Genomic DNA, 56,740 nt, shown 5'->3' with positions numbered 1-56,740 from the left:
TGGTGAACGTGCCTGCCTCACCGTCGACGAGCTTGCCGTCGATCAGCATCCTCGATTCGAAGGTCACCTTCGAGCGCTCAGCCATGGCGGGAGCCTTCCCCTCGGAGTGCGCCGAACCGCGGGATGCCCATCATCAGCCGGGTCATCTGGTGCAATCCCGCCGCGGGGATCAAACGGTTGGCGATCAACAACATTCGTGCATCTGGACCCACCGCGGTCCTGGCGAACGGCTTCGAGCTGTCGAGCGCTTTCGCCAGGCCTTCGGCGAACTTCTCGGGTGATCTGGCCGCGCGCTTCATCATGGCCCGCCCGCGTTTGTCCATCGTGCGGTGATGGCGAGCGTAGGGTCCGTCCAGATCGCGGTCGTCCGTGGTCCCCGCGTCGGTGATGATCTCGGTGTCGTAGGTCCCGGTAACCAGGATCGTGACGCCGATCCCGAACGGTGCGACCTCCCCGGCCATCGATTCACCCCACCGCTCCAGCGCACCCTTGACCGCCGAATACGGTGCGGTTGCGGGCATCCCACGCACGCCCGCAGCGCTCGAGATCAGCACGATGCGGCCGCGGCCGGCTTCTCGCATGGTCGGTAGAAGCGCCCTGGTGAGCGCCACCGGGCCGAAGATGTTCGTCGCGAACATGCGCTCCCACAGATCGGGTGATGTCTCCTCGACCATCCCCGCTGCCGAGATACCGGCGTTGTGCACCAACGCATACGGTGCGCCGACCGCTTCGGTGATGCTCTTGGCTGCGGCCGCAATCGACGCTCCGTCCGTGAGGTCGAGCTGAATACCGATCAACCTGTCGTCGTCCTCGCCGGCTCCCGTCGCCTCACGCAGCGCAGCCATCCCCTTCTCCGGGCTGCGCATCGCAGCCACCACGCGCCACCCCTCGCGATAAAGGCGCGTGGCCGATGCGAAGCCGAGTCCCCGGGACGCCCCGGTGATGACGACAGTCCGACCTTCAGCCATCCTGGCCGCCCGTCGCGCAACGGTTGCTCTTCGACCCCAACTCGACGTCGGGGTTGCGGGCCGGCCCCTGCTGCCAGGTGGACCACTTGCCTACCGAGTACGGCCCCTCAGCTCCGTTCGCCCGGTAAAACCCCTGCGGGTCATAAATCTTGGCCTCGGGGAAGGGCCACGGGCAGGCGACGGAGGTCGCCGCGCCGCTGGCCTTGATGACCCAGAACCAGCCACCGTAGGCGAAGTACGACACGTTGATGATCGCGAACATCACCAGGAACGTGCCGAGTACGGGCTTGCTCGGGAAGAGCTTCGCCTTCGCGGCGAGCTTCTCCGCCACCGACTTTCCGGTGTCGTCGCGGTAGACCAGGATCGCCGCCGGGACCATCACGAAGGTTACCGAGAGCGATTCCCAGATCAACGGGAACTGGAAGGTGCTGCCCGGGAACAACGTGCCGAACGGAATGGCCTGCGAGTAGATGTACAGCCCGGTGCGGACCAGGCTGACCTCCAGGATGGCATCGAAGATGAAGCCGATGACCAAAACCAATGCGCCCAAACTGATCAGGGGGTGTCGGGTGACGAACGCCTCGGGACCGCGCTTGGCCTGCAGCTTGCGCAGGATCCAGATCCCCGGGAAGTACGGGCCGAAGTAGAACAGTACGTAACCGAACACGATGAACGGTTCCACCGTCGGCGACATCATGATCAGGTACCAGTTCTCCGGCCAGTGCAGCAGCATCGGGTTGTACACCGCATACGGCGACCAGTTCATGATCGGGTCCTGCCAGACGATCAACGTCGTCACCAGGACCATGAGCAGCACCGGGCTGCCGGGGTTCTTCCGCCAGCCGACGATGAACAGGACGGTGAACACCACGACGATGATCACGGCGCCCACCTGCGGGATGATCTGCCAGTGATCGAACGCGGTCAGGAACGCGACGGGACGGGGCCGGCCCTCGACGTTCGGGTTGGCCACCCGCGGGTCGACGTCCGTGCGACCGACCGCGGCGAACAGGCCGAGAAAGCCGAGCCAAGCGAGCAGGGCGATCACGCGACCCCAGTTCGGACCCTTGCGCGGCGGCGGTTTGACCTGGGTATCAGGCGGTAGGGATTCTCTGGTAGTCATGTCATTCCTCCCCGAACCGGTCGACCAGGTGCGAGTTGATACCGTCCGCATCGAGGGTGCGGGCGACCAGATAGCCCGACCCCATCCACGCGCGTCGTGTCCACTTCCCCAGGGACACCCGGGTTCCGGGTGCGCCGGAAGCCGCGGGCATCATCTTCACGCGCTCGAGCGCCTCTTTGACGCCGCGCGGGCTCAACGGATGTGCATCGGTGAAGGCGCGCACCAGCGTGGCGGCCACGTCGTGGTTGACCACCGAGACGCAGTACTCGGGACGACTTCCGTTGTACCGATTGGCATATCTGTCGAGCCAGGCCTGCCCGACCGGGTTCCCCTCGTCGTACTGATCGACCCCGGTCCAGCCAAGAAACGCGTTCCACATGATCGGGTTGACCCAGGCGTTCTGGAATGCGGTGGTCGTGAAGCGCGGGGGATCCCAGTTGACGGCCTCAAGCGCCGGGTTGATGAAGACGATGCCGAAACCGAACCCGAGATGGACGATCGCCTCGGCCTTTGCTTCGTGCAGCGTGCTCACGGCGGCATTGATGTCCTGCGCCGTTTGCGCGATCGCAGCTTCGGCGACAATCCGAATACCCTTGCGGGCGCATGCCGTTCGCAAATTCTTCAGATAGCTGTCACCGATGAGGTTCTGCTCGACCAGTACGCCGATCTCCGTCAGGCCCCGCTTCGCCACCAGGTCCGCCAGAAAGATGGGTTCGTCCGTCATCGATCCCTGGGGAAAGGCGAACGTCCACTCGCCGAGCCAGTCGTCGGTTCCCGTGACGCTGATGGCCGGCACCTTGAAGCGCTCCTCGATCGCTTCCCGTAGCGGCACACAGTTGTCCGTGATGTTCGGCCCGAACACCACCAGACAGCCCTCGTCCACGAGTTCGCCGTACGCGTCGATGACCGCTTTCACCGAACCCTTGGGCAGCCCTTCCACCTCGCGGTAGATCATCCGCACCGGCCGATCCATCAGCCCTTGCTCGACGGCCTCTTCGAACACCAGGTCAAAAGTCTGGGTGAACGAAGCCAGCAGTTCGTCCGGGAACCCCGGCGGCAAGGTGAAGTCCATCAGGTAGCCGACCTTGATGGGCTCCGCGGTGCTCTCGTATGACATCTGACCTCCATGGTGCGGGCGTTCGTCGCAGGAACACCGGGGTCGACCTAATATTTGTTCTGAACGTAACGGGGGCAGTGCACCGCGTCAATCACCAGATCCCGATCCGCCCAGGTAGACGTCGATCAACTCGTGCAGACCACGACTTACCGCGACGTCGTCGGTCAACGGTCCCGCGACCGCCACCCTGGCCGCCACGGCCATGGGCAGCCCCTCGGCGACCAAGCGCCCGGCCGCGATCAGCACGCGGGTCGACGCGACTTCGCGCAGACCACCGGTCTCCAGGCGCCGGATGGCCTGCCCGAAGCGCACCAACTCGGCAGCGGTGGGGCGATCTACTCCCGCCTCGTGGGCGATGATGCCCTCTTCGACCTCGGGGTCCGGAAATCCGAACTCGATGGCCACCATCCGCTGACGCGTCGAGTCCTTGAGGTCTTTGAGAACGCTTTGGTAGCCGGGGTTATAGGACATCACCAGACCGAATCCCGGCGCCGCGTCCAGCGTGATGCCGAGGCGCTCGATCGGCAGCTGACGGCGGTAGTCAGCGAGGGGGTGCAACACCACAGTGGTGTCCTGGCGGGCTTCGACCACCTCGTCCAGGTAACAGATCGCGCCCTCGCGCACCGCGCGGGTCAGCGGGCCGTCCACCCAGACCGTCTCATCGCCCCGCAACAGGTACCGGCCGACAAGATCCGCGGTGGTGAGGTCGTCGTGGCAGGCGACGGTGATCAGCGGCCGGCCGAGGTCGTGAGCCATCGCCTCGACGAAGCGCGTCTTGCCGCACCCGGTCGGACCCTTCAGAACCAGTGAAAGACCCTGGCGGTAGGCCGCCTTGAACACCGTCTCCTCGTTGCCGACCGGCCGGTAATAGGGACGCATGCTCAGGGTCTGCGAATTGGCACCGTTCTGATGAGCGAGTCCTGACTCGTTGGCCATCAACACACCTTTCGTCGTATCCGCGACACTGCGGTACAGAAGCGAGCCTAACGCGGAACAGATGTTTGTTTCAACCACTGGTTGCTTGAAGATGCACGGGCGTCGATGATTCCAATGGCATTCTGGGACTTGGCATCACCGCAACCGGTGTACCTTCAGGACACCCTGCGACGAACCTCGCCGGAGCGAATCGCCGAGCGGAACAGCGGCCCGATGACACCTGCGAGCTGGTCGGGACCGGCGATGGTGGCGTGTGCGGTGCTACCGAACACCCGGCGCAGCGACTCCACGTCGGTACTGGCACCGATGGTCAGACACACAGCACCGGTACCCCGGCGCCGGGCCTCGGCCAAGGCACGTCTGGCGTCAGCGGCACCGTAGGCCCGCTCATAGCCGTGGTCGTAGGCCAGTCCATCGGACAGGACGACAAGCAGTCGCCGCGACGTGCCGCCGCGCTTCTCGAGGACCGAGGACCCATGCCGGATCGCCGCTCCGAGTCGCGAATACGCGCCGGGCTCAAGGCTGTTCAGCCTTCGGATGACCTGCGCGTCCAGGTGATCGTTGAACCGTTTCACCGGGACCATGGTCACCGCCGACCGCCCCTGGGAGTAATAGGCGTACAGCGACACCCGGTCGCCCAGGTCATGGAGCGCGACCATCAGATGCGCTACCGCCGTGCGCTGCTGCTGGTGCACGGTGCGCCCGACGGTGCCCGGCTCGGCCGTCGAGCCGGACACATCCAACAGCAACAGCACCGACAAGTCCCGCCGCCTTCGCAGACTGTCGAGATAGACGGCCTCGTCGGGTACCGACCCGGCCCGGACCTCCACGCGCGCCTCGAGCGCGGCATCGATGTCGATGTCGTCGCCCTGGGGCTGGCGGTGACGCCGATGCAAACCCATCCCGAGGCGCGCCAGCGGGCGCCGCACGCTGATCGCATCCTCGATCTGCTGGGTGGCATGCGCCTTGATCTGCGGGTCAGCCTCGCGGACCGTGCACCAGTCCGGCCGATAGACCCCGCGTTCGGCGTTCCATTCCGGGTACTTCACGCCCTCGGTCTTGATGTCGACGACTTCCTCCGACGACACCGTCGCCAGCGACGTGACCGCATGCACCCCGCGTTTCGTCGAGTTGGTGCGATGTGTCGGTGAGTCGGCACCGGGCGGTCCCCCACCGTTGCCACCCGTCTTGCGCGACGAGGACAGCAGTTTCTTGAGCCATTTTCCGATGGCCCCGCCCCCGCCGACCGGGCTGGAGAACAGATCGGGATCATCAGAATCATCGACGTCGCCTTCATCGAGTTCCTCAAGTTCCCGCTTGCCCTGCCGCCGCGGCACATGTCCCACCGACTGTTCGTCGGCCGGCTTGACCGTCGCACACGCGGCCAGGACCTTCTTGACCTGAATCACCCCGAATCCCGCAGGCGGGTCGTCGAGCGCATCCCGCCCCCGCGCGATCGCCAGGGACGATGCCGCCGACTCACTGCGCTCGCCGATACTTCGATCCGCCAAGGAGCCAAGGGAATTCGGCAGGAGTGCGTGATTGGCCAACAGCGCTCGGTGCCCCTCGACGGCCAGGTAACGCCTGGCCAACCGCCGATGACGGACCAGGGCACCGACCACATCGGGGTCGAGGCTGCCTGCCGCGATGAGCGACGCCTGCACGGCCACCGATTCGAGCTGCCTGCGCGTGGGCGCCGACGGGTCGACGAACACGGTCTTGCCGTCGGTCCACGGTCCGCTTCCCGCGTCGGCTGCCGCCACCGCGACCGGACGAGCTGCCAGCGCGGATGCCAGCATGCCCAGCCCGGAGAATCGGGCGCCGTCACCACCACCGTCAGACAACCGATACCTCCGCACTGCGCCGTCGCGTTGACCAAATATCTGTTCCACCGTAGAGTTCGGCACCACCCGGAGTCAATGGACCGAGCCGGAACATCAACTAGCAAGGGCTACAAAGTGATCGACTTCAACGACCAGGTCGCTGTGGTGACCGGAGCCGGCCGCGGTCTGGGCCGGGTGTACGCGCTCGAACTGGCCCGGCGTGGGGCCGCTGTCGTGGTCAACGACCTCGGCGGCACGATGGCGGGCCAGGGCTCGGACGCCGCGGTCGCCGATCAGGTCGTCGAGGAGATCACGGCTGCCGGTGGCACCGCGGTGGCCTCCTACGACTCGGTCGACAGCCCCGAGGGCGGTGCGGCGATCGTGCGCACGGCGGTCGAATGCTTCGGCCGGCTCGACGCCGTGGTCAGCAACGCCGGCATCTTCAACAGCATCCCTTTCGATGAGCTGTCCCCCGAGGACTGGCGGCGCATGTTGAGCGTCCACCTCGACGGCGGCTTCTATCTCGCTCAGCCCGCCTACCGGGTGATGAAGAGTCAGGGTTACGGCCGGTTCGTCTTCATCGCATCGTCGGCGGGGATGTTCGGTCAGCATCTGGAAGCTCACTACGCCGCAGCCAAGGCCGGGCTGGTCGGGTTGACCAACGTGATCGCGCTCGAGGGAGCACCGCACGGGATCCTTGCCAACACCGTCCTTCCGTTCGGTATCTCGCGAATGGTCACCGAGACCCTGGGCGACCCGAAAATCCTTGAAGACAACGGCTTCTTCAAAGCGATCCGGCCGGAACTCGTCGCACCATTGGTGGTGTACCTGGCCAGCCGCGACTGCGGGATGAGCCACCAGAACTTCTCGGCCTGCGCGGGGCGTTTCGCCCGCGTGTTCGTCGGTTTGGGCGAGGGCTGGATGGCGCCGCCGGACAGTAACCCCAGCGCTGACGACATCGCCGCGCACCTTTCGGAAGTCGCTGCGACAGAGCCGTTCACGGTTCCGGGATCGATCTACGACGAAGCGTTCGGGGTAACCGAACGGCTCGGCGTCACCGCGTGAACCGGGCCGCGACGTTGCGGGCGGCGCGTCCGGCGCAACCTCCCGGAGCCCGGGCGCGGGTGATCTACCGGCGCCTTCGGCTGCACGGGATCCCCAGCGCACCAGCACTGTTCTGGTAGCCTCTAACCAAATATTGGGTCAGCCACCCAAATCGTATGACGGGAGCCAGCAATCATCGTGGAGCCGCTGTGGGCCGTCCCCAGGTAACGCCTGGGGAGCGCAAGACGCTCAAGCGCACCCCAGGTCGCGCAACCGACGCCGGCTCCGCAGCTGAGGATCGCACGCGCCGGACCGAGATTCTCGAGACCGCTGCCACGTTGATCGCCACGTCGGGCCTTCGCACGTCGCTGCAGGAGATCGCGGATGCGGCCGGCATTCTGCCGGGCAGCCTGTACCACCATTTCGAATCCAAGGAAGCGATCCTCGTCGAGCTGCTCGAGCGGTATCACGAGGACCTCGACCGCATCGCCGAGCACGCCCAGAGCCGGTTGGACGGTCCCGATCCGGCGTCGCCGTTCGACCGTATCGCCGCTCTCGGCTCGGATATCGCGCGGTGCGCCGTCGCGCACCGGGCCGCGCTCCAGATGTCGTTTTACGAGAGCCCGAGTTCCAACCCCGACCTCGTCGCCCTGGCCCAGCGCCGCCCGACGGCCACGTTGGACGCCATGCAGCAGACGCTGCGGGCCGCGCGATGGGCCGGCTACCTGCGGTCGGACGTCGACCTGGCCGTACTGGCCGACCGGATCTGCCAGTCCATGCTGCAGGTCGGACTCGACGTCATGCGCCACAATGCCGCACCGGAGAAGGTCGCCACCCTGCTGTGCCGGATTCTCCTGGAAGGCTTGTCCACCGGCCAGCCCACCGACGCCGAACTCGACAAGTCCGTCCCGTTCATCGCGGCCGACGACGTGGTCCGGAGCTGGATCGAGGAGGCCGAGTCCGAGGCCGATGACAAGACCACCCATATCCGGGCGGTGGCGCGGGCCGAGTTCGGTCGGCGCGGCTACGAGGGTACGACCGTGCGCGATATCGCCTCGGCGGCAGGCATGGGCACCGGCACGGTGTACCGGCTCATCGGGTCGAAGGACGAACTGCTGGCTGCGATCATGCAGTCCTTCGGTGAGAAGATCGCGGTGGGCTGGACGGAGGTCCTCGGGTCCGAGGGCACGACGATCGAAAAGCTCGACGCGCTGAGCTGGATCCACACCAACGCGCTGGATCAGTTCGGAGATGAGTTCCGGATCCAGCTGGCGTGGATGCGCCAGTCGCCGCCGGACACCCCCAACCCCGGCTGGTTGTTCATGCAACGCATCAGGCAGGTCAAGGCTCTCCTCGCCGCAGGGATCAAGGCGGGTGAGATCAGTATCGACAGCCCCTCGAACGAGATTCTGGCCCGGTCGGTCATCGGCGTGGGGTGGATCCCGGAGAACATCCTCCGGCAGTTGGGCACCCGCGCATCGCAGATCCACGTCCGGGACACCAGCCTGCGCGGTGTGATCGTCCGCTGATCGTGGACTGGCCGAAAACGTTCCGTGGCAACGTGTTCAGCCGACGATACCCGGCGTTCCGCGGTCCTCGCCCCATCGATCTCTGGCGCTAGAAGGCATAGTGGAGCACTACGTTTCCCCTCCGGGACACCGCAGTGCTCGGCGCGGTTAGTCGGTTCATCAGGCGAAGGCCCACCGGGAACCTGGCGACCTCGGGCTCTCGGGTGCAGAGAATCTCTTTGACCAACTTCAATTTGGGGTGCCAGCGTTCGGGGTACCGGGGATCGTCGAAGCCGGGGAATCTGGTGACAGCCTTGATGGATTCGGCACCGGCAAAACGCTTCTGGGCCCAGACGGCGAACTTGCTGTAGCCGTTGAATGCGATTTCCCCGCTGGGGAAATGGTCGATGATGCGGCATACCATCGTCCGCATTTCGTCTTCGGAGAGAAACGCGATCAGCCCGTCGGCGACAATTACGGCAGGCCGGTCGGTGGGCACGGTGTCGAGCCACGTCGAGTCGGTGAGGTCAACGCCTATGGGGTGCGGGTTGGCGTCGTGAGGCAATAATTGCGGCCGGGCGCCAACGACCTCCGGGAAGTCGACGTCGTACCAGTCGACGGTGGACGGCGGGGCGATCCGCAGCGCCCGGCTGTCAAGGCCGGCGCCGAGGTCCAGGCCAACCGCGTTGGGGTGACGGGCGATGAACTGCTGGGCGATCTCGTCAAGCTTCTTGGCCCGATGCGCGATGTAAACCGCACTGCTCGTGGGGATGTGGAGCTTTTTGTAATCGAAGTCGACCTTCCGCACGACCTCGTCGGCCATGTTGTCTCCCAGAATCGGCCGCGACAATCGGTTGTCGAGCGCTCTGCCGCAGAGCGTCAGCCACAGGCTCGCCTGCACCGCGTTGAAGGTCGGAACGGTCATAGCCATCGGGTCATCCCCTTCTCATAACGCCCTGGAACTCATCTGCCGTGCGGAAGTTCGCCGAACACCGCGTCGCGGGCTGAGCGGCCGACCGCCGCACCGACTGAACGCATGTTCAGTACATTAAACGCTCGTTCAATGCGGGTCAAGGGTTTGCCCCCAACTAGTCGCCTTCACGGCGCACCCGGTCGTGTCCAAGCCCGCAGCACGCCGAACCGCACAACCTGACGGCGCCTGCATAGCAAAGTCGGGTTGTAGCGGCTGGTTCTCGAATGCGCTTGCGGGGGAATTTGATATGCCGCGCAGCTTCTGTCCTCTGTGGGCAGGAGCAAGCACCGGTGACATCGATACCGTCGGCGGTTCCGGTCGACGGCGGCACCGCGCGGCGCCGATCTCGTCAATAATTCGAACGCGTTACAGAATGTGAATGTCATTCACGAAGATTGTCGATAGGTTCTCCCGGTCCACCGGGACTCCCGCTGGCGGCCACGAAGACCCCACGGGTTGTGACGGACGGAACTTCGCTTGTAGCTATCCCTTCCATTTCGATGACAGCAGTGCGTCGTGACGGCGACGCGGAAAACTCCGGCGTCAACCCTTGATCCGACAAATTGCAGAAGGCAGTTTGCCGAATATTCCGTATCTCACTCGCCAGTAGAGCCCGACAGTACGGGTAGTTGGATGTGCCGACCGGGAGGAAGCCTCCTATCTCGACACACTTGGCGCTCAAATTAAGCGATTGGCCATCCCACGCCAATGGCGATGAAAGCATGCCCCAGACAAGGGTATTAGCTTCACCAGCGCGGCTTACGCCCGCCAATGAACAGTTTCTTCCATCTGTTCAATTCGCGTAATTGCCAGCAATTCCTCAGGTAGCTTTCCGCGCGGCATGAATGACAACAATGATAGGAAACACATGCATGTAAATGTTCGCTCGCATCTCACCGCCGGGGTCGCGTTGGCCGGTGCCGGCATCATCGCCGTCACCCCTGTCACGCCGGCGGCGCCGGCCATGCGCGACATCCAGGTGGCCGCGGTTCACACCGCCGAGGTGCAACTCACCTCTGTGTTGAATCCGCTCGAGGTCTTCGCGCCCATCCTCGAGCAGGCGATGAACGGTGCGCAAGCCATCGGCCAGAAGGTGGTAGCGGACCCGTTCCCGATCCTGCGGGCGCTCACGCTCAACCAGCTCGATAGCGCGGGCACCCTCGCCGGGCTGGGTACCGACGTTGCCGGAGCACTCGCCGCAGTATGGCTCGCCGTGCCGGGAAACATCCAGACCGCGATCGGTCAGCTTCAGGCAGGCAACATCGACCAAGCGCTTCGGACCATCGAAAACGGCTTCATCAGCCCGTTCATTCCCCTGGTCTTGAAGGATCTGCCTCAGCTCCTCAACGTGCTGAAGAAGCCGCTCGTAGATTTACAGGTGCTGATTGAAAACGCCCCAATGACGTACTTGGCGGGTGTCGGCTTTCCGGTTATGAACACGGTCTTTGCCCTACAAACCGAGATCGTCAACGGCATCACCGGCGTGGTCAACGCGGTGGGCACCGCGAACCCAGAGAAGATCGCGAATGCCATCACCACCGGCGTGGCGAACTTCACCCAGGAACTGCTCAACGGAAATCCAGCCCACAACACACATGGGCTCCTCGGCCAGTACGGTCTCATCGACGGGTTCCTGGACGCAGGTTCGGGGCTCGCGTATTGGCTCCGGCCACCACCGGTCGACCCTTTCGCACTGAAAGTGGCACCCCGCACTGCGGAGACGACAGTAACCCTGGCAATTCCCCCGGCGGTCAAGGCAGCCATTCCCGCAGTCATGACGCCAGTCAAGGATGTCGCTGCCCAGGTTCCGGGAACGGGGACATCCGAAGGCGCCCAGGCAACCGGGACTTCCACGGGAACCGAAACCGGGACAACCGAAGCGACCACTGGAACCGAGGATTCTGCGGCCTCCGATAATGGAGCCGCAGTGGCTGTCAGCACGACCCGCGCCACCAAACTGATCGGCGGCGACAAGGTGGTGCCCGGCCAGACCCGGCACGACTCGAGCCCAGCGGGCAGCGGCGCGGGGAACTCGTCGAAGAACGTTCGCGACGGGATCACCAAAACGGTCAAAGATGTGACCGATGGATTGAAGAAAGCAGCCAAGAACCTCGCTGGCCGCAGCGACAAGAGCAGCACGTCCACCAGCTCGAACACCAGTGACAGCCCCCGCACCTCCCGCGGCACCGGCGGCGCACACCGCGCGTCCGAATAGCCACAATTCAAACCCGTTGGCCCCCTTCATCCAGGAGGGGGCCAACTGCCGTCCGGACAGGTGCCGTGAGCTGGGACCGCACTGCACTGATCAGTCGAAGGCGTACCGCGGCAACGTATTCGGGATGTCCAGCGAGCTCAACAAGCCAGCGGGCGCGTCGACGACGTAGGGAATCGCGTTGACCACCCGCATCGCGGTGGCAGCCATCGCCGCCTGTCCGGCACCGTACCCCTCGGACTCCCCCAGGTTCATCGCGCAGTGGATGTCGGGATCACCCTCGATGTCCACCCGGTAGGTGGCGTCGAATTCCGACGCGGGCCACTCTGGTGCGACGTCGCGTGACATCCGGATGATGTGCTCGACGACGATGGCCTCACGTCCGTTCACCACACCGGCCGCGCGTGTGCACACCGCACCACAGGTACCGGCAGCGATGGTCCCGAACGCCACTGTGATGTCGCGGTCGGTGATCCTGCGATCGAGAGAACCCCGGATCTCGGACACTTCGACCCCGAGCGCATCGGCGATCATGTGAATCGGTGCTTTCCAAGCCATCTCGATGAACCCCGGGGCCTCGATCATCGGCTCGAAATCCAGCGGGCGCCCGAAACCCATCCCGTCCATCATCACGTCGGCCACCGGATAGTGGTCGTTGAGGGAAACCTCGGTGACCGTGAGGCGGTCGATCTTCTTGGACTGTGTTGCCAGCATCAGCGCCAGTTGATCCGAGCCGAATCCGGGAAAGACCCCCGACGCGTAGAACGAACAATTGCCGACCTTGGCTGCCGCCTCCAGCTGGTCGCGCCATTCCGCCGAATAGTAGGCCGGCGGGTACACCAGGCCGGTCGATGTCGTCGACACCACGTTGATTCCGGCGTTCAGCAGTCGCAGGTAGTCCGGCACCGCGCCGGCGTCGCGGTCTGGTCCACTCGCCGCGTACACCACGCAGTCGGGGACCAACGCGATCAGCGCATCGGCGTCGTCGGTGGCCGACACACCGAGCGGCGCACGCCCGGCCAGCACACCCGCATCGTGCCCGACCTTCGCCGGCGAATGGACCCACACGCCGGCCAGTTCGAGGTCCGGGCGCCGAGCGATCGCGTCGATCGCGATCGATCCGACACCACCCGTCGACCAGACGACAGTCCGCAGGGGTCGCAAAGGTCTTGTCACGCTTGACTCCTCATTCAATACTCCGGTCATGCGCGTTCGGACGCCATGACGGCCTGTTCGAGGTAGAACCACGCGATGTCGGGCGACAACCCTCCGCACAGCGGTAGCAAGGGCAACGGCCTGCCCGCACGGATGTAGCCGACGGCCTCGTCGACGGTCACGATCCGATAGGGGCCGCCGGCCTGTCGCAGTTCCGCCACGGTGTGGGCGCGCGAGATGCTGGCGACTGCGTTGTCACCGTGGCGATACGCAGCAGCGGTGAGGGCATCGTGAAGAAGGAAGGGGCCCAACTCATCCCATGCCCGGTCCACGTCGCCGGCCACGAACACAGCGGTAGGTGTGTGCGGTGCGGGGAACTGCACCACGCCGGGCTCGTGGCCGTTGGCCCGGCATTCGGCTTCGTAGAACTCCTTGAGTCCCGACGTCGCGGTCTGCGAGATGAACCCGAGGCCGTGGCGGGCGGCACGTCGCGCGGCGGCCCGGCTACCACCCGCGACGAGCAGAGACGGACCCGACGGACTCGCGCATCCGGGTGTCACCGTGATCCGCCGGCCGTCGTGGTCGACGGTCTCCCCCGCCAACAGCCGAAGCAACAGCGCCACCTTCGCGTCGGCGAGCTTGCCGCGCGCGCTCATCTCCACACCGAAGTGGTCGTACTCCTCGGCGCGATGCCCGATGCCGAAGGCATACGAGACCCGGCCTCGGCTGATGATGTCCAGTGCACAGATCTCCTCGGCGAGGCGGACCGGATCCCAGAACGGAATCGGCACTGCGGCAAGCAGAATCGCCAACCGGTTGGTCCGGGCAGCAATCGCCGAGGCCAGGATGGTCGGCGCGGCGAGGTGACCGTCAACGGTGCCGTGGTGCTCTGACAACACCGCCATCACGGCTCCGCGCGTCTCGGCCCATGCGCACATGTCGATGGCGGCGCCGTAGAGCTCGGCCGTCGGGGTATGCGGCGCACGCATGTCGAATCGCAGCGTGAACATCACGCCGACAGTAACCTAAGTTTTGTTCCGCGTCACCACCTAGCGCGAGCAGACGCGTATGTACCCGAAATCCCGCGTTCCTGGGTGCATTTGCGTCTGGTCGCCGAGAGAAACTCGCCGGGAGAAGGTCAGCGCCGCGGCAACCCCAGCACCTGGGTGGCGATGATGTTGCGCTGGATCTCGGAGGTGCCACCGGCGATGGTGCCACCGAAGCTTCGCGCATAGCGCTCGAACCAGCTCGCGAAGTAGTGGTCGAGGTTCATGTGCTCGTACGGCCCCGAGGTGGTCGGGTGGATCAACCCGTCGGGACCGGCCGCGGTCAGCGCGTTCTCGAATGCGTTGCGCTCGGCTTCGGATCCGAACAGCTTGAGCACCGACACCGACGCGGTGTCCGCTTCGCCGCGTGAGGCCTTGGCCAGCGCCGCGGATCCCATAGCGCGCAAGGCCTGGTAATCCATGATCGTGGTGGCGTACTGATCGCGCTCCAGCTCGGTCTTGGGTTGGAAGTCGGCCAGCATGTTGTCGATCCGGTCGGCGAAGCCGAGCCACATCATCGTGCGCTCGTGACCGAGTGATCCGTTGGCCACACCCCAGCCGCCGTTGAGCGGACCGACCAGGTTCTCGGCGGGCACCCGGGCATCGGTGAAGAACACCTCGTTGAAGTCGAGGTTCTCCTCGCCGGTCATGTCGGCGAACGGCCGGCACACCACGCCCGGGGTGTCGGTCGGGATGATCAGCACGCTGATTCCCTTGTGCTTCGGCGCATCCGGGTCGGTGCGGACGAAGGTCAGCAGAAAGTCGGCGTCATGGGCGCCCGAGGTCCACACCTTCTGGCCGTTGACGACGAAATGGTCTCCGTCCAGTACTGCGCGGGTGCGCAGGGACGCGAGGTCCGAGCCCGCGCTCGGCTCGCTCATACCCAGTGAGGCGGTCTTTTCACCGCGCAGCACCGGTACCGCCCAGCGATGCTTCTGTTCCTCGGATCCGAACGTAAGCAGCGACGCCGCAATGATATTGACGCCCTGCGGGTTGAAGCTGTGATAGATCCGGCGGCGGCACAGTTCGTCGAGGTGGACAAAGGTCTGCACCACCGACGCGTTGCGTCCGCCGAACTCGGGCGGTTGAGCCGGAAGCAGCCAACCGTTGTCGAACAGCAGTCGCTGCCAGTCGCGGGCCCACTGCGGCATGTGCGACACCGACCGGGGCCGCTCCAGCGTCTGCGTCTCCGAGGGCAGGTTGGCATCGAGGAATGCGGAGAACTCGGCGCGGAACTCCTCGACATCGGAATCGAATGTCAGCTGCATTTACAGGCCCCTGTAGGTCGTGCGGTACTCGGCGGCGATCAACGCGCGGTGCTCGGCGGCGCCGCCCAACAGCAGCTCCCCCGCCTTGGCCCGCTTGAGCGCGAACTGCACGTCGTTCTCCCAGGTGAAGCCCATCGCCCCGAACAGCTGCAGGCCATGACGGAACACCACCGCCTGACACTCTCCGGCGGCAGCCTTGGCCATCGCCGACGCCAGCCGCCGGCGCGGGTCATCGGCGGCGATGGTCAGCGCGGCGAAGTACGAGAGTGCCCGTGCTCGTTCGATGGCGACGTGCATGTCGACGGCCTTGTGCTGCACGGCCTGAAACGACCCGATCGGCACATCGAACTGCTGCCGTTGCTTGACGTGTTCGAGGGCCAGATCGAGAACCCGCTGACAGGCACCGACCATCGTGATGGCCATGCCGGTCAGGGCCAGGTGACGCGCCTTCTCGGCGTCCACGTGAATGCGGTCGGTGTCATCGACGTGCACGTTGTCGAACGACACCTCGGCAACGTGCAGCACCGGATCGAAGACCGCGCTGCGGTTGACGGAAACCTCGGCCGCGTCGACCAGGAACACACCACCGTCGGTCACCACGGCAAGGTTCTGCGCGCGGTCACCGTCCAGGACGTGGCGGGCGGTTCCGGTCAGCACCCAACCGGTCGCGTCCCGGTTGGCCGTCACACCGCTGTACACCGCGGTACCGGCCTTGGCCGCATCGAACCGGTCCCCCGCCAGCGGCGCATATTGCGTCATGGTCGCCAGGTAGGGCGTCAGGTCGGTGGCCCGGCCGAGCTCCTCCAGGACGATGGCCAGTTCCACCGCGTTCTCCGAGTCGGTGAGCTCGGTCCAGCCCTGGTCGATATAGCTCTGCCACAGCGGTGTCGGATCGACACCCTGCTCGGCCACTTCACGGACCAGCGTGGCCGGGCACTGCTTGGTCACCGCGTCGCGCACGGTTTCCTGCCATAGCCGCTGATCGGCATCGAATTCGAGTAGCAACCGCCGCCTCCTGCCGCACTGTCACATTCGAATGGAGAATAGCATTCTCTTTCTGTGGTGTGACCTTCTCCTCTAGCAAGTGCCGGTTCTCCGCTGTAGTCCGCTGTGCGGATGACCAGCACCGGCGATTACCTGCGACAAAGCGTCGCGACGCTCTGAGAACTATGTTCTTGCCATAGAAGAATATGGATCTAGACTGGCTGTAAGATCCGGCGCGAGAGGCACGTCGTCAACAGCGCGTGCACAGCTCGTTTCCGGAGGGACATCGGAGGACAGTCTTGGCAATTGAGCAAGCAGACGGGACGCGAGTGCCCGTCATTGACGCGAGCGTGCACGTCTTCTTCGGTTCGAACAAAGACTTGCGGCAGAACTTCCTGAAGGAACCGTTCGCCAGCCGCGGCTTCCCCGATTACGAGATGAACTGGTACGGCGCGCCCGGTGGCGAGTACGCGAAGGGCACCAAGGGCCCCGATCGGCAGTACCCCGGCTCCGATCCCGACATCGCCGCGCAGCATCTGTTCACCGACCGCGGCGTCGACATCGCGATCCTGCACCCGATGACCCGCGGGATCATGCCGGACCGTCACCTCGGAACCGCCCTGGCCGCCGCGCACAACGAAATGATGGTGACCCGCTGGCTCGAACATGACGAGCACGGTGAGCGATTCCGCGGCACCATCCGGGTCAACCCGGACGACATCGCCGGCGCTCTTCGCGAGATCGCCAGGTACAAGGACCACCCGCGCGTGGTGCAGATCGGCATCCCGATGCAATCGCGCGAACTTTATGGCAAACCGCAGTTCTGGCCGTTGTGGGATGCGGCCGCCGAGGCGGGCCTGCCGGTGGCCGTACACATCGAGGGTGGGGCCGGGATCCAGTTCGCACCGACGCCGTCCGGTAAAGCCCGGACCTACGAGCAGTACCTCGGGTTCATGGCGCTGAACTACATCTATCACCTGATGAACATGATCGCCGAGGGAGTGTTCGAGCGGACCCCGACACTCAAGTTCGTCTGGGCCGACGGCGCCGCGGATCTGTTGACCCCGTTCATCTGGCGAATGGACTGCTTCGGCCGCCCGCACCTGGAACAGACTCCGTGGGCACCGAAGATGCCCAGCGACTACCTGCCCGGCCACGTGTACTTCGTACAGGGCGCGCTCGACGGCCCCGGCGATACCGAATTCGCCGGCGAGTGGTTGAGCTTCACCGGCAAGGAAGACATGGTGATGTTCGGTTCAAGCTACCCGCACTGGCAGCTGAACGAACCGGAGATTCCCAGCGCGTTCAGCACTGAACAACGCGACAAGCTGTTGTGGCGCAATGCCGCCAAGCTGTACGGGCTGGAAAACGAGTTCGCAAATCGGAGTTCATCGTCCGCGGTTGCGGCACAGTAGGCATCTGAGGGAGACCTTCATGTCCATCACGACAAACCCACGGGTTCCGGCCGCCGAGCGGATTGCGGTTCGGTGCGTCGACTCCGACGTCCACCCCATGCCCAAGCGCGGTCAGTTACTGGAATACATCCCGGAGCCGTGGCGCAGCAAGTTCTTCATGAGCCATCCGGTCGGCGACCAGATCTACTACGACGCACCCGATTACGCGCACTCCTACGCGATGCGGGTCGATGCCTTCCCGCCAGATGGCGAGTTCGCCTGCAGTGACCCCGATATGGCGCTGCGCCAGCTCATCATGGAAGCCGGCTCGGACATCGCGATCCTGGAGCCGACGCACGGCGAGAGCCGGCTGGGTGAGGCCACCGCGGCCTACTGCACCGCCACCAACTCCTGGCTCGCCGACAACTGGCTGGACCCGCACAACAACTGGCATGAGCGCTGGCGCGGCTCGATCTGCGTGGCGATCGAGGAACCGCAACTGGCGGTGGCCGAGATCGAGAAGTGGGCCGAGCACCCCTACATGGCGCAGGTTCTGATCAAGGCCGAACCGCGCCCGTCCTGGGGCGACCCGAAGTACGACCCGGTGTGGGCCGCGGCCACCAAGCACGACATCACCGTGAGCTGCCACCTGTCCCGCGGCGAGTTCGAGAACCTGCCCCTGCCCCCGGTGGGTCTGCCCAGCTACAACCACGACTTCATGGTCAGTTACTCCCTTTTGGCCGCGAACCAGGTGATGAGCCTGATCTTCGACGGGGTCTTCGACCGCTTCCCGACGCTGCGCATCGTGTTCATCGAGCACGCGTTCACCTGGATCCTGCCGCTGATGTGGCGCATGGACGCGATCTACGAAGCGCGCAAATCCTGGATGGACATCAAGCGCAAACCGTCCGAATACGTCAAGGACCACATCAAGTTCTCGACTCAGCCGCTGGACTACCCCGAGGACAAGACCGAGCTGTCCCGGGCCTTCGAGTGGATGGAGTGCGACAAGATCCTGCTGTACTCCAGCGACTATCCGCACTGGACCTTTGATGATCCCCGTTGGCTGGTCAAGCACCTGCCCGAGCACGCGCGTGAGGCCATCATGTTCCGCAACGGCATCGAGACCTACAAGCTGCCCGAGACCGTCCCCGTCCTCGAGGGACAGGTCCGGGTGTTCTGAGATGAGCGAACCGGACAAGCGCCCCCGGCTCGCGCAGGGTCGCGAGCACGTCGTCGCCACCGTGGAGGAGATCCCGCCCGGCACACACAAACTGGTGCCGATCGGCCGCCACGGTGTCGGTGTGTACAACGTCAACGGCACGTTCTACGCCATCGCCAACTACTGCCCGCACGAGGGAGGTCCGCTGTGCTCGGGCCGTGCCCGGGGGCGCACGGTGGTCGACGACGAGGTGCCGGGCGACGCGGTGATGGTGCGCGACAAGGAGTTCATCTACTGCCCCTGGCACCAATGGGGTTTCGAGCTGGCAACCGGCACCACCGCGGTGAAGCCGGAATGGAGTATCCGTACCTACCCGGTCCGTGTGGTTGGAGATGATGTGTTGGTGATGGCATGAGCGAGCTTGCGAGCGAATCATCGATGTCGAGCGAGATTCAGGTACCCCTCGGAACCCCGGAGCTCAAGCGGGGCGAGAAGACCATCGAGATCAACGGCGGCAACGTCGTCTACGAGATCCTCGGCAAAGAAGGCGATTTCATCGCATTGACGCCCGGCGGTCGGTTCAGCAAGGACATTCCGGGACTGCGCCCGCTGGCCCAGGCCCTGGTCAAGGGCGGTTACCGGGTGCTGCTGTGGGACCGGCCCAATTGTGGCCGCTCGGACATCCAGTTCTACGGTCAGAGCGAATCGCACATGCGCGCCGAGACACTCGCGGCGCTGATCACCAAGCTGGGTATCGGTCCGTGCATCCTGGCCGGCGGTTCCGGCGGGGCCCGCGATTCGATGCTGACCGCGATGCTCTACCCCGAGGTCGTCACCAAACTCGTGGTCTGGAACATCGTCGGCGGCGTGTACGGGTCGTTCGTCCTCGGCTCCTATTACATCGTGCCGAGCATCCTGGCCGTGCGCGGAGCGGGAATGAAAGCCGTTGCCGCCATTGATGAGTGGAAGGAACGCGCCGGCGAAAATCCGGCGAATCGCGATCGCATCCTGGCCCAGGACCCCGATGAGTTCCTCAAGCTGATGCTGCGCTGGCTCAACGCGTTCGTGCCGAAGCCCGGTCAGACCATTCCCGGTGTCGAGGACGAGATGTTCGACAACATCACCGTGCCGACGCTCATCATCCGTGGCGGCGAGAACGATCTGGACCACCCCAAGCGCACGTCCCTTGAGGTCAGCTGCCTGATCAAGGGTTCCAAGCTGATCGACCCACCCTGGCCCGAGGACGCCTGGGAACGCGCCGGGGAGGACCGGGCCTCAGGGAAGGTCAAGCGGTTCAACATGTTCGACACCTGGGTGCAGGCCGCCCCGGCGATCATCGAGTTTCTGGGGTCTACCTCCTCGGAGCCCAGGTGAGCGCAGTGCCGTCGCCCTCACACCGCCCGGATGTGCACCTCGCAGTTCAGCGAAGCCTCCAGGGCGGTGTGGACGCGGCTTTCCGGGATACGGGTCAGGTCGGCCTTGTCCAGGGTCACCGTCACCACATCCCAGCCTTCGTCATTGACGGATCGAACGATGTCACCCGACAGACCGAACCCGGCCAGCACACCGCGGGCGTCCTCGTCAGTACCGCGGCTGACGAAGGTGACCACCCCAGCCGTGGGCTCCGTACCAAACGCCTTGGCACACAGTTCCATCGCGATGGTCTGCAGCTCTCGTGCGTCGTCGCCGGCGATCAGCACCTCGACCTCGCGGCGATGCGCGGGCAGTCCGGCGAGCTGGTTGTCCAGCACTTCGGCCCCACGTTCGCCCAGCAACCCACGAAGCGTTGCCATGCCGTCGGATAGCTCCCGCGCCCCGAGCTCACCGGCCGGGTCGACGCCGACGCGCACCACCGCAGTTCTCATGCCGGTAAGCCTAACCGGGGACGGGATGTGACCATGACAGTCGAACTGACAGTCGCGGCATGGCCGGGCATCACCCCGCGCCTGCTGCGCGACGGGCCCGAAAGCCTGACCGACTATCAACAGGCCGGGGGCTATGGCGCCCTTACCGATCCGGACCAGTTACTGGACGAGGTGCAGGCCAGTGGATTGCTCGGCCGGGGCGGCGCGGCCTTCCCGATGGCGGTGAAGCTGCGCACGGTGCGCGACAACGGGCAGCAGGGCGCCCGCGCCGGGATCGGCACCGTGGTAATCGCCAACGGCGAAGAGGGCGAGCCGGCCTCGATCAAGGACCGCTGGTTGCTGCGCAACCGCCCGCATGCGGTGCTGGACGGCCTGCGACTGGCCGCCGGGATCGTCGGTGCCGACCGCACCGTGGTGTACGTGTCGGATCCATCGGCCGCCGAGAGCGTCGAGCGTGCACTCGCCGAGCTCCCTGGCGAGCTTACTGGTGTGGCGATCGAATTACTCACCGTCGCTCCGGGTTACGTCGCGGGCGAGGAGACCGCCGCCGTGCACGTCGTCAATGGCGGGCCGGCCAAGCCGACCGACAAGCCTCCGCGCCCGTTCGAGGAGGGGGTGGCCGGCAAACCGACGCTGATCAGCAATGTCGAGACGCTGGCCCACCTGGCCTACCTACACCAGCGCGGTGCGCAGGCGTTCCGCGAGCTGGGTACCGAGTCCTCCCCCGGCACCTTCCTGGCCACGATCACCGGGGCCGGGCGCGCCCCCGCGCTGTACGAACTTCCACACGGCATCGCCTTCGCCGACCTGCTGACCCTGCACGGGGTGTCCGCCGACAACGTCCGAGGGGTGCTGATGGGTGGCTACTTCGCCGGACTGGTCAACCACGACATCGTCGGGGCAACAATGGATCACGAGTCCGTACGAGCTCTGGGTAGCGGTTTGGGCTGCGGTGCGATCGGCATCCTCACCGATGACTGCCCGGTGGCAGTCGCGGCGTCGGTGCTGGCGTACTTCGACCGCGAGAACGCCGGCCAGTGCGGTTCGTGCTTCAACGGAACGGCCGCGATGGCGGCCGTGGCCACGGGCCTGCGCGACGGACTGGCCACGCAGGAAGACCTGGACCGCCTCAAGCGGTGGTCGGTGGTGTTACGCGGCCGCGGTGCCTGCGCCACGCTCGACGGCGCGGCCAATGTCGCGGCGAGCCTGCTGTCGCAGTTCCCCGACCTGGTGCAGCGCCACCTCGAAACAGGCTGTCAGACATGCCGTTCCGGTGCATTCACTGCCGATCGGCCGTATGAGGTGGAGTCCGTGGAAGCGGTGGTGGCGGTATGAAGGTCAAGCTCGATCGCACGTTGTGCGATGGCTTCGGGTTGTGCGCCAAGCACGCGCCGGAGTACTTCCCGCTCGACGACTGGGGGTACGCCTCGCTTCAGGGTGACGGCAATATCCCCGAGGCCGACGAGGACGCGGTCCGACGTGCACTGTTGGACTGTCCCGTGCACGCGATCATCGAGTTGACGGACACCCGCGCGCAGCGGGATGCCGGCTGAATGAAGACGGCTGGATCACCGATCCCGGAAACTGGTAACGTGATTCTCCACACAGAATAACCCGCTTACCACCGGAGTCGAGTTGTCACAGATACCGGGGCGTCCGCTCCCGACGGTCACCGCGCTCAACGAGTACTTCTGGACCGCGGGCGCCGACGGGGTGCTGCGAATCCAGGAGTGCCAGGACTGCAGCGCCCTCATCCATCCGCCACAGCCGGTCTGTCGCTACTGCCGCAGCCGCAACATGGGTGTGCGCGACGTGTCCGGCCGTGCCTCGCTGGCGGGGTTCACGGTCAATCACCGGTTCGGTTTCCCCGATCTGCCCCCGCCGTACGTGGTGGCCGAGGTGGCCATCGCCGAGGACCCCCGAGTCCGGCTGACGACCAACATCGTCGAGTGCGATTTCGACGACCTCAAGCTCGGGATGCCGGTGGAGGTCGACTTCCAGCACATCGAGGATGTCTGGCTGCCGGTGTTCAAGCCGTCGGCCGACACCACCGCAACCCCGCCGGTCGCCGAACCCGTCGCGCCCCAGGACGTCGCCAAATACGTCCGGCCGATGCTGACCAAGGAGAAGTTCGAGGACCACTCGGCCATCACCGGGATCGGGATGTCCAAGATCGGTCGTCGCCAGATGGTGCCGCCGCTGTCACTGACCATCGATGCCGCCGAAAAAGCGGTCGCCGATGCCGGATTGACGTTCGACGACATCGACGGCCTGTCGACTTACCCGGGGTTGGCAATCGCGGGCATGGGCGAAGGCGGCGTGACCGCGCTGGAGGGCGCACTCGGGCTCCGGCCGACCTGGATCAACGGCGGCATGGATACCTTCGGCCCCGGCGGCTCGGTGATCGCGGCCATGATGGCGGTCGCCACCGGAATGGCCAAGCACGTCTTGTGCTTCCGCACGCTGTGGGAGGCCACCTTCGGTCAGCTGGTCAAGGAGGGCAAGATGTCCCCTCCGATGGGTGGCCGCAGCGACAATTGGCAGCATCCGTTCGGGTCGACCTCGGCCGCACACACCTTGGCGCAGAACGCCGGTCGTCACTTCGACCGGTACGGCACGACGCGGGAGACCCTCGGCTGGATCGCACTCAACCAGCGCGCCAACGCCGCACTGAACCCGACCGCCATCTACCGCGATCCCCTGACCATGGACGACTACCTGTCGGCCCGCATGATCACCACGCCGTTCGGCCTCTACGACTGCGACGTACCGTGCGACGGCGCAGTGGCGGTGATCGTCTCGGCCGTCGATGCCGCGCGCGATCTGGCCAAGCCGCCGATCCTGTTCGAGGCGGTGGGCACCCAGATCATCGAGCGGCTCGACTGGGACCAGACCACGCTGACCCACGAACCGCAGGTACTCGGCCAGAGCGCGCACATGTGGTCGCGAACCTCGTTGCGCCCCAGCGATGTCGATGTCGCCGAGCTCTATGACGGATTCAGCTTCAACTGTCTTTCCTGGCTGGAAGGGCTGGGCTTCTGCGGCATCGGAGAGGCCAAGGACTTCCTCGACGGCGGCCACAATATCGCCCGCGACGGCCTCATCCCACTCAACACCCACGGCGGGCAGCTCTCGCACGGCCGCACCCACGGGATGGGCCTGATCCACGAGGCCGTCACCCAACTGCGCGGCGAGGCGGGCGAGCGTCAGGTCGCCGATGCCCGTGTCGCGGTGGCCAGCAGCGGCGGCCTGACCCCGAGTGGTGTGCTGCTGATGCGCAGGGACGACTAGGCCGTGACACCGACGGCGAGCAAGGCCGATCCGCACCCCCGGGTGGTGATGGTCGACGGCGTCCCGATGTCAGCTCTGGTCGCCGAGTCCCCCGACCCGCGCGCCGTCGTCGTCGCATTGCACGGCGGGGCCACCACGTCGGCCTACTTCGACTGCCCCGGGCATCCGGAGCTGTCGCTGGTGCGCATCGCTGTCGACCGGGGCTACACGGTCATCGCCCTGGACCGCCCGGGCTATGGCGCATCGGCGGCCTATCCCGACGCCATGGCGCGGCCTGAACAGCGGGTCGCGCTGGCGTTCGGCGCAATCCAGCGCATCGCCGGTGCGGCGGGCCTGTTCGTACTGGGCCATTCGATGGGCTGCGAGCTGGCCCTGTACCTCGCGGTGCAACGGCCCGAGGTGCTCGGAGTGTCACTGGCCGGCACCGGCCGCCGGTATCACCCGGGTGCACAAGAGCTGCTGAAGGACGCCTCACCAGTGAACCGGCCGCGCGGTCTGCGTGAGCTGCTGTGGGAGCCGGCCCGGCTCTACCCGTCGAACGTGATCGGCGCCGGGTTGTCCGCGGGCGGCACCGCGTACGAGGGTGATGTCATCAAAAGCTGGGCGCGGCAGGACTTTCCGGCGCTGGCCGGACAGACGACAGTGCCGGTGCAGTTCCTTGCCGGCGAGTACGAGAACGTGTGGGAGTCCGATGCCGAGGCACTGGCCGGGATCGGTGCGATGTTCACCGCCTCGCCCCGGGTCCAGACCGGTGAGCTCGCCGACAGCGGGCACAACCTCAGTGTGGGGCTGACCGCCGCGAGTTATCACGGCAAGGTGTTGTCGTTCGCCGATGAGTGCGTCGCCGACAGCGCGCGCACCGAAGTGGAAGTGGAGGCAGGTTGATGCGAGTCGGATTTATCGGGCTGGGCAGCCAGGGCGCGCCGATGGCCCGGCGGATCGTCGAAGGCGGCTTCGAGACCACCCTGTGGGCCCGGCGCCCGGCGTCCCTCGAACCGTTCGCCGACACCGGGGCCAAGACCGCGGGCTCCCCCGCCGAACTGGCCGCCGCCAGCGATCTGGTCTGCCTGTGTGTGGTCGGCGACGACGACGTCCGCCAGGTACTAGACGGCGAGAACGGTGTGCTGGCCGGACTGGCTTCGGGCGGCGTTATCGCCATCCACTCCACGGTGCACCCCGACACCTGCCGCGAGATCGCAGAAAAGGCTGCCGCCCAGGGCATTTCCGTCGTCGACGCCCCGGTGAGCGGCGGCGAGCCCGCCGCCTCGGCCGGCACCCTGCTGGTGATGGTCGGCGGCGACGAGGAGGTTGTCGAGCGAGTGCGGCCGGTGTTCGCCACCTATGCCGACCCGATCGTGCACCTCGGCGGGATCGGTGCCGGCCAGGTCGCCAAGATCCTGAACAACCTGCTGTTCAGCGCCAACCTGGGTGCCGCCATGAGTGCGCTGGAACTCGGTGAGGCGCTGGGGGTTCCGCGCCAGGCGTTGTGCGAGGTGATCTCGCGCGGCTCGGCCACCAGTAAGGCGCTCAACAGCATCGCCATGTTCGGCGGGACGCTGGACAACCTGGCGCCGATCGCCGGGGCGCTGCTGCAGAAGGACTGCAGGCACGCCGCCAGCCTGGCCGACGATGCCTCGGCCCCGCAGGGGGCAGTCTTCGACGCGGCGGACAATGCCCTCGCCATCATGAACCATCCCCGCTGATGCGCGTCGGTTTCATCGGCGCCGGCCGGATGGGCGCTCCGATGGTGCGCCGCCTGACCGACGCCGGACACCGCGTGCGGGCCTTGGGCCGCGACGACGAAAAGCGCGCTGCGGTAGCCGAACTCGGCGCCGAGCCGGCGGCCACGCCGAACGAGGCGGTCGCCGACGCCGACGTCACGATCGTCTGTGTGTTCACCGATGAACAGGTCCGGCAACTCTGCCCGGATCTGATCGACGAGATGCCGCCAGGTTCGGTGCTCGTGCTGCACACCACCGGCAGCCCCCGCACTGCCGAGATCCTCGCGGAGCGCGGGGCCGCCCGCGGCATCGCTGTCGTCGACGCCCCGGTCAGCGGCGGACCGCACGACATCGCGGCCGGGACTGTCACGGTGTTCGCCGGCGGTGACGAGGAGGCAGTGGCGCGGGCCCGCGAGGTGCTGACGTCCTACGCCGATCCGGTACTGCACGTCGGCCCGGTCGGCGCCGGACAGCGGGTGAAGCTGGTGAACAACGCGTTGTTCGCCGCGCAGATCGGCGCCGTGGCCGAGGGCGTGCGCCTGGGCGATCGCCTGGGCATCGACGAGGCGACACTGCTGACCGCGCTCACCCACGGCAGCGCGGCAAGCCGCGCGCTGGGCGGTATCGCCGCCACCGGCTCGGCGGACGCCTTCATCGCGCGGGTCGGCGAGTTCATCGGCAAAGACGTGGCCGTGGTGCGCAAAACCGCGTCTGAACTGGACAGCGACCTGGGCCGGCTCGAGGGCCTGCTCGACGCCGCACTCAAGTGACCCCAGCCTGCCGTCACGACCTGATCAGCAGCCATTTTGCGCTTTTCAAACACCACCAAAAGGATTACTGTTAGCGTTACAGTTCAACAGTTTCCCGTAACGTTTCACGACACTTCCGGCCCAGCCCGCCGCGAAGGAGGAGCCAGCCAATGACCAAGGCCCAGGTGATCTTCGATCCGTTCTCCGAGGAGTTCTTCAACAACCCGTTCGACATGTACCGGCGGATGCGCCAGGACGCGCCGCTGTACTACAACGAGGACTCCGACTTCTATGCCCTGACCCGGCATGAGGACGTGTCGGCGGCATTGAAGGATCACGAGGCGTTCTCCTCCTCGCGTGGCTGCGATCTGGCCATGGTGCAAAGCGACGAGCCGCCGCAGAAATCGATCATCTTCATGGATCCGCCCGATCACCGGCACATGCGCAGCCTGCTGAACAAGGCATTCACCCCACGCATGATCCAGTCCCAGCGCGACACGGTGGTGGAACAGATCGACTACCACCTCGGATTGATCGATTCCGACGAATTCGATGTGGTCCAGGATTTCTCGGGTCCGTTCCCGGTCGAGGTCATCACCCGGATGGCCGGCGTCGACCCGGAGTACCGCCAGCAGGTCCGGCACTGGATCGACACCAGTCTGTCCCGCGAACCCGGCCAGATCGGTTACTCGGAGGCCGGCATGCAGGCCAACATCGACACCGGCATCTACTACTACGGGCTGGTGCAGAAGCGCCGCGAGGACCCGCAGGACGACATGATCAGCCGGCTGATCGCCGCGGAGATCCCCGGCGAGGACGGTCAGATGCGCCGCCTCGACGACATCGAGATCACCGGGTTCGCCACCCTTCTCGGTGGTGCCGGCGCTGAGACCGTCACCAAGCTCGTCGGTACCGCGATGGTGCTGTTCGCCCGCAACCCCGAGCAGTGGCAGAAACTGCTCGACGACCGCGAGAAGGTCCCGGCGGCGGTCGAGGAGTTGCTCCGCTACGAGGGTCCTGTGCAGTACAACGTCCGCTACACCCTCAAGGAAGCCCACGTGCCCAGCGGCACCATCCCGGCGGGCAAGGCGGTGTTCCTGATCAGTGCCGCGGCCAACCGCGATCCCGACGCGTTCACCGATGCCGACACCTTCGACATCGAGCGCGACCGCACCGAGGCCCAGAACTTGGGGCTGGGCTACGGCATCCACAGCTGTCTGGGGGCCGCGCTGGCCCGCATGGAGAGCGCCGTCGCGCTGGAGAAGCTGCTCGACTTCATGCCCCGCTACGAAGTGAAATGGGATCAGCTGCAGCGGGTTCACATGCAGAATGTGGCGGGCTACTCGCATGTGCCGGTCAAGGTTCTGCGATGACCAAGAAAGTTCACGTCGACTTCGAGATCTGCGAGAGCAACGCAGTCTGCATGGGGATCATCCCCGAAGTGTTCGAGCTCGACGATCAGGACTACCTCCACATCCTTCAGGAGGATGTAACGCCCGAGAACGAGGCGCTGATCCGCGAAGCGGTACGGCAGTGTCCCCGACAGGCCATCTCGATCAAGGACGAGTAGGCGTGCGGTTCGTCTTCGTACACGGCGGTTTTCATGCGGCCTGGTGCTGGGAGCGGACCGTCGCCGAGTTGCAGAGCCTGGGACACGACGGCGTCGCCGTGGACCTTCCCGGCCACGGAGCCCGGGTGGCCGAGGAATCGACCCTGGCCAACCGCCGCGCCGCGATCGTCGAGGTGATGCAGCCCGGGGATGTGCTGGTCGGACATTCCGGCGGCGGGTTCGACGCCACCCTGGCCGCCGATGCGGCCCCGGAACTGGTGGGCCACATCGTATATCTGGCCGCGGCACTGCCCAGAGAGGGCCGGACATATCCCGAGGCCATGGCCATGCGTTCGGCTGAGGACGAATTGGGTGGCGAGTTCGACGGTGATGTCGGCGAGATGCTGGGTTACCTGCATTTCGACGAGGAAGGCGCGATGCACTTCGCCGACTTCGACGGGGCGTGGCGTTACTTCTACCACGACTGCGACGAGGCAACGGCCCGTTGGGCTTTCGATCGTCTCGGGCCCGAGCGATTCGGTGACACCACAGTCACACCGGTGTCGGTGCCGCAGTTCTGGGCGGCCGATCTGCCTCGCAGCTTCATCCGTTGCCTGCAGGACCGCTCGATGCCGCAATGGCTGGCCGACACCGTCACCCAACGTCTCGGTGTCGAACAGCTGACCATCGACGCATCGCACTCGCCGTTCTTGAGCCGCCCGCGCGAGCTGGCCGAGCTGCTGGTGCACGCCACGACGACCACGCCGATCGCCGCGCTGACACCAGCCTGATTCGCCGGCCTGATTCCCTGCCCCACCGCGCCGTTTTCGACGCCCGGGTCGTTTCGAACGATGAAGCACGACCCGGGTGTGGAAATCGGTAGCGCAGGCTAAGCGGCGATAACCGTCTTCCCGAATTTCTCGGCGGCCTCCAGCGCGTGCGCCAGACTGTCACCGGGCAGGGTGACGTGCAGCCAGGTCACTCCCAGTGCAGCGAGCTTGTCCACGCCGGCCAGGTAGACCTCGGCGTCGAAGTCGTCATCGCCGGGGCTTCCGCCCTCAAAGTTGTTGAACACGATGTCGATTCCGTCCGGATCGCGATCGGCGGCGGTCAACCGCGCTCGCAGATCCTCGATGCCTGCGGCCAAGGCTTCCAGTGAATCGATCGCCGCCGTCCCCGCGGTCTTGGCCAGACCTGCCGGCGCGGCAAACGGGCACCAGCCGTCGCCGTGTTTGGCCACGCGTGCGCGTGCGGCAGACGTGTTGCCGCCGATCCAGATCGGCGGATGCGGGCTCGCCGCCGGCCGCGGGTGCGCGGTGATACCCCGGGCGCTGAAGTTCTTGCCCTCGAAGGTGTAATCGTCAGTGGTCCAGACACCGCGGATCACTTCGAGCGCCTCGTCGAACAGTGCAGCGCGCTCGTCATAGGAAACTCCGAGCGCGGCGAATTCCCGCTTGAGATAACCGACGCCCACGGCCAGGGTGAACCGGCCGCCGGACAGCAGGTCCAGGGTGGCGCCGGATTTGGCCACCACGAACGGGTTTCGATACGGCAGCACCACGATGTTCGGCACCAGGCGCAGCGTGGTGGTGTGTGCGGCGGCGAAGGCCATGGCCACGAACGGGTCCACCGCATCGTGACCGCCGGCGTCGAGCCAGCGTTGGGACGGAGCGGGATGGTCGGTGAACCCGAAGCCATCGAAACCCGCCGCTTCGGCCGCAGCCGCCATCGCCGCAACTCCGCTGCCGCTCACCAGATCCGGGTGGTAGGGGTGAGTGTGCATCGGGTAGGTGATGCTGTATCGCACTGCGGCCGCCGATCAGGCAGGGAAGCCGGACAGGATGACGCCGTTGCACTCCGCCGCACGTGCGCGAACCTTGGCGGCCGCCTGGTAGGCGTCGGAGTAGTACCACTCGCGTGCGGCGTCGACCGACTCGAACTCCAGCACGACGGTCTGGCTGCCGTGCCAGGCACCCTCGATGACTTCCGGTTTTTGGTCGACGGCCACGATCGTGGCACCGCCCATCGCCTTCGACGCCAGCTTCGCGTACTCGCCCATGCCGGCCGGGTCCTTGATGTCCTCGGTGATGATGACGTATCCCTTGGCAGCTGCCATGTCGAAACTCCCTCTCTAGTCTTTCATTTCGCTGATCGCCCGCTCCGGGCAGTTCTCTATCGCCTCACGCGCCGCACCCTCAAGACCGACTGGTACCTCTTCCGGATCGGCCACCGCCCAACCGTCGTCTGACATCTCGAAGACCTCGGGGCACAGCGTCAGGCACATGCCGTGGCCGGCACAACGGTCCTCGTCAACCTGGACCCGCATCAGGTGTCGAACTCCAGGTGCAGCTCGGTCAGCCCGCGAAGGATGAAGGTGGGGATGTAGTTGTAGCGCCGGTCGCCGTCCGAACCGTGTTCGGCCTCGGAGATCCGGATGTCGGTGGTCCGGTCGAGCAACCGCTCGATACCGACACGGGTCTCCGCGCGCGCCAGCGGGGCACCGGGGCAGCTGTGGATACCGCGGCCGAAAGCCAGGTGCTGGCGGGCATTCTTGCGCGCCGGGTCGAAGGTGTCGGGATCCTCGAAGCGCCGCGGATCGCGGTTGGCCGCACCGTTGAGCACCATCAGCGTGGTGCCGGCATTCAATTCGGTGTCACCGATCGTCACCGGGCAGCGCGATAGCCGGAAGTCACCCTTGACCGGGCTCTCGATCCGCAGCGCCTCCTCGATGAAGTTCGGGATCAGACTGCGGTCGGCCCGAAGCCGCTGCTGGATCTCCGGTTGTTCACCCAAGACCTTCAGCGCGGTGCTGAGCAGGCGCACCGTGGTCTCCTGCCCGGCCGAGAAGACATTGGTCGCCACCCGAGCGACATCGCCGACGTCGGGGATGCTGCCGTCCGGGAACGTGGCCTCGGCGAGGCCGGTGAGGACGTCGTCGCGGGGGTTGGCCCGGCGATCCGACACGTAGTCGGAGAACTGTCCGTAGAGGAACTCCAGCGGGCTGTGAGACAGCGATTCCTTGCTGGTGCTGCCGATTCCGCCGCCGGAGTTCTGCTTGATGCCGTTGACGAAGCCTTCGCGATCCTCCGGCGGGATACCGAGCAGGTCGGCGATCACCAGGAGCGTGAACGGGCCGGCGAAGCCCTTGATGAACTCGCCCCCACCCGGCGCCAGGTAGCTGTCGAGCACTTCATCGGCCAACTGCCACATGGCGTCCTCGTTCTCCTTGAGGCGCTTGGGCGTGATCAACCGCATCAACAGCGAGCGGTGATCGGTGTGGGTGGGCGGATCGAGCGTCGGCAGCTGATCGCTGAACGGCAGATCGTTGCGGTGCTTGTCGATGAGCGCGGTCACCTCTTCGGCGCTGCGCCCCTCCAGCGGAACCGGGAACCCCGGGAACGGTCCGGTGACCGAAAGGCAGGACGAGAAGGTCTCCTCGTCGTTGTAGACCTGTACGGCTTCGTCCCAGCCGGTCACCATCGTCACGTTGTAGTGGTCTTCACGGGTTACCGGGCACTTGTTCCGCAGCGCCTCGAAGAACGGGTACGGGTTGTCGACCAATCGTTCATCGCGAAAAAAATCGATACCGGTTGGGTCGATCGCCATCAGCTGCTCCCGTTCCAGCCACACGTATGAGAATGTGGCTCTCATCTATGAATAGATAGATTTCCACAGCACCGGTGAAGCGTCAACGCCAGACCACTACCTATCAGCGATAAGCAGCAAGAATAGGATTCTCACCTCTAGGCGCCCAGTGCTGCCAGGTCACCGTCGCAGCAAGCAACTGGCCGGCGAGGAAACCCGCAGCGTGGGCGGCGAGGACCAGGCACCCTGCCATCGCACCGGCACGCGGTAGCAAAACCGAGGACCAACGTCGCCCGCGTTGAAGCCGCGCGCATCGGCGAAACCCGGCCGTCGGCACCGTGGCAGCGTCTAGCGTTACCCAGGGTGAACCTCGAGAAGGTGGTGTTCGGGTTCTTCGTGGTGCTGGCAGCCACTTTGAACTTCGGGTTTTTCGTGGGCGACATCTCCGATCCGCGCATGCACAACGTCTATGAACTGTTCGCGGCCGTGGTCGTCAACCTGATCGCGACCGTCCTGAAGTTCGGCGACCGAACCCAAATCGGCGCAATCCATCTGGCCACCAGCTTGGTCGCGGTGCTGCAACTCATCGCCGCCTCCGCGGTGTGGGTGTGGGCCACCCAGGTATCACCGGACGGGCTGAATGCCGCGCACACCGCGAGCATGGTGTCTCTGTCGGGCGGGGCGTTGTTGGCCAACCTGGTAGCGGTGGTCCTCCTGGTGGTCGAGACCGTCACGTACCGGCGTCGTTGAGCGATGGTCAAACCGATCGACCTGCTCAACTTCCGGACCCGGAAGGTCGCGCCGCGCCAGCGCAAACCGGTGCCGGTGCCGACCGGCGGCGAAACCACCGACGCGATGTTCGTGGTGCTGCGTCGGATGCGGGCGCCGTTCGTCTTCGTCATCGTGGTCTTCAGCATCAACGTTGCGGGCATGATGCTGATGCCCGGCCCGGAGAGCAACCCGGGACACCTGTCGCTGTTCGACGCGTTCTATCAGATGGCGATCACCCTGACCACGGTTGGCTACAGCGAAGTGCCGTACTCGTTCTCCTATCCCCAGCGGATGTGGCTGTCCCTGTCCATCTTCACACTGGTGATCGCCTGGGCTTACGCGATCGGTGCCCTACTCGCGGCATTCAACGACAGCGCATTCCAGGATGCCCTGCGGGCGCAGCGATTCCATCGTCAGGTCCGTCGGCTCCGGGAGCCGTTCCTGCTGATCTGTGGCTACGGCCAGACCGGACGGACGGTGGGGCTGGAACTCGATGATTGGCGGCGCCGGTTCGTGGTGATCGACAAGCAACAGCATCGAGTGGATTCGGTCGTCGTCGACGCATTGAGTACCGACGTTCCCGCGTTGGAAGGTGACTGCCATAAACCGGCGGTACTGGGCCTGGCCGGACTGGACCGCCGCAACTGCCAGGGCGTGTTGGCACTCACCAACGACGATGACGCGAATATCGCTGTGGTGATGACGGTTTCGCTGCTGCGCCCCGACCTCCCGGTCATCGCGCGCTGCCGCGACCGGGCAGTGCAACACCGCATGGAAGACTTCGCACCGGCCGCGGTGATCAACCCCCACGACCGCTATGGCGGCTACCTCGCGCTGATGCTGCATCAACCGATCACCTACCAGCTGCTGATCTGGCTGATGGACAATGACCAGCACCAGCTGCCCGAGTTGCGCGTCGGGTTGACCCGGGGCCGCTGGCTGATATGCGGCGACGGCGAATTCGCCGAGCAGGTGGCCGCGGACCTACGCGACTCCGGGCTGAGCGTCGATGAGATCCCGCCCACCGACACGCCGCTGGACCTTGACGGCGTCGTCGGTTTTGTGGCCGGCACCGACAACGACATGGCCAACATCGCGATGGCCGAGCATGCCCGGCTGGTCAACCCCGACGTGTTCGTTTCGGTGCGACAGCAGGACAGCATGCACCAAACATTGCTCGCGGCACTGGATGTGGACTCGGTGTTCGTCCCCACCGACCTGGTAGCTCGCGAGACGCTGGCCCGGCTGGGACACCCGAACTTCTGGCGGTTCATCGAAGAGTCGGTGCAACAGGACGACGCGTGGGCCGAGCGGACCCGCGACCGTCTGCTGCAGCGGTGCGGGACCGGGGTTCCAAAGCGCGACGGGATAACTCTGTCCGATCGGGAAGCCCCGGCCGTCGTGCGCTGGCTGGCCGACCACGACCTCACCGTCGGCGATCTGCTGCGTCACCCCGACGACCGGTCCGAGACGTTGCCGCTGGTGACCTTGCTGATTGCGCGCGGAGAAGAACTGATCCTCACGCCGGACGACGACACCTCCCTGCGCGTCGGCGACCAACTGCTGGTAGCCGGTAAGGACGACGGACTGTCGGATCTCTCCGATGCGCTGTTCAGCACGGCCACCATCGAATACATCACCACCGGCCGGGCCCTGCCCTCCACCTGGGTGTGGCGGGTGCTCACCGAGCGGCGACGTGCGTCCACACGGCGCGCCCCTCCAGAGACATAGTTAGACAAACGTCAACTATTTTCAATAGTTGAATCTGTTGTTACTGTGCGAGATATGGCCAAGACGACCGCGCCGGACACCACTGACAATGGTCAGCGCCGCGCTTCGTTCCAGCGGGCCCGCTCCCATGAGACCAAACGCGCGCTGGTCCAGGCCGCGATGGCGCTCTGGCGCACCAACGGCTACGCGAAGACCACGGTCGCTGACATCTGCCGGGCCGCAGGGGTGTCCCGGGCCCTGTTCTATTTCTATTTCCCGGCCAAAGAGGACGTGCTGTTCGAGGTAGGCCTGACCTCCACCCGGCTGGCACAGAAGCGGGTGACATCGCTGCTGGTCGGCGAGTACGACATGATGGCCGTCATCACCGAGGCACTGCGCAGCCTGGAACGGTCGATGGCACGTAATCCACCCGACCTGATCGTCGAGACGATCCTCGAGGGGTACCGGCACGAACACCGGATCCTGGCCGGCGACGTCGATCCGGATACGCAGGACGCCGATATGTTCGGCGAGTTGTTCATCCGAGCCCAGGCCGACGGCAAGCTGGGAGCCGACGTCGACGTGTCCCACCTGTCCCGGCTGGCCCAGATCCTGGTCAGCGAGGGCGTCCGGCACTGGGCGGGCGGCAGTTTCGGCAGCCGATCGTTCACCGACGTCGTCGCGCGCGACATCGGCGCGATGATCACCGGCTTCAACTCCACCAACAACTAGATCGGAGGACCCCGATGTCGTGGGATTTCGAGACCGACCCGCAGTATCAGGAATTACTGGACTGGGCCGACGAATTCGTGACCGAGCAGGTCGAGCCCCTTGACCTGGCCTGGCCGCACCTGCAGTTCACCCAGCTGGAGGGCAAGCGTCGGGAGGCGATCGCTCCCCTCAAGGCACAGGTGCGCGAAAAGGGGCTTTGGGCAACGCATCTCGGCCCAGAGCTCGGTGGGCAAGGCTACGGACAGCTCAAGCTGGCGTTGCTGAACGAGATTCTCGGCCGTTCACAGTGGGCGCCGATCGTGTTCGGTTGTCAGGCCCCCGATACCGGGAACGCCGAGATCATCGCGCATTACGGGACTGAGGAGCAGAAGAAGCAGTACCTGCATCCGCTGCTCGAGGGCGAGTTGTTCTCCTGCTATTCGATGACCGAACCGCATGCCGGTGCAGACCCGACACTGTTCACCACCAGCGCGATACGCGACGGCGACGACTGGGTGATCAACGGATGGAAGTTCTTCTCCTCCAATGCCGCAACGGCGTCGTTTCTGATCGTCATGGTGGTCACCAACCCTGAGGTGAGTGCCTACCAGGGCATGTCGATGTTCCTGGTGCCGACCGACACCCCCGGCGTCAAGATCGTCCGCAACGTCGGGTTGTACGGCGAACCTGACAACGCCGGCAGCCATGCGTTGATCCACTATGACAATGTCCGGGTACCTGCCGAGGCACTCCTGGGCGGCGAAGGGCAAGCGTTCGTGATCGCCCAGACCCGGTTGGGCGGAGGCCGGATTCACCACGCGATGCGCACGATCGGCCTGGCTCAGAAGGCGCTCGACATGATGTGCGAACGCGCCCTCAGCCGTGAGACGCAGGGCAGCCGTCTGTCCGACAAGCAGTTCGTCCAGGGCTACATCGCCGACTCCTATGCCCAGTTGCTGCAGTTCCGGCTGATGGTGCTCTACACCGCGTGGGAGATCGACAAGTACAACGACTACAAGAAGGTCCGCAAGGACATCGCCGCGGTCAAGGTGGCGATGCCCACCGTTCTGCACGACATCGCCTGGCGGGCAATGCAGATCCACGGCGCGCTCGGCGTCACCAACGAAATGCCGTTCCTGGGCATGGTCACCGGCGCCGCGGTGATGGGACTGGCCGACGGCCCGACCGAGGTGCACAAGACCACGGTTGCCCGGCAGGTTTTGCGCGACTATCAGCCGACCACCGATACCTGGCCTACCGAGTGGATACCCCGCAAGCGCGAAGCCGCGAAGGCGAAGTACGCCGAATTCCTGGAGGCTGAGGTGGGCAATCTGTGAGCGAGATTGACACCGCGCGCCTTGCCGACTGGATGGACAACGCCGGGCTGGCGGGCAAGGGCGAGCCGCTGGAGGCCCGCTTCCTGTCCGGCGGAACCCAGAATGTCATCTACGAGATCCGCCGCGGCGAGCACACCTGCGTCCTGCGCATGCCGCCGGCCGGGGCCCCGCCGGACCGGGACAAGGGCATTCTTCGGGAGTGGCGCATCATCGAGGCGCTCGACGGCACAGACGTCCCACACACGACCGCGGTCGGGGTGTGTGCCGATCCAGAGGTACTGGGCCGGCCGTTCTATCTGATGGGATTCGTCGACGGGTGGTCCCCGATGGACACCCACGGGAGCTGGCCCGAGCCGTTCAACTCGGATCCGAGTACCCGCCCCGGACTGAGTTATCAGCTGGCCGAAGGCATCGCGCTGCTGTCCAAGGTCGACTGGCAGGCCAGAGGGCTGGGTGATCTCGGTCGGCCCGACGGCTTCCACGAGCGCCAGGTCTCCCGCTGGATCGGGTTCCTCGACCGGATCAAGAACCGCGAGTTGCCCGGGCTTGAGGTGGCCACGGACTGGCTACGGGCCCACAAGCCGCTCGATTTCATCCCGGGCCTGATGCACGGGGACTATCAATTCGCCAACGTGATGTACCGCCACGGCGCCCCGGCCACCATGGCCGCCATCGTGGACTGGGAGATGGGCACCGTGGGTGATCCGAAGCTGGACCTGGCTTGGATGGTGCAGTCGTGGCCTTCCGATCCCGACAATCCCGAGCCGTCCGAGATGGGCTACGTGGACATGCGCGGGATGCCCTCTCGTGACGACGTCGTCGCGCACTACGCGAAGGTGTCCGGACGTCAGGTCGATGACCTCGACTACTACCTGGTGCTGGCCAAGTGGAAGCTGGCGATCGTGTTGGAGCAGGGTTTTCAGCGGGCCGGCAACGACGAGAAGCTGCTGGCCTTCGGGCCGGTGGTAACCGACTTGATGGCATCGGCCGCCGAACTCGCCGAGTCCAGCGACTACCGGTGAAGGCCGCGGTCTGCCCCGAGTACGGGCCACCGGATGTGGTCCGCATCGAGGAACTCCCCTCTCCCCCGATCGCGTCCGGCCAGGTACGCGTCCAGGTCGGTGCAGCCGCGGTGAACTTTCCCGACGTGCTGCTGGTCGCCGATCAGTACCAGATCACGGTGCCCGTACCGTTCATCCCGGGTAGCGAGTTCGCCGGGGTGGTGACCGAAGTAGCCGGTGACACTGACGGTTTCACCGTCGGCGACCACGTGACCGGCACCGGGTTGTTCGGTGCGTTCGCCGAACAGGTGTGTGTCCCGACTGCCGGACTGGCCCGGATCCCCGACGGCGTGGACGACCGCACCGCGGCAGCCTTCGGAGTCGCCCACCGCACCGCCTATCACACGCTCCGATCCGTGGCCCGGACCCGACCGGGCGACGACGTGATCGTGCTGGGAGCCGGCGGTGGTGTGGGCCTGGCGGCCGTGCAGCTCGCGACGGCGCTCGGCGCTCGGGTCACCGCGGTGGCATCATCGGACGAAAAGCTCTCCATTGCAGAACAATACGGCGCGGTCTCGCTCGTCAACCACACCCGGGGCGACCTGCGCACCGCACTACGGGAGGCGCTCCCCGACGGCGCCCACGCGGTGCTCGACCCGGTCGGCGGCGACCTTTCCGAGCCGGCGTTACGGGCGTTGCGCCGCGGCGGCCGGTTCGTGACGATCGGCTACGCCTCGGGTGTCATCCCCCGGATTCCACTCAATCTGGTTCTGGTCAAGGGGATTGAGGTCCTCGGCTTCCAGTTCCAGGACGTCGCCCCGGACGAGTTCACCCGCAATGAAGCCAAATTGCGGGAGTTGTTGGCCACCGGTGCCGTACGGCCACACATCGGTGCCGTCTATCCACTCGACGATGCCGCTGCAGCGCTGCGTCACGTCGCCGACGGCCGTGCGGTCGGCAAAGTGATCGTCGAGATGGTCTGACCGCAGAAATCTCACCCGCCGGGCAGAACTGAGACGTCGGTGAGACCGTCGCCCCGGCGGGCCGGCAATCCGGTATGGGCTGTCGCACAACACCGTGTCCACGAGCTCGGGCGATCACCGTCTGGCGTCTGGTGAGCCATGGACGCGCACTTCCTGAATTGCGTTGCTGCCGTAACCAAGGCGGTTCCACTCCGGCTCGTCGGGCTGGGTACGGCCGGCCAGGTCGGTGGCCCGTGCTCGAATCGTGTGCGGGCCCGATCCGTCCAGGACGACGATCAGTTCCCACCACTGCCAACTGTAACGGTGCCGCGTGCCGAGCATGCGCGCCTGGCGCCAGGGCCCATGATCCACGCTCACGTCTACCCGGGCGATCGGCGCGGCGCCCGACCAGGCCACGCCACGGATGGTCAGGTCGCTCGACTCGAGTTCCTGCTCGTGAATGGGTTCGGTGATCAAGGCCCGCACCCGCTGCAGGGTGACCGGTTCGCTGACCTGCTCACCGTCTCGAGTCCATTCGTAGAGGTACCGGTCGGCCTGGAAGAATCCGTCGAAAGCCCGCTCCACGGCCTCGATTTCGGACAGCCATTTCACTGAAGCGACGCCATACCACCCAGGTACGACGAGGCGTAGCGGATAGCCGTGCTGTACCGGCAGCGGCTCGCCGTTCATCGCGTACGCCAACAATGCATTCGAATCCGTGGCCTCGGCGACGCTGAGACCGCGTTCGAACCGGATGTTCCCCGATTTCCCAGGCACGTTTCCGGCGTCGGCACCTCGGAACACCAATTCGGCCGCAGCCGAGGCGATCCCGGCTCGATCGAGCACCTCGACCAGCGGTACACCCGTCCATTCCGCAGTGCTCACCGCGCCCAGACGCCACTGCTCGCCGGCAACCGGAGGAGACAGCCGGGCGCGATTGTTGCCGGCGCACTCCAGTGTGACAACCTCCGTTTGAGATGGCATGGCCTGTAAATCGCGCAGGCTCAACGACAATCGGCGATCGGTCAGTCCCCCCACCCGCAGCCGCCAGCTGGACCGATCGAGCATCGGCATATGGAAATGGTTGCGTACGTAGAAGTGCGCGCTCGGCATGACGACGCCGCCGATGAGTGCCGGAATCGATGTCTCACCATTGAGCGGGTGCGCGCAGTGTACGAGCAGGCCGGCCTCGATGGCCCGCTGGCACGCCTCCTCCGGGTCCATGACATCGGGACTCGATGTCGGCGCTTCAACCGTGCAGCCTCCGCTGGTAATGACTTTCGCGCACGTCGATGCCGGGTACACCTCGGTCGTACCGACCCGCGCGAACGGCTGCATGAACGTCGCAACCGATGCTTCGTCAGGGGCTTGGACGATCATGTACAGCGTGTGCTCGCCCTTCACCGCTGCCTCGCCCAGGATCTCGATGCCGTGTTGGCGCACGTTGGAGCGGCTCAGGTGATTGAGCATCATCGCGCCCGCGTCTGGATCGCCGGCGGGGCACGTCGAGGCCGTGTGCTGGTGCCGGACGACGAATAGAGCCATCGCTGAGCCCCCTTCGATCCTCGTCTTCAATGAACTCGGCGCAGCGGCCCAAGACTCGTACCCGCCGAGCAGATCTGAGACATCGCCGAGACCTGCGGCTGTCAGCACGCTGGCCGCGATCACCGATCTGTAGCCACTCGCGCAGTGCACGACTGTCGGCCGGTCGCGGTCGAACTTGTCCAGCCGATCGAGCAACCTCGCCAGCGGGACGTGGACCGATCCCGGTATCGCGCCGCGTTCGAGTTCACCCCGATTTCGCACGTCGACGACGACGAGGTCGGTGATTGCGCTGCGGCGCGCGGCAAGTTCGCTGGCCGTCAGCCGCGAACTGCGTTGAACGAGTCCGGGGTTGTCGAGAAGCGTTTGCAACGGCTGGTCCAGGTGGCCACGTACATTGTCAAAGCCGATCCGGGCCAGGCGAACCTTTGCCTCGAGCTCGCGGCCGGGTTCGCACACCAGCACAATGTCCTGGTCGGGCCGCAGCACATCGCCCGCCCATTCGGCGAACCGGCCGCCGAGGCCGACATTCACCGAACCGCGCAGATGACCGGCCGCGAAGTCGACCGGTTCGCGCGTGTCCAACACGACCGCACCGTCGGCTTGCCGCTGCAACACCTCGGGCGTCGACAGCGGCTCGGGCGGGTGCTGCTCATCGAGCAGCGGCCGCTGCTCGCGGTTTCGTCGCGCGTCGAAGGAGAAATATGGTGGCGCGACGGGCTGCCCCTCGGTGACGACAGCCGCGAAGTCGTCCTCGCTCATGGGGGCCAGCGCGTAGTTGGTCGCCCGCTGTTCGGCGATCGTCGATGAGTTCTTGGTCGACAGGTTCTTGCCGCAGGCGGAGCCCGCTCCATGCGCCGGATATACCCGGGTTTCGTCCGGCAGCGTGAGGATCTGCTCATGCAGCGACCGGTACAACTGCCGAGCCAGCTGATCCGCGGACAGCCCGGCAGATCCGAGCAGATCGGGCCGTCCGACGTCACCGATGAACAACGCGTCACCGGTGAGGACCCCGAAAGGTTCGACGCTGTCGGGGTGCTCATAGATCACGACGCTGATCGACTCGGGTGTGTGACCCGGCGTCGCCCTGATCTCAAGCTGTACCTCACCGAGGCCGATCCGCTGTCTGTCAGCCAAGGGTTCGATGTCGAAGTCGGTCTGCGCCCCCTCGCCATAACATATGACGGCTCCGTGGGCAGCGAGCTCGAGGTGACCCGAGAGGAAGTCGGCGTGGACGTGGGTCTCGATGACCCGCTCGATATGTAGGCCGTGCTCGTCCGCGTCCTGCAGATAGACCGACACATCGCGGTGCGGGTCCACCACAACCGCCCGGCCCGTAGCCTCGTCGCCGACCAGATACGACAACTGAGACAAACAGCCCAGGACGTACTGCTGGAAGAACATGAACTGAGTCTGCGCTTGTCACGGTCGTTTGTGAGCACTCCGGGCAGCCCGAATTCGGACCTACTGGACTCGTCAATCACCGCGGTGGGCAGGGACGTGTGCGAACCAAACCTGCGATCACTACGCCTCGGTGCCCGGTTCGTGACAATCGGCTATGCCTCGGGTGAGTGACCCTGCCGCGCTGCGGAATACGCTGAAGAATGCGCGGTGGTCGAGCTCAGGACTCCTTCGGCGGATAGAAGTACTCCCGCCAGGCCGTGATCTTCTCGCCCTGTACCTCATAGGCGCCCATCACCGGCCAGCTCATCTGCTTGCCGTCCACGATCCAGTGATCGCGCCGTTCCATCAACACGACGTCCCCGGCTACGGCGAGGTGCAGGATCTCGAGGTCTACACACTTCCCGCCGGCGAAGAACCCCTTCATCATTTCGTGGATCGCATCGCGCCCCGCGAGCTTGGGCCAGTCGGGCCCGATGTCGAATGTGGCGCCGTCGGCGAAGTGACTCATGACTTCGTCGACGTCGTTGCGACCCCATGCGGCGATCTCGGCGCGCACAATCTCCTCAGCGGTCATCAGTCCCCCCGTCGGCCGTTGTGACAGACATTTACACTAGCCCGGCGGAGTGTAATTCCGGTAGACATCGTTTCGTAGCCATATCGGCACTTCAATCCGCAACAGCCAGTAGCGAATTCGATCCATGGCCACCCGCGAACGGCCGAATCCTTGACCGGGCTACCCTCGGCCTGCTAAGCAGGTGCACAGCCCATTCAATCTGGTCAGGAGATCAGCCGTGCCCACGTCGACCGAAGCCGATCTGTACTACGACCCGTACAACATCGAACTCAACATGAACCCCTACCCGGTGTTCGCCCGGATCAGGGAGGAAGCCCCGCTCTACTACAACGAGCAGCACGACTTCTACGCGCTGAGCCGCTTCGACGATGTCAACAAGGGCGTCATCGACCACGAGACGTTCATCTCCGGTCGCGGTGCGCTGCTCGAGATCATCAAGTCCGGCATGGAGATCCCGCCAGGAACATTGATCTTCGAGGATCCACCGATCCACAACATCCACCGCAACCTGCTGTCGCGGGTGTTCACCCCGCGCAAGGTGCTGGCGCTGGAACCGCAGATCCGCGAATTCACCGCACGCTGCCTCGATCCGCTGGTCGGGACGGACAAGTTCGACTTCGTCAACGATCTCGGCGAGCAGATGCCGATGCGGGTCATCGGCATGCTGCTGGGCATCCCCGAAGACCGGCAGCGGGCCATCACCGACCACGGTGAAGCGAGCCTGCAGGGCACGACGGTTGACGCGCTGGCTACCGGCGAAGTGTTCGCGGAGTTCATCGACTGGCGGACCGAACACCCGTCCGACGACATCATGACCGATCTGCTCAACGCCGAGTTCACCGATGAGACCGGCACCGTGCGCACGCTGCGCCGCGACGAGTTGCTGCTCTACCTGACCGTGATCGCCACCGCCGGCTCCGAGACCACCACCCGGCTGATCGGCTGGGCCGGCAAGACACTGGCCGAGTATCCCGATCAGCGTCGCGATCTGGTGAACACCCCGGACCTGATTCCGCAGGCGATCGAGGAGATCCTGCGATGGGAGCCGCCGGCCCTACAGATCGCGCGCTACGTCTCCCGCGACGTCGAGTACTACGGCCAGACCGTGCCGGAGGGTTCGGCGATGCTGATGCTCGTCGGCGCGGCCAATCGCGATCATCGCCGGTTCGCGCCCGACGGTGACGTGTTCGACATCCACCGGGAACATCACTCGCACATGACGTTCGGTGCGGGTACGCATTTCTGCATGGGTAACGCGCTTGCCCGGCTGGAAGGCCGCATCGCCTTGGAGGAGATCCTCAAGCGCTTCCCGGAATGGGAAGTCGACTGGGCCAACGCCAAACCGTCGGAGACTGCGGCGGTGCGGGGCTGGGCCGCGATGCCCACGTTCGTCTAGTGCTCGTTTGACATCGAGTCTGCGCACAGATCGCGAATCTGGCGGTTTTCGCGATCTGTGCGCAGTGTCGACGATCAGTGCGCAGGGTCGAACTCCGCTGCGCAGAAAATGATCTGCGGTCGGCAGAAAAGCTCCGTCAGCTGGCCGGAATCAGGTCAGCGGGCACCGAACGGCTGATCATCGTGCCGCACCGGAATGCCTCGGTGGTCCCGACGACCTTGGCCTCGGGATCGTTGACAGCCGCGAGTGCCTGCGCCTTGAAAGCACGTGCGGCAGCGGATAGTTCGTGACGTACGGGATCGACGCTCAGGTCCGCCGGACACTCGTCGCCCCACAATGTCACTTCGGTGTGACCCTGCTCCAGCGCGCCCAGGACACCGCGCCGCACGCGCTCATCGGTATTGAACAGATCGGCGGCCACCGCGACGGTCTGCGGATGCGGGCGGTCTTCCCAGGACTCCAGCACAGACTCCAGGGGCATCGTCTCCACCCCGAGAATCGCCAGCGGACGGACATCCTCGTCGGCACCGATCAGCACGGTGACATCCCACCCTGCCATCACCCGGTCGACCAGCCAGCCACCGGCGAACCGGACCGCGTCGACCACGCAGGGGGCAACCACATCAAGCCGATACCGCATGTCGTCCTCCAATCTCACTGGACGGCCGCCCCGTTGCGGCCGGCCGGCTGCTCGATATCCCGCCCCAGCATCTCCGCGTAGCTCTTGAACACGTCCGTCAACGGGAGCGAGGGATCGAGTAGCCATGAGGTCTCCATTCCATTGATGAATGCCAGGATTTCCACGGCCTTGGTGGCCGCGTCGAAGTCGGAGCGATAGCGGCCGCTGAGCTGGCCGCGGATGATGATGTCGGCGACGATGTCGCGGGCCGCCTGCTGCCGTTCCAGCAAACGATCGTGCAATGGGGCGTCGGGTTGGATGTTCTCCACCAGCAGGACCGTGAACGTGCCGACCAACTCGGGCGCCCGGACGAAACGCTCGGCCACCCGCTTGATCTCCTGAGCGAGATCACCGGAGCGGTCGGCGTGGATGTCGTCGTCGTGGTCGCGCGCATCGAGTACCGCGTTGAGCAGTTGCTCCTTGGACTCGAAATGGTGCAACAGGCCGGCCGGGGTGACGCCGACCTCCCTGGCGATCTGGGCCAGCGAGGTGTTGCGCCAACCGTTGCGTGCCAGCAGCTTCTCGGCCGCGGAAAGTATCCGCTGCCTGCGGTCTTCCCCCTTGGCCAGGAGCGTCTCGTAGGGCCTCGCGCCCTCGGACTGCCCCTGTAAACCCGAAACCGAAGCCACCGGACTCCTTCGTCGAACCAACCTAGTGAACACACAGTAAGTTGGTTTGACCGCTGTGACAAGCATCTCAGGGAAAGAATTTCCCGGCGGCCGTCACAACAGACGGATAGGCGCGTTCAGAGCCCCAGCGACTTCGCGATGATCACCTTCATGACCTCGCTGGTCCCGGCGTAGATGCGGGCCACCCGGGCATCCGTGTACAGCCGCGCGATGGGGTACTCCATCATGTAGCCGTACCCGCCGAAGAGCTGCAGGCAACGATCGATCACCCGCGCCTGCATCTCGGTGCAGAACAGTTTCACCCGGGCCGCATCGGCACCGGACAGCTCGCCGTCGACGTGCAGGGCCACCGCCCGGTCGAGCATCGTCTGGGCCGCTTCGACCTCTGTCGAGCACGCCGCCAGTTCGAACTTGGTGTTTTGGAAGGACGCGACCGGCTGGCCGAACGCTTTGCGGTCTTTGGTGTAGCCGATCGCCGCGGCGATGGCCGAGCGGGCCTGGGCCACTGAACCCACGGCCACGGTCAGGCGCTCCTGGGCCAGGTTGTGGCCGAGGTAGCTGAACGCCTCGCCCTCCTCCCCCAACACGTTGGCCACCGGCACCCGCACATCCGTGAACGACAGCTCCGCGGTGTCCTGCACCTTGCAGCCCATCTTCTCCAGCTCGCGGCCCCGCTCGAAGCCCGCCATGCCGTCCTCGACGACCAGCAGCGTCAACCCCTTGCGCCGGTTCTCCGGGTCGGTGGACGTCCGGGCCACCACGACCACCAGATCGGCCTGGATACCGCCGGTGATGAACGTCTTTGCGCCGTTGAGCACGTACTCGTCACCGTCGCGAACCGCGGTGGTGCGCATGCCGGCCAGATCCGACCCGGTCCCCGGCTCGGTCATCGCTACCGCGGTCAGCAGCGTGCCCGCCGCCAGCCCGGGGAACCAGCGCTGCCGCTGTTCTTCATTCGCGTAGTGCAGGAAGTACGGCAGGATCACCTCGAGCTGCGTGCGCACGGTCGACAACGTCACCATGGCGCCGGCGGCCTCCTCCTGGAGCACCACGTTGTACCGGTAGTCGTCGATGCCCGCGCCGCCGTACTCCTCGGGGATCGCCATGCCGAGCATGCCGAGTTCACCCATGTGCTTGAAGACGTCGCGGGGCATCCGGCCGCCCTTCTCCCACTCGGGATAGGCAGGGACGACTTCCTTTTCGATGAAATCGCGTGCGAGCTCGCGGAATGCCTCGTGGTCCTCGGTGAACAGATTACGTTGCACTACTTCTCCCTCGCGTCAGTCGATGAGCTCGACCAGCGTGGCGTTGGCGGTGCCGCCGCCCTCACACATGGTCTGCAAGCCGTAATGAATTCCGTTGTCGCGCATGTGATTGATCATCCGGGTCATCAGCACCGCACCCGACGCTCCGAGCGGGTGCCCCAGCGCGATGGCGCCGCCGAGCGGGTTCAGTTTGGCCTCGTCGGCGCCCGTCTCGGCGAGCCAGGCCAGGGGCACCGGGGCAAAGGCCTCGTTCACCTCGAACACACCGACTTCGTCGAGGCGTACGCCGGCCTTGTGGAGCACCTTCTCGGTGGCCGGGATCGGCCCGGTCAGCATCAACACCGGATCAGCGCCTGTCACCGCACCCGCGCGGTACCGCGCGATCGGCGAAAGACCCATCGTCACAGCACGTTCCTCGGTCATCACCAGCAGCGCCGCGGCACCGTCGGAGATCTGCGAGGAGTTGCCCGCGTGGATCACCCCGTCCTCGGCGAATGCGGGCTTGAGCCCGGCCAGTTTCTCCACCGTGGTGCCCCGACGCACGCCTTCGTCGGCGACCACAGGGTCCAGCTGATCGGCCGGATCGGGAAACACGGTGATCATCTGGTCCTCGAAGGCACCGCGGTCCTGGGCCGCCGCGGCCCGCTCGTGCGAGGCAACGGAGTATTCGTCCAGCTGGGTCCGGCTGAAGCCCCACTTCTGCGCGATCATCTCGGCCGAGATGCCCTGGTTGAACCCGAAATCCCGGTACCGCTCGAACACTTTCGGCCCGTACGGAGTGCCGGTGGCCCGGGCCGCCCCCAGCGGGACGCGGCTCATCACCTCCACCCCGCCGGCGACCACCACGTCCTGCTGGCCCGACATCACGGCCTGGACCGCGAAATCCAGTGCCTGCTGGCTCGATCCGCACGCCCGGTTCACCGTGGTGCCCGGGATGTGCTCGGGCCACCCGGCGGCCAGCACCGAGTAACGGCCGATATTGCTGGATTGATCGCCGACCTGCGAGACGCAGCCCCAGACCACGTCGTCGATGATGTCGGGGCTGATGCCCGCCCGCTCCACCAACGCATTGAGCACCAGCGCCGACAGGTCGGCGGCGTGGAATCCGGACAGTCCGCCGTTGCGCTTGCCGACCGGGGTGCGGACGGCCTCGACGATGACGGTTTCACGCATGGGGTTCTCCTCTACAACTAAGACTGGTAGGCCGGGCCGATTGCGCCCTGCTCCCGCAGGGAGGCGATCTGCTCGGCACTCAGGCCGATCCCGCCCAGGATGGCATCGGTGTGCTCGCCGAGCCCCGGCACCGCACCCATACCCAACTCCATGCCGCTGATCACCGGCGGCGGGAGCAGGGCCGAAATCTCCCCGTTGGGGGTGCCGACCTGACGCCACCGGTCGCGCGCTTTCAGGTGCGGATGCGTGATGACCTCACTGGGCAGGTTGTATCGCGAATTGCCGATCCCGGCGTCATCGGCGGTCTGCTGAATGTCATCGAGATCATGCTGGGCACACCAGGATTCAATGGCCTTGTTCAGCTCATCCCGATGCGCACAGCGGTCGGAGTTGGTAGCGAAGCGCGGGTCGTCGGCCAGATCGGGCCGCTCGATGATCTCTCGGGCCAGCCGCTGCCATTCCCGGTCGTTGGTGGTTCCCAGCACCACCGTCTGCCCGTCGCGGGTATCGAACGCGCCGTAGGGCGCCACGGCCGGCGAACTCATCCCCAGCGGAATCTGGTCGATCCCGGAGTGCTGGGTGTAGGCCAGTTGGTATCCCATGATGTCGGTCATGGTGTCGAACAGGCTGACCGCCACGGCGGGTGCGGCACCGGTGTCGCCCGTGCGCGCCCGGCCGAGCAACAGCGCCATGATGGACAGCGCCGAATACAGCCCCGTGGTGATATCCGCCACCGCCGCACCGGGTTTGGCCGGCATGCCGGCATAGCCGGTCGACGCGCACGAACCGGACTCGGCCTGCACCAGCAGGTCGTAGGCGCGCTTGTGCGACAAGGGCCCACCGGGTCCGTAGCCGTCGATCTCCACCGGGATCACCTGAGGATGACGCACCTTGAGGTCCTCGGGCCCGAGCCCCAGGCGCGCGGTGGCGCCGGGGGCGAGGTTGGACACGAAGGCGTCGGCACCGTCGAACAGCCGGTGCAGCACCTCCAAGCCCTCCGGCGACTTCAGATTGAGGGCGATCGATTCCTTACCTCGGTTGGCCCAGACGAAATGGGCCGCCTGGCCTAGCACGACATCGTCGTAGTCGCGGGCGAAGTCGCCGCCCTTGGGGTTCTCGATCTTGATCACCCTGGCGCCGAAGTCGGCCAGCACCCGGGTGCACATCGGCGCGGAGACCGCCTGCTCCATCGCGATGACGGTGATACCGGCCAACGGTAGGGAGGAGCAGTCCGTCATCGGTGGTTCGCTCGTAAACTCGCTCACAACGTCACATAACCATGCCGCCATCGACCGGGAGCACCTGCCCGGTGATGTACGACGCGGCATCGGAGGCCAGGAAGACGAACGCGCCCGCGACCTCGTCGGCCTCGGCCCACCGCTTGAGCGGAATGCGGTTCATCATGTTGGCCGCGAACTTCTCGTTGGTCCGGATGGTCTCCGTCATCGGCGTGGCCGCCAGCGGCGCGAGCGCGTTGACCATGATGTTCTTGGTCGCCAGCTCACGTGCCAACGACTTGGTGAAGCCGATCAGGCCGGCCTTGGCCGCCGAGTAGTTGACCTGCCCCAGGGTGCCGGTGATCCCGGCCGACGAGGTGACGTTGATGACGCGACCGGTCCCGTCCGTCGGCATGTGCGGCAGTGCGGCCTGCGTGACGTGGAAGGTGCCCATCACGTGGATGTCGAAGGTGACCCGGAATGTCTCGTCAGTCAGCTTCGGAAACATCGCCGGGGAGGTGACGCCGGCGTTGTTGACGATGATGTGCAGATTTCCCTCGCCGAGGGCTGCGGCCTGCGCGGCGGCGGCCACCGCGGCATCACGGTCACTGACGTCCAGCGCCGCGCTGTCGGCTTTGCCTCCCGCGGTGTTGATCCGGTCCGCGACCGCGGCCGCGGCATCCCCACTGATGTCGGTGACGAGCACCGCGGCGCCGGCTCCGGCCAGCGCCTCGGAAACCGCGGCGCCGATCCCGGCGCCGGCCCCGGTCACCAGCGCCGAACGTCCGGTCAGGTCGAAATAGGTTCTCATCGAACGGGTCTCCTCAGTAGCTCTTGGGCAGGCCGAGAACGTTGGCGGCGAGGAAGTTCAGGATCATCTCCTGACTCACCGGTGCGATCTTCATCAGCCGGGACTCGCGGAAGAACCGGGAGATGTTGTATTCCTCGGAGTAACCCATCCCGCCGTGGGTCTGCAGCGCACGGTCGGCCGCGGAAAACCCAGCATCCGCACACAAATATTTGGCCATGTTGGCCTCACGTCCACATGGCTTGCCGTTGTCGTAGAGCCAGGTGGCCTTGCGCAGGATCAACTCGGCGGCGTCGAGCCGGGCCAGCGAATCGGCCAGCGGGAACTGGATGCCCTGGTTCATGCCGATCGGCCGGTCGAACACCACCCGCTCGTTGGCGTACTTGACCGCACGGTCCAGCGCTACCCGGCCGATGCCGAGGGCCTCGGCCGCGATCAGCATCCGCTCCGGGTTGAGCCCGTGCAGGATGTACTTGAACCCCTTGCCTTCCTCGCCGATGCGGTGCTCGGCAGGCACCCGCAGATCGTCGATGAACAGCTCGTTGGAGCTCACCGCATTCCGGCCCATCTTGTTGATCGGACGGATCTCGACATGATCGCGGTCGAGGTCGGTCAGGAACAAGGTCAGACCCTCGGTCGGCTTCCCCCCGCGCTTCTGGACGTCCTCACGGGACTCGGTTCGGGTGAGCAGCAGGATCTTCTCGGACTCAAGCGCTTTGGAGATCCACACCTTGCGGCCGTTGACCACATAACTGTCGCCATCGCGCTTGGCGAACGTGGTGATGCGCGAGGTATCCAGGCCGGCACCGGGTTCGGTGACGCCGAAGCACACATGCAGATCGCCGTTGACGATGCGCGGCAGGGTGGCCGCCTTCATCTCCTCGGAGCCGAATACGACCACCGGCTGCATCCCGAAGATCGACATGTGAATCGCGCTGGCGGCGTTCATGGCTCCGCCCGACCGGGCCACCTCCTCAGCCAGGATGGTGGCCTCGGTGATGCCGAGGCCGTGCCCGCCGTACTCCTCGGGGATGGTCATCCCGAGCCATCCCCCGCCGGCGATGGCGTCGTAGAACTCCTGCGGGAACTCGTGGGCCTGGTCCTTGGTCATCCAATAGTGATCGTCGAACTTGCCCGCCAGCTCCGCAACGGATTTGCGGATCAGCTGCTGGTCCTCGGTCAGCTCGAAGTTCATACCGCCCGACACTGTGTGCTCTCCTATTTTCTCGGCCGAGAAGTCTCGGCGTTCAGTCTCGTGCGCCGGCAACGGCTTTGGCGTTCGCCTGGAAGTCGGCGAAGGTGGTGCCGGTCTTCTCCTTGTGACTCAACGCGCGGATGGACACATCGTGGCCTTCGGCCTGCTTGCGCAGTGCACCGACAGTCGCCTGCTCCTTGGGAACGTGGGCGAAGGGGTCGAAGTGGTAGAGCCGCATGGCGTTCTCATGGGTGATCTTGTTGATCTCGTCGTCGGGAACCTCGTAGGTGTCGAACACCGCGCTCAATTCCTCGGGGGCCCCGGGCCACATCGAGTCGCTGTGCGGGTAGTCCATCTCCCAGCAGATGTTGTCCACGCCGATCTCGTGGCGGTTCTTCACCCCGACAGGGTCGGAGATGAAGCAGGTCATGAAGTGCTCCCGGAACACCTCCGACGGCAACTTGCCGCCGAAGTCCTGATGCGTCCACGTCGAGTGCATGTCATAGGTGCGGTCCACCCGGTCCAGGAAGTACGGAATCCACCCGGTGCCGCCTTCGGACAACGCGATCTTCAGACCCGGATAGGCCTTGATCGGCGCTGACCACAACAGATCGGCCGCGGCCTGCACGATGTTCATCGGTTGCAACGTGATCATCACGTCCATCGGGGCGTCCGGCGCCGTGATCGCCAACTTGCCCGACGATCCGATGTGCACGTTCATCACGGTGTCGGTGTCAACCAGGGCCTCCCACAACGGCTTCCAGTACTCCAGGTCGTGGAAGGACGGGTAGCCCAGTGTCGACGGGTTCTCGGTGAAGGTCAGCGAGTGCACGCCCTTCTTCGATACCCGGCGCACCTCGTCGGCGCACAGCTGCGGATCCCAGATCGCCGGAATGGCCATCGGGATGAACCGTCCGGGGTTGGATCCGCACCACTCGTCGATGTGCCAGTCGTTGTAGGCCCGGACCAGCGCCAGCGAGAAGTCGTCATCGTCGGTGGCGAACAATCGCGCGGCGAAACCGGGGAACGAGGGGAAGTTCATGGTGGCCAGCACGCCGCCGGCGTTCATGTCCTTGACCCGCTCATTGGGGTCGTAGCAGCCCTTGCGGATCTCATCGAGCCCCTGGGGCTCCAGTCCGTACTCCTCCTTCGGCCGGCCCGCCACCGCGTTCAGCGCCACGTTCGGGATCACCGTGTCGCGGAACTGCCAGGTGTCGCTGCCGTCGGGGTTGTGCACCAGCCGTGGCGCCTCGTCGCGGTACTTCTCCGGAAGGTGGTTCTTGAACATGTTCGGCGGTTCGATGATGTGGTCGTCGACGCTGATCAGGATCATGTCGTCTTTGTTCACTGCCTCGCTCCGTCCCATTGGCCGTCACATTGGTTCTCTATGAGAGAAAACTAGCTTCTCATCTAGAGAGAATCAATGTCTGAGGCTGCTGACGAGGAGATTTAGCCAGGTCACCTCGCAACCCGACGGGTTCTTGTTGACCATCGCCACAAAAGATGGAAACCTATTAGTCGGAAATGAGAACCTGATTCTCATCACCGAGAGTCAGTGATGGGTCATCGAGAGGAGAACCGCCCCGTGCGCTTGGCCCCCTTACCCGCCGAGGAGTGGGACGACGACGTGCGACGAGCACTGTCGGTAATGCTTCCCGAGGAGCGGCTCAATCCCGAGGGAGCGGGAACCGCGCTGTCGACGCTGGCCCGCCACCCCGCGCTGACCAAGGCGTTCCTGCGGTTCAGCAATCATCTGCTGTTCCGCTCGACGCTGGACCCGCAGATGCGAGAGCTTGCCATCCTGCGGATCGCCCATCGCAAGAAATGCGAGTACGAATGGGCCCACCACGCATTCATCGGCAAGTCCGAGGGACTCACCGATGAGCAGATCGCGAGCAGCACCAGCGGCGAAGGCTCCACCCCCCTCGACCAGTTGGTGCTCGATTCGGTCGACGAACTCGACGGGCAATCGGAGATCTCGGACGGCACCTGGGCCGCCCTGAGCGAGCACCTCACGGAGCGCCAGCGCATGGACCTGGTCTTCACAATCGGCGGCTATGGCCTGATGGCCATGGCTTACAACACCTTTGGAATTGCGCCGGAATCCGGCCACTAACTCCAGAACGAGAAAGTAGGTAGACAATGGCGCACTTCCCCAAGCCAGCTGTCGGCAGCTGGACCGAGAATTGGCCTGAACTGGGCACCGGCCCGGTCAACTACGAGGATTCGATCGATCCCGAGCACTGGAAACTGGAGCAGCAGGCCATCTTCCGCAAGACCTGGCTGCAGATGGGCCGTGTGGAGCTGATCCCCAAGAAGGGCCGGTACATCACCCGCGAGCTGCCGTCCGTCGGCCCCGGCACCTCGATCATCATCGTCAACGACGGCGAGCAGATCCGCGCCTTCTACAACCTGTGCCGCCACCGCGGCAACAAGCTGGTCTGGAACGACTACCCGGGCGAAGAGGTCTCCGGCAGCTGCCGGCAGTTCGTCTGCAAGTACCACGCCTGGCGTTACGACCTCAAGGGCGACCTGACGTTCATCCAGCAGGAGCAGGAGTTCTTCGACGTCGACAAGGCCGACTACCCGCTCAAGCCCGTGCGCTGCGAGGTGTGGGAAGGCTTCATCTTCGTCAACTTCGACGACGACGCGGTGTCGCTTGAGGAGTACCTGGGCGAGTTCGCCGAGGGCCTCAAGGGTTATCCGTTCCACGAGATGACCGAGCACTACAGCTACCGTTCCGAGGTCAAGGCCAACTGGAAGCTGTTCATCGACGCGTTCGTCGAGTTCTACCACGCGCCGATCCTGCACATGAAGCAGGCGGAGAAGGAGGAAGCCGAGAAGCTCGCCAAGTTCGGCTTCGAGGCGTTGCACTACGACATCAAGGGCGATCATTCGATGATCTCGTCCTGGGGTGGCATGAGCCCACCGAAGGACCTGAAGATGGTCAAGCCCATCGAGCGCATCCTGCACAGTGGCCTGTTCGGGCCGTGGGATCGCCCCGACATCAAGGGCATCCTGCCCGACGAGCTGCCGCCGGCGATCAACCCCGGCCGGCATTCGACGTGGGGCCAGGACTCGTTCGAGTTCTTCCCGAACTTCACCCTGCTCTTCTGGGCGCCGGGCTGGTATCTGACCTACAACTACTGGCCAACCGGTGTGGACAGCCACATCTTCGAGGCCGACCTGTACTTCGTGCCGCCGAAGAACCTGCGCGAACGACTGTCCCAGGAACTGGCCGCGGTGACGTTCAAGGAGTACGCGTTCCAGGACGCCAACACGCTGGAAGCCACCCAGACGCAGATCGGCACCCGCGCCGTACTCGACTTCCCGCTGTGCGACCAGGAAATCCTGCTGCGCCACCTGCACCACACCGCTCACAATTACGTCGACCGGTACAACGAGGCCAAGGCCAACGGGAATGGTTCAACGAACGGCAATCACGCCGCCCCGAGTGAGAAGGCCGCAGAAAAGGATGCCGCAAATGTCTAAGTTGCCTGAAGAATTCGCCGACCTGGAGCGGTTCAGCGACTGGTGCCTGCCCACCGAGGAGGAGCGCTATCAGAAGCGTCTCAACTCCTCGATGGACGAGATGCAGGAACTCTACGACGCCGGTATGGCGCGCCTCGAGGACATCATGGTCTACGTCGATGCCCGCTTCCCGCTGGCGAGCATGCCGGACGACGCCAAGGCGCTGGTGCATCTCGGTCAATCCGTCGTCATGGTGAGCTTCCCGATCGAGGTGTGGAAGCAACCGCGGGTGCTCGACAGCGGTGCGGCCTACATCAATCTCATCAAGGAGCCGGTGGTTTAGTCGTGTTGACCCTCAAAGCTGCGGGTCTTGTCGACGTCGATGCCGGGACGATCATTCGTCCCGGCATTGTCCGTGTCGACGGGGACCGAATCGTCGCCGTCGGAGACGGCAAAACAGACCCAGTTATAGGTCCTGATGACGAGATCATCGATCTCGGCGACTCCATCCTGCTGCCCGGCCTGATGGACATGGAAGTCAACCTGTTGATGGGCGGCCGCGGTGAGAACCCGGGCCTGTCCCAGGTACAGGACGATCCGCCGACCCGCGTGCTGCGGGCCGTGGGAAATGCCCGCCGCACCCTGCGCGCCGGGTTCACCACCGTGCGCAATCTCGGACTGTTCGTCAAGACCGGCGGATACCTGCTCGACGTCGCGCTGGGCAAGGCCATCGACGCGGGGTGGATCGACGGGCCGCGGATCATCCCCGCCGGCCACGCCATCACCCCCACCGGCGGGCACCTCGATCCGACGATGTTCGCGGCGTTCATGCCGGGCGTGCTGGAGCTGACCATCGAGGAGGGCATCGCCAACGGGGTCGATGAGATCCGCAAGGCGGTGCGCTACCAGATCAAGCACGGAGCTCAGCTGATCAAGGTGTGCTGCTCGGGCGGCGTCATGTCTCTCACCGGCGAAGCTGGGGCACAACACTATTCGGACGAGGAACTCCGCGCCATCGTCGACGAGGCGCACCGGCGCGGGCTGCGCGTCGCGGCCCACACCCACGGCGCCGAGGCCGTCAAACATGCCGTGGACTGCGGCATCGACTGCATCGAGCACGGATTCCTGATGGACGACGAGGCCATCCAGAAGCTGGTCGACAACGATCGGTTCCTGGTCACCACCCGCCGGCTGGCCCAGGCCATGGACGTCTCGAAGGCGCCGAAGGTGTTGCAGGACAAGGCTGCCGAGATGTTCCCGAAGGCCGAGACATCGATCAAGGCGGCGTATGAGGCCGGAGTGAAGATCGCCGTCGGCACCGACGCACCGGCGATCCCGCACGGCAAGAACGCCGACGAGCTCGTCACGCTGGTGGAATGGGGTATGCCCCCGGCAGCGGTGCTGCGCTCGGCCACCACGATCGCCGCGGATCTGCTCAATGTCACCGACCGGGGCCGGCTGGCCGAGGGCCTTCTCGCCGACATCATCGCGGTGCCGGGTAACCCACTCGAGGACATCAGCGTTACACAACGTGTGAATTTTGTAATGAAAGGCGGTAAGGTCTTCCGCAATGAGCACATCAACTGACTCCCCGACGCGGACCGAGGATCTGATCGAGATCCAGCAGGTGCTCGCCAAATACGCGGTGACCATCACCCAGGGCGACATCGACGGTCTGATCAGCGTTTTCACCCCCGACGGCACGTACAGCGCATTCGGCGAGACCTACACGCTCAATCGCTTCCCGGTACTGGTGGACGCCGCCCCCAAGGGCCTGTTCATGACCGGCACCGCCCTGATCGACCTGGTCGAAGGGGCCGATACGGCGTCAGGCACCCAGCCGCTGTGTTTCATCGAGCACTCCAAGCACGACATGCGCATCGGCTACTACCGCGACACCTACGAGCGGACCGCCGAGGGCTGGCGGCTGAAGACCCGCGCGATGACCTTCATCCGGCGCAGTGGCGATCACGACCACGGTCGGCCGCACGCGATCGGCAGGCCGGAAGCCGGATGAGCGACTTGTTCGAACCCGCGACATTCCGTACGGCGCTGCAGAGTTGGCTCGCCGACAACGATCTGACACCGCCTGATGACCATTCGTTGGAAGGTCACATGCGCCAGTTCGCCCGGGTGCAGAAGGCGCTGTACGACGGTGGCTGGAGCCGTTACGGCTGGCCCGAGCACGCCGGTGGGCTGGGCGGCCCGGAGATGCTGCGCGCCATCGTCGGCGAGGAAGTGGTGGGCCGCAGGCTGGCCGAACCCGGTCCTTATTCGATGCTCGAAGTGCTGGCGCCGACGATGATCGACTACGCGCCCAAGGAACTGGCCCCCGAGATGGTGCCGAAACTGCTGTCCGGCGAAGAACAGTGGTGCCAGGGGTTCTCCGAACCCGGGTCAGGAAGTGACCTGGCATCCCTGACCACCCGTGCGGTCCAGCGCGGCGACAAGTGGGTCATCAACGGCCAGAAGGTCTGGACCAGCTTCGCGCAGTACTCGCACCGGTGCATCCTGCTGACCCGGACCGGCGACGCGGACACTCCCAATCACCAGGCCATCACGGCGTTCTTCGTCGACACCGACGCACCGGGCATCACGGTGCGCCCGTTACGCACCATGCACGATGTCGACGAGTTCTGTGAGGTGTACTTCGACAATGTCGAGGTCGACGCCAACCGGATGCTCGGTAAGCCCGGCGACGGCTGGCAACTGGCGATGGACCTGCTGCCCTATGAGCGCTCGACCTGCTTCTGGCAGCGCATCGCCTACCTGTACTCACGGTTCGACGCGCTCGTCGAAGCGGTGAAACGGCAAGGGCAGGTGGTGGATCCGGACCTCGGAGAGGTCTACCTGGCCCTGCACACGCTGCGCTGCCGGTCAGCGGCCACGCAGCACCGGCTGGCCGAGGGCCACAAACTCGGACCGGACACCTCGATCGACAAGGTTCTGCTGGCGAGCGCCGAACAGCTGCTCTACGACACCGCCCGCAATCTGATGCCCGGCGTCATCGAGCTCGAAGACTCCGAATGGCGCACCGAGTACCTGTACTCGCGCGCCGCGACCATCTACGGCGGCACCGCTGAAGTGCAGCGCAACATCATCGCGCGGCGACTGCTGGACCTCGGGAAGGAGTGAGGCATGGATTCCACGACTGAACCGGGCATGGATGCCCAATCACTCGGCTTGCTCGAAGACACCCTGCGCAGGACCATGCTGTCGGCCTCGGGCCCGGAGCTGGACGCCGCGCTCGCCGAACTGGGCTGGGCGGAGATGCTGTCCGACATGCCCGAAGTCGCCATGCCGCTGGTTTTCCGGCTACTGGGCGAAACCGGTTCTCATGCTTCGGTTCTCAACGATGTGCTGCTGGAGACCATCGGCGGTCTGCCCGGCGGTACTCCGCCGATGCCCTACGCCGGCGGCAC

The 56,740-nt window shown here is 65.4% G+C and carries 56 protein-coding genes and 1 pseudogene (2 of these 57 cut by a window edge); 30 read left to right on the top strand and 27 right to left on the bottom strand.

Annotated features, from left to right (window positions below):
• From ACZYZ7_RS21745 to ACZYZ7_RS21720, 6 genes are all read right to left on the bottom strand, one after another.
• Positions 1–85 carry the 5' portion of an aldehyde dehydrogenase family protein gene (locus ACZYZ7_RS21745; RefSeq protein ID WP_450072295.1) on the bottom strand. 1,400 nt of this gene lie to the left of the window's left edge, so the window shows 85 of its 1,485 coding nt (coding positions 1–85); it begins with the start codon at positions 83–85; its stop codon lies off the left edge, out of view.
• Positions 78–968, bottom strand: a complete 891-nt coding sequence (locus tag ACZYZ7_RS21740; RefSeq protein ID WP_463741795.1) for an SDR family oxidoreductase — start codon at positions 966–968, stop codon at positions 78–80. Before ACZYZ7_RS21740 ends, ACZYZ7_RS21745 begins: the two co-directional genes overlap by 8 nt.
• Positions 961–2,091, bottom strand: a complete 1,131-nt coding sequence (locus ACZYZ7_RS21735; RefSeq protein ID WP_135456729.1) for a spirocyclase AveC family protein — start codon at positions 2,089–2,091, stop codon at positions 961–963. The genes ACZYZ7_RS21740 and ACZYZ7_RS21735 overlap by 8 nt, the downstream gene beginning before the upstream one ends.
• Before the next feature lies 1 nt (position 2,092).
• Positions 2,093–3,208 carry an ABC transporter substrate-binding protein gene (locus ACZYZ7_RS21730; RefSeq protein WP_463741794.1) on the bottom strand — a complete coding sequence of 372 codons (1,116 nt, stop codon included), beginning with the start codon at positions 3,206–3,208 and terminating at the stop codon, positions 2,093–2,095.
• An 87-nt stretch (positions 3,209–3,295) separates the two neighbouring features.
• Positions 3,296–4,144, bottom strand: a complete 849-nt coding sequence (locus ACZYZ7_RS21725; protein WP_463741793.1) for an AAA family ATPase — start codon at positions 4,142–4,144, stop codon at positions 3,296–3,298.
• Positions 4,145–4,299: 155 nt separating this feature from the next.
• Positions 4,300–5,943, bottom strand: coding sequence for a nitric oxide reductase activation protein NorD (locus tag ACZYZ7_RS21720; RefSeq protein ID WP_463741938.1), 1,644 nt, complete (start codon positions 5,941–5,943; stop codon positions 4,300–4,302).
• A gap of 159 nt (positions 5,944–6,102) precedes the next feature.
• On the opposite strand from ACZYZ7_RS21720, the gene ACZYZ7_RS21715 reads away from it, so the two are divergent.
• Both ACZYZ7_RS21715 and ACZYZ7_RS21710 read left to right on the top strand, forming a co-directional pair.
• A complete protein-coding gene (locus tag ACZYZ7_RS21715) occupies positions 6,103–7,032 on the top strand; it encodes an SDR family NAD(P)-dependent oxidoreductase (RefSeq protein ID WP_463741792.1) in 930 nt (309 codons plus the stop codon).
• Positions 7,033–7,220: 188 nt separating this feature from the next.
• Positions 7,221–8,540: a TetR/AcrR family transcriptional regulator gene (locus ACZYZ7_RS21710; RefSeq protein WP_463741791.1), complete on the top strand. Its 1,320-nt coding sequence runs from the start codon at positions 7,221–7,223 to the stop codon at positions 8,538–8,540.
• Between the two features lie 88 nt (positions 8,541–8,628).
• Here the strand turns inward: ACZYZ7_RS21710 and ACZYZ7_RS21705 are convergent, their stop codons facing one another.
• Entirely contained in the window at positions 8,629–9,444 is an 816-nt protein-coding gene (locus tag ACZYZ7_RS21705; protein WP_463741790.1) for a class I SAM-dependent methyltransferase, read from the bottom strand.
• An 889-nt stretch (positions 9,445–10,333) separates the two neighbouring features.
• On the opposite strand from ACZYZ7_RS21705, the gene ACZYZ7_RS21700 reads away from it, so the two are divergent.
• Positions 10,334–11,707, top strand: a complete 1,374-nt coding sequence (locus ACZYZ7_RS21700; protein ID WP_463741789.1) for a hypothetical protein — start codon at positions 10,334–10,336, stop codon at positions 11,705–11,707.
• Between the two features lie 90 nt (positions 11,708–11,797).
• On the opposite strand, the gene ACZYZ7_RS21695 is transcribed toward ACZYZ7_RS21700, so the two are convergent.
• From ACZYZ7_RS21695 to ACZYZ7_RS21680, 4 genes are all read right to left on the bottom strand, one after another.
• Entirely contained in the window at positions 11,798–12,880 is a 1,083-nt protein-coding gene (locus ACZYZ7_RS21695) for an NAD(P)H-dependent amine dehydrogenase family protein (RefSeq protein ID WP_463741788.1), read from the bottom strand.
• 26 nt (positions 12,881–12,906) lie between these two features.
• Positions 12,907–13,869: an LLM class flavin-dependent oxidoreductase gene (locus ACZYZ7_RS21690; RefSeq protein WP_463741787.1), complete on the bottom strand. Its 963-nt coding sequence runs from the start codon at positions 13,867–13,869 to the stop codon at positions 12,907–12,909.
• A gap of 128 nt (positions 13,870–13,997) precedes the next feature.
• Entirely contained in the window at positions 13,998–15,173 is a 1,176-nt protein-coding gene (locus tag ACZYZ7_RS21685; RefSeq protein ID WP_135456747.1) for an acyl-CoA dehydrogenase family protein, read from the bottom strand.
• Positions 15,174–16,178 carry an acyl-CoA dehydrogenase family protein gene (locus ACZYZ7_RS21680; RefSeq protein WP_463741786.1) on the bottom strand — a complete coding sequence of 335 codons (1,005 nt, stop codon included), beginning with the start codon at positions 16,176–16,178 and terminating at the stop codon, positions 15,174–15,176.
• 278 nt (positions 16,179–16,456) lie between these two features.
• Here ACZYZ7_RS21680 and ACZYZ7_RS21675 point away from each other — a divergent pair, with 278 nt between their 5' ends.
• From ACZYZ7_RS21675 to ACZYZ7_RS21660, 4 genes are read left to right on the top strand one after another with little or no spacing between them, the layout of a single operon-like run.
• Complete coding sequence (locus tag ACZYZ7_RS21675; protein WP_463741785.1) at positions 16,457–17,572, top strand: amidohydrolase family protein; 1,116 nt, start codon at positions 16,457–16,459, stop codon at positions 17,570–17,572.
• 19 nt (positions 17,573–17,591) lie between these two features.
• Positions 17,592–18,734 (top strand): amidohydrolase family protein, encoded by a 1,143-nt coding sequence (locus tag ACZYZ7_RS21670; RefSeq protein WP_450072285.1) that lies wholly within the window; start codon positions 17,592–17,594, stop codon positions 18,732–18,734.
• 1 nt (position 18,735) lies between these two features.
• On the top strand, positions 18,736–19,128 hold the full coding sequence (locus tag ACZYZ7_RS21665; protein WP_450072284.1) for a Rieske (2Fe-2S) protein: 393 nt from the start codon (positions 18,736–18,738) through the stop codon (positions 19,126–19,128).
• A 23-nt stretch (positions 19,129–19,151) separates the two neighbouring features.
• Positions 19,152–20,087 carry an alpha/beta fold hydrolase gene (locus ACZYZ7_RS21660; protein ID WP_450072319.1) on the top strand — a complete coding sequence of 312 codons (936 nt, stop codon included), beginning with the start codon at positions 19,152–19,154 and terminating at the stop codon, positions 20,085–20,087.
• Between the two features lie 17 nt (positions 20,088–20,104).
• Here ACZYZ7_RS21660 and ACZYZ7_RS21655 read toward each other — a convergent pair whose 3' ends face one another.
• A complete protein-coding gene (locus ACZYZ7_RS21655) occupies positions 20,105–20,578 on the bottom strand; it encodes a hypothetical protein (RefSeq protein WP_450072283.1) in 474 nt (157 codons plus the stop codon).
• A 33-nt stretch (positions 20,579–20,611) separates the two neighbouring features.
• On the opposite strand from ACZYZ7_RS21655, the gene ACZYZ7_RS21650 reads away from it, so the two are divergent.
• The 9 genes from ACZYZ7_RS21650 to ACZYZ7_RS21610 all read left to right on the top strand — a co-directional run bounded on the left by ACZYZ7_RS21650 (position 20,612) and on the right by ACZYZ7_RS21610 (position 28,679).
• Complete coding sequence (locus ACZYZ7_RS21650) at positions 20,612–21,913, top strand: NADH-ubiquinone oxidoreductase-F iron-sulfur binding region domain-containing protein (protein WP_450072282.1); 1,302 nt, start codon at positions 20,612–20,614, stop codon at positions 21,911–21,913.
• The gene (locus tag ACZYZ7_RS21645; RefSeq protein ID WP_135456756.1) at positions 21,910–22,131 is read left to right on the top strand and encodes a ferredoxin; all 222 of its coding nucleotides are present in this window, start codon (positions 21,910–21,912) and stop codon (positions 22,129–22,131) included. The genes ACZYZ7_RS21650 and ACZYZ7_RS21645 overlap by 4 nt, the downstream gene beginning before the upstream one ends.
• 82 nt (positions 22,132–22,213) lie before the next feature.
• The gene (locus tag ACZYZ7_RS21640; protein WP_450072281.1) at positions 22,214–23,869 is read left to right on the top strand and encodes a thiolase C-terminal domain-containing protein; all 1,656 of its coding nucleotides are present in this window, start codon (positions 22,214–22,216) and stop codon (positions 23,867–23,869) included.
• Positions 23,870–23,917: 48 nt separating this feature from the next.
• Complete coding sequence (locus ACZYZ7_RS21635) at positions 23,918–24,754, top strand: alpha/beta fold hydrolase (RefSeq protein WP_450072318.1); 837 nt, start codon at positions 23,918–23,920, stop codon at positions 24,752–24,754.
• Entirely contained in the window at positions 24,754–25,572 is an 819-nt protein-coding gene (locus ACZYZ7_RS21630) for an NAD(P)-dependent oxidoreductase (protein WP_450072280.1), read from the top strand. The genes ACZYZ7_RS21635 and ACZYZ7_RS21630 overlap by 1 nt, the downstream gene beginning before the upstream one ends.
• A complete protein-coding gene (locus tag ACZYZ7_RS21625) occupies positions 25,572–26,360 on the top strand; it encodes an NAD(P)-dependent oxidoreductase (RefSeq protein ID WP_450072279.1) in 789 nt (262 codons plus the stop codon). Before ACZYZ7_RS21630 ends, ACZYZ7_RS21625 begins: the two co-directional genes overlap by 1 nt.
• Before the next feature lie 149 nt (positions 26,361–26,509).
• A complete protein-coding gene (locus ACZYZ7_RS21620; RefSeq protein WP_450072278.1) occupies positions 26,510–27,712 on the top strand; it encodes a cytochrome P450 in 1,203 nt (400 codons plus the stop codon).
• Positions 27,709–27,909, top strand: a complete 201-nt coding sequence (locus tag ACZYZ7_RS21615; protein ID WP_135456767.1) for a ferredoxin — start codon at positions 27,709–27,711, stop codon at positions 27,907–27,909. The genes ACZYZ7_RS21620 and ACZYZ7_RS21615 overlap by 4 nt, the downstream gene beginning before the upstream one ends.
• A gap of 2 nt (positions 27,910–27,911) precedes the next feature.
• The gene (locus tag ACZYZ7_RS21610; protein WP_135456768.1) at positions 27,912–28,679 is read left to right on the top strand and encodes an alpha/beta fold hydrolase; all 768 of its coding nucleotides are present in this window, start codon (positions 27,912–27,914) and stop codon (positions 28,677–28,679) included.
• Positions 28,680–28,777: 98 nt separating this feature from the next.
• On the opposite strand, the gene ACZYZ7_RS21605 is transcribed toward ACZYZ7_RS21610, so the two are convergent.
• Genes ACZYZ7_RS21605 through ACZYZ7_RS21590 form a run of 4 tightly spaced genes read right to left on the bottom strand, consistent with a single transcriptional unit; the run spans position 28,778 to position 31,494 of the window.
• Positions 28,778–29,695, bottom strand: coding sequence for an LLM class F420-dependent oxidoreductase (locus tag ACZYZ7_RS21605; protein WP_463741784.1), 918 nt, complete (start codon positions 29,693–29,695; stop codon positions 28,778–28,780).
• Positions 29,696–29,707: 12 nt separating this feature from the next.
• Positions 29,708–30,004 carry a DUF1330 domain-containing protein gene (locus ACZYZ7_RS21600; RefSeq protein WP_463741783.1) on the bottom strand — a complete coding sequence of 99 codons (297 nt, stop codon included), beginning with the start codon at positions 30,002–30,004 and terminating at the stop codon, positions 29,708–29,710.
• 15 nt (positions 30,005–30,019) lie between these two features.
• Positions 30,020–30,214, bottom strand: a complete 195-nt coding sequence (locus tag ACZYZ7_RS21595; protein WP_463741782.1) for a ferredoxin — start codon at positions 30,212–30,214, stop codon at positions 30,020–30,022.
• The gene (locus ACZYZ7_RS21590) at positions 30,214–31,494 is read right to left on the bottom strand and encodes a cytochrome P450 (RefSeq protein WP_463741937.1); all 1,281 of its coding nucleotides are present in this window, start codon (positions 31,492–31,494) and stop codon (positions 30,214–30,216) included. The genes ACZYZ7_RS21595 and ACZYZ7_RS21590 overlap by 1 nt, the downstream gene beginning before the upstream one ends.
• A 342-nt stretch (positions 31,495–31,836) precedes the next feature.
• Between ACZYZ7_RS21590 and ACZYZ7_RS21585 the strand changes: the two genes are divergently transcribed.
• The 6 genes from ACZYZ7_RS21585 to ACZYZ7_RS21560 are packed head-to-tail and all read left to right on the top strand — an operon-like array spanning position 31,837 to position 37,986.
• Positions 31,837–32,223 (top strand): DUF6394 family protein, encoded by a 387-nt coding sequence (locus ACZYZ7_RS21585; RefSeq protein ID WP_463741781.1) that lies wholly within the window; start codon positions 31,837–31,839, stop codon positions 32,221–32,223.
• Between the two features lie 3 nt (positions 32,224–32,226).
• Positions 32,227–33,975, top strand: coding sequence for an NAD-binding protein (locus ACZYZ7_RS21580; RefSeq protein WP_463741780.1), 1,749 nt, complete (start codon positions 32,227–32,229; stop codon positions 33,973–33,975).
• Positions 33,976–34,029: 54 nt separating this feature from the next.
• Positions 34,030–34,686, top strand: a complete 657-nt coding sequence (locus tag ACZYZ7_RS21575) for a TetR/AcrR family transcriptional regulator (protein ID WP_463741779.1) — start codon at positions 34,030–34,032, stop codon at positions 34,684–34,686.
• 14 nt (positions 34,687–34,700) lie between these two features.
• Positions 34,701–36,002, top strand: coding sequence for an acyl-CoA dehydrogenase family protein (locus ACZYZ7_RS21570; protein ID WP_463741778.1), 1,302 nt, complete (start codon positions 34,701–34,703; stop codon positions 36,000–36,002).
• A gap of 32 nt (positions 36,003–36,034) precedes the next feature.
• Positions 36,035–37,024: a phosphotransferase family protein gene (locus ACZYZ7_RS21565; protein ID WP_463741936.1), complete on the top strand. Its 990-nt coding sequence runs from the start codon at positions 36,035–36,037 to the stop codon at positions 37,022–37,024.
• Positions 37,021–37,986: an NADPH:quinone oxidoreductase family protein gene (locus tag ACZYZ7_RS21560; RefSeq protein ID WP_463741777.1), complete on the top strand. Its 966-nt coding sequence runs from the start codon at positions 37,021–37,023 to the stop codon at positions 37,984–37,986. Before ACZYZ7_RS21565 ends, ACZYZ7_RS21560 begins: the two co-directional genes overlap by 4 nt.
• A gap of 114 nt (positions 37,987–38,100) precedes the next feature.
• Here ACZYZ7_RS21560 and ACZYZ7_RS21555 read toward each other — a convergent pair whose 3' ends face one another.
• The 3 genes and pseudogenes from ACZYZ7_RS21555 to ACZYZ7_RS21545 form a co-directional block, all read right to left on the bottom strand.
• Positions 38,101–39,510 (bottom strand): molybdopterin-dependent oxidoreductase, encoded by a 1,410-nt coding sequence (locus ACZYZ7_RS21555; RefSeq protein WP_463741935.1) that lies wholly within the window; start codon positions 39,508–39,510, stop codon positions 38,101–38,103.
• Positions 39,511–39,549: 39 nt separating this feature from the next.
• Positions 39,550–40,911, bottom strand: a pseudogene (locus ACZYZ7_RS21550) (MBL fold metallo-hydrolase); the annotation flags it as partial.
• A 217-nt stretch (positions 40,912–41,128) separates the two neighbouring features.
• Entirely contained in the window at positions 41,129–41,485 is a 357-nt protein-coding gene (locus tag ACZYZ7_RS21545; RefSeq protein ID WP_463741776.1) for a limonene-1,2-epoxide hydrolase family protein, read from the bottom strand.
• A gap of 274 nt (positions 41,486–41,759) precedes the next feature.
• On the opposite strand from ACZYZ7_RS21545, the gene ACZYZ7_RS21540 reads away from it, so the two are divergent.
• Positions 41,760–42,881 carry a cytochrome P450 gene (locus ACZYZ7_RS21540; RefSeq protein WP_463741934.1) on the top strand — a complete coding sequence of 374 codons (1,122 nt, stop codon included), beginning with the start codon at positions 41,760–41,762 and terminating at the stop codon, positions 42,879–42,881.
• 136 nt (positions 42,882–43,017) lie between these two features.
• Here ACZYZ7_RS21540 and ACZYZ7_RS21535 read toward each other — a convergent pair whose 3' ends face one another.
• The 8 genes from ACZYZ7_RS21535 to ACZYZ7_RS21500 form a co-directional block, all read right to left on the bottom strand.
• Positions 43,018–43,521, bottom strand: coding sequence for a hypothetical protein (locus ACZYZ7_RS21535; protein ID WP_044524118.1), 504 nt, complete (start codon positions 43,519–43,521; stop codon positions 43,018–43,020).
• A 14-nt stretch (positions 43,522–43,535) separates the two neighbouring features.
• On the bottom strand, positions 43,536–44,189 hold the full coding sequence (locus ACZYZ7_RS21530; protein ID WP_135456784.1) for a TetR/AcrR family transcriptional regulator: 654 nt from the start codon (positions 44,187–44,189) through the stop codon (positions 43,536–43,538).
• Positions 44,190–44,305: 116 nt separating this feature from the next.
• Positions 44,306–45,454, bottom strand: coding sequence for an acyl-CoA dehydrogenase family protein (locus ACZYZ7_RS21525; protein WP_450072277.1), 1,149 nt, complete (start codon positions 45,452–45,454; stop codon positions 44,306–44,308).
• Between the two features lie 15 nt (positions 45,455–45,469).
• Complete coding sequence (locus ACZYZ7_RS21520) at positions 45,470–46,627, bottom strand: thiolase family protein (protein WP_450072276.1); 1,158 nt, start codon at positions 46,625–46,627, stop codon at positions 45,470–45,472.
• Positions 46,628–46,644: 17 nt separating this feature from the next.
• Positions 46,645–47,865 carry a CaiB/BaiF CoA transferase family protein gene (locus ACZYZ7_RS21515; RefSeq protein ID WP_463741775.1) on the bottom strand — a complete coding sequence of 407 codons (1,221 nt, stop codon included), beginning with the start codon at positions 47,863–47,865 and terminating at the stop codon, positions 46,645–46,647.
• A 31-nt stretch (positions 47,866–47,896) separates the two neighbouring features.
• The gene (locus ACZYZ7_RS21510; RefSeq protein ID WP_463741774.1) at positions 47,897–48,655 is read right to left on the bottom strand and encodes an SDR family NAD(P)-dependent oxidoreductase; all 759 of its coding nucleotides are present in this window, start codon (positions 48,653–48,655) and stop codon (positions 47,897–47,899) included.
• Positions 48,656–48,668: 13 nt separating this feature from the next.
• On the bottom strand, positions 48,669–49,847 hold the full coding sequence (locus tag ACZYZ7_RS21505) for an acyl-CoA dehydrogenase family protein (RefSeq protein WP_450072273.1): 1,179 nt from the start codon (positions 49,845–49,847) through the stop codon (positions 48,669–48,671).
• A 52-nt stretch (positions 49,848–49,899) separates the two neighbouring features.
• Positions 49,900–51,195, bottom strand: a complete 1,296-nt coding sequence (locus tag ACZYZ7_RS21500; RefSeq protein WP_135456798.1) for an amidohydrolase family protein — start codon at positions 51,193–51,195, stop codon at positions 49,900–49,902.
• A 237-nt stretch (positions 51,196–51,432) separates the two neighbouring features.
• Here ACZYZ7_RS21500 and ACZYZ7_RS21495 point away from each other — a divergent pair, with 237 nt between their 5' ends.
• The 7 genes in view from ACZYZ7_RS21495 to ACZYZ7_RS21465 are tightly spaced (at most 27 nt apart) and all read left to right on the top strand, a layout consistent with a single transcriptional unit that may run on beyond the window.
• Positions 51,433–51,963 (top strand): carboxymuconolactone decarboxylase family protein, encoded by a 531-nt coding sequence (locus tag ACZYZ7_RS21495; protein WP_135456801.1) that lies wholly within the window; start codon positions 51,433–51,435, stop codon positions 51,961–51,963.
• A gap of 26 nt (positions 51,964–51,989) precedes the next feature.
• Entirely contained in the window at positions 51,990–53,339 is a 1,350-nt protein-coding gene (locus tag ACZYZ7_RS21490) for an aromatic ring-hydroxylating oxygenase subunit alpha (protein ID WP_135456803.1), read from the top strand.
• Positions 53,332–53,661: a hypothetical protein gene (locus ACZYZ7_RS21485; protein WP_090435114.1), complete on the top strand. Its 330-nt coding sequence runs from the start codon at positions 53,332–53,334 to the stop codon at positions 53,659–53,661. Before ACZYZ7_RS21490 ends, ACZYZ7_RS21485 begins: the two co-directional genes overlap by 8 nt.
• A gap of 2 nt (positions 53,662–53,663) precedes the next feature.
• Positions 53,664–54,905, top strand: a complete 1,242-nt coding sequence (locus ACZYZ7_RS21480) for a metal-dependent hydrolase family protein (RefSeq protein WP_463741773.1) — start codon at positions 53,664–53,666, stop codon at positions 54,903–54,905.
• On the top strand, positions 54,889–55,335 hold the full coding sequence (locus ACZYZ7_RS21475) for a nuclear transport factor 2 family protein (protein ID WP_019344217.1): 447 nt from the start codon (positions 54,889–54,891) through the stop codon (positions 55,333–55,335). The genes ACZYZ7_RS21480 and ACZYZ7_RS21475 overlap by 17 nt, the downstream gene beginning before the upstream one ends.
• On the top strand, positions 55,332–56,453 hold the full coding sequence (locus ACZYZ7_RS21470) for an acyl-CoA dehydrogenase family protein (RefSeq protein WP_463741772.1): 1,122 nt from the start codon (positions 55,332–55,334) through the stop codon (positions 56,451–56,453). The genes ACZYZ7_RS21475 and ACZYZ7_RS21470 overlap by 4 nt, the downstream gene beginning before the upstream one ends.
• Positions 56,454–56,480: 27 nt before the next feature.
• A protein-coding gene (locus tag ACZYZ7_RS21465) for an acyl-CoA dehydrogenase family protein (RefSeq protein ID WP_463741933.1) crosses the window boundary here: on the top strand, positions 56,481–56,740 show its 5' portion. The gene runs 532 nt beyond the window's last position; 260 of the gene's 792 nt are visible here — the first part of the coding sequence; the start codon lies at positions 56,481–56,483; its stop codon lies off the right edge, out of view.

This window comes from Mycobacterium sp. IDUB_17 (assembly GCF_055419465.1).
Note: the sequence above shows the minus strand (reverse complement) of the source record. Positions and strands in the feature narration are given on the sequence as shown.

Bases quoted from the DNA above. Each gene is read 5' to 3' on its own strand.
- ACZYZ7_RS21740 (WP_463741795.1), bottom strand. From the start codon at position 968: ATGGCTGAAGGTCGGACTGTCGTCATCACCGGGGCGTCCCGGGGACTC.
- ACZYZ7_RS21735 (WP_135456729.1), bottom strand. From the start codon at position 2,091: ATGACTACCAGAGAATCCCTACCGCCTGATACCCAGGTCAAACCGCCG.
- ACZYZ7_RS21730 (WP_463741794.1), bottom strand. From the start codon at position 3,208: ATGTCATACGAGAGCACCGCGGAGCCCATCAAGGTCGGCTACCTGATG.
- ACZYZ7_RS21725 (WP_463741793.1), bottom strand. From the start codon at position 4,144: ATGGCCAACGAGTCAGGACTCGCTCATCAGAACGGTGCCAATTCGCAG.
- ACZYZ7_RS21720 (WP_463741938.1), bottom strand. From the start codon at position 5,943: ATGCTGGCATCCGCGCTGGCAGCTCGTCCGGTCGCGGTGGCGGCAGCC.
- ACZYZ7_RS21705 (WP_463741790.1), bottom strand. From the start codon at position 9,444: ATGACCGTTCCGACCTTCAACGCGGTGCAGGCGAGCCTGTGGCTGACG.
- ACZYZ7_RS21700 (WP_463741789.1), top strand. From the start codon at position 10,334: ATGAATGACAACAATGATAGGAAACACATGCATGTAAATGTTCGCTCG.
- ACZYZ7_RS21690 (WP_463741787.1), bottom strand. From the start codon at position 13,869: ATGTTCACGCTGCGATTCGACATGCGTGCGCCGCATACCCCGACGGCC.
- ACZYZ7_RS21685 (WP_135456747.1), bottom strand. From the start codon at position 15,173: ATGCAGCTGACATTCGATTCCGATGTCGAGGAGTTCCGCGCCGAGTTC.
- ACZYZ7_RS21670 (WP_450072285.1), top strand. From the start codon at position 17,592: ATGTCCATCACGACAAACCCACGGGTTCCGGCCGCCGAGCGGATTGCG.
- ACZYZ7_RS21665 (WP_450072284.1), top strand. From the start codon at position 18,736: ATGAGCGAACCGGACAAGCGCCCCCGGCTCGCGCAGGGTCGCGAGCAC.
- ACZYZ7_RS21660 (WP_450072319.1), top strand. From the start codon at position 19,152: ATGTCGAGCGAGATTCAGGTACCCCTCGGAACCCCGGAGCTCAAGCGG.
- ACZYZ7_RS21655 (WP_450072283.1), bottom strand. From the start codon at position 20,578: ATGAGAACTGCGGTGGTGCGCGTCGGCGTCGACCCGGCCGGTGAGCTC.
- ACZYZ7_RS21650 (WP_450072282.1), top strand. From the start codon at position 20,612: ATGACAGTCGAACTGACAGTCGCGGCATGGCCGGGCATCACCCCGCGC.
- ACZYZ7_RS21645 (WP_135456756.1), top strand. From the start codon at position 21,910: ATGAAGGTCAAGCTCGATCGCACGTTGTGCGATGGCTTCGGGTTGTGC.
- ACZYZ7_RS21635 (WP_450072318.1), top strand. From the start codon at position 23,918: ATGGTCGACGGCGTCCCGATGTCAGCTCTGGTCGCCGAGTCCCCCGAC.
- ACZYZ7_RS21630 (WP_450072280.1), top strand. From the start codon at position 24,754: ATGCGAGTCGGATTTATCGGGCTGGGCAGCCAGGGCGCGCCGATGGCC.
- ACZYZ7_RS21625 (WP_450072279.1), top strand. From the start codon at position 25,572: ATGCGCGTCGGTTTCATCGGCGCCGGCCGGATGGGCGCTCCGATGGTG.
- ACZYZ7_RS21620 (WP_450072278.1), top strand. From the start codon at position 26,510: ATGACCAAGGCCCAGGTGATCTTCGATCCGTTCTCCGAGGAGTTCTTC.
- ACZYZ7_RS21615 (WP_135456767.1), top strand. From the start codon at position 27,709: ATGACCAAGAAAGTTCACGTCGACTTCGAGATCTGCGAGAGCAACGCA.
- ACZYZ7_RS21600 (WP_463741783.1), bottom strand. From the start codon at position 30,004: ATGGCAGCTGCCAAGGGATACGTCATCATCACCGAGGACATCAAGGAC.
- ACZYZ7_RS21595 (WP_463741782.1), bottom strand. From the start codon at position 30,214: ATGCGGGTCCAGGTTGACGAGGACCGTTGTGCCGGCCACGGCATGTGC.
- ACZYZ7_RS21590 (WP_463741937.1), bottom strand. From the start codon at position 31,494: ATGGCGATCGACCCAACCGGTATCGATTTTTTTCGCGATGAACGATTG.
- ACZYZ7_RS21580 (WP_463741780.1), top strand. From the start codon at position 32,227: ATGGTCAAACCGATCGACCTGCTCAACTTCCGGACCCGGAAGGTCGCG.
- ACZYZ7_RS21575 (WP_463741779.1), top strand. From the start codon at position 34,030: ATGGCCAAGACGACCGCGCCGGACACCACTGACAATGGTCAGCGCCGC.
- ACZYZ7_RS21570 (WP_463741778.1), top strand. From the start codon at position 34,701: ATGTCGTGGGATTTCGAGACCGACCCGCAGTATCAGGAATTACTGGAC.
- ACZYZ7_RS21565 (WP_463741936.1), top strand. From the start codon at position 36,035: ATGGACAACGCCGGGCTGGCGGGCAAGGGCGAGCCGCTGGAGGCCCGC.
- ACZYZ7_RS21555 (WP_463741935.1), bottom strand. From the start codon at position 39,510: ATGGCTCTATTCGTCGTCCGGCACCAGCACACGGCCTCGACGTGCCCC.
- ACZYZ7_RS21545 (WP_463741776.1), bottom strand. From the start codon at position 41,485: ATGACCGCTGAGGAGATTGTGCGCGCCGAGATCGCCGCATGGGGTCGC.
- ACZYZ7_RS21540 (WP_463741934.1), top strand. From the start codon at position 41,760: ATGAACCCCTACCCGGTGTTCGCCCGGATCAGGGAGGAAGCCCCGCTC.
- ACZYZ7_RS21535 (WP_044524118.1), bottom strand. From the start codon at position 43,521: ATGCGGTATCGGCTTGATGTGGTTGCCCCCTGCGTGGTCGACGCGGTC.
- ACZYZ7_RS21520 (WP_450072276.1), bottom strand. From the start codon at position 46,627: ATGCGTGAAACCGTCATCGTCGAGGCCGTCCGCACCCCGGTCGGCAAG.
- ACZYZ7_RS21515 (WP_463741775.1), bottom strand. From the start codon at position 47,865: ATGACGGACTGCTCCTCCCTACCGTTGGCCGGTATCACCGTCATCGCG.
- ACZYZ7_RS21510 (WP_463741774.1), bottom strand. From the start codon at position 48,655: ATGAGAACCTATTTCGACCTGACCGGACGTTCGGCGCTGGTGACCGGG.
- ACZYZ7_RS21505 (WP_450072273.1), bottom strand. From the start codon at position 49,847: ATGAACTTCGAGCTGACCGAGGACCAGCAGCTGATCCGCAAATCCGTT.
- ACZYZ7_RS21490 (WP_135456803.1), top strand. From the start codon at position 51,990: ATGGCGCACTTCCCCAAGCCAGCTGTCGGCAGCTGGACCGAGAATTGG.
- ACZYZ7_RS21485 (WP_090435114.1), top strand. From the start codon at position 53,332: ATGTCTAAGTTGCCTGAAGAATTCGCCGACCTGGAGCGGTTCAGCGAC.
- ACZYZ7_RS21475 (WP_019344217.1), top strand. From the start codon at position 54,889: ATGAGCACATCAACTGACTCCCCGACGCGGACCGAGGATCTGATCGAG.
- ACZYZ7_RS21470 (WP_463741772.1), top strand. From the start codon at position 55,332: ATGAGCGACTTGTTCGAACCCGCGACATTCCGTACGGCGCTGCAGAGT.